Origin of the sequence: Acinetobacter sp. 742879, from assembly GCF_000588535.1 — a bacterium.
Classification (GTDB): domain Bacteria; phylum Pseudomonadota; class Gammaproteobacteria; order Pseudomonadales; family Moraxellaceae; genus Acinetobacter; species Acinetobacter pittii.
Map to the genome: position 1 here is coordinate 1 of NZ_JFYC01000013.1, position 57,671 is coordinate 57,671.

Here is a 57,671-nt window from a genome sequence, read left to right on the forward strand (position 1 = left end):
AAGTTTGAACGTAATAAGCCACACGTAAACGTGGGCACAATCGGTCACGTTGACCATGGTAAAACAACTTTAACTGCTGCGATTGCAACAATTTGTGCAAAAACTTACGGCGGTGAAGCGAAAGATTACTCACAAATCGACTCAGCACCTGAAGAAAAAGCACGTGGTATTACAATTAATACTTCACACGTAGAATACGATTCTCCAATTCGTCACTACGCGCACGTTGACTGCCCGGGCCACGCCGATTACGTTAAAAACATGATTACTGGTGCTGCTCAGATGGACGGCGCGATCCTTGTGTGTGCTGCGACTGACGGTCCAATGCCACAAACTCGTGAACACATCCTTCTTTCTCGTCAGGTTGGTGTACCTTACATCATCGTATTCTTAAACAAGTGTGACCTTGTTGATGATGAAGAATTACTTGAATTAGTAGAAATGGAAGTTCGTGAACTTCTTTCTACTTATGACTTCCCAGGTGATGACACTCCAGTTATCCGTGGTTCTGCGCTTAAAGCGTTGGAAGGCGATGCCGGTCAATATGGTGAGTCTTCAGTTCTTGCTCTTGTTGAAGCGCTTGACTCTTACATCCCAGAACCAGAACGTGCTATCGACAAAGCATTCTTAATGCCAATCGAAGACGTATTCTCAATTTCTGGTCGTGGTACTGTAGTAACAGGCCGTGTAGAAGCTGGTATCGTTAAAGTTGGTGAAGAAGTAGAGATCGTTGGTATTAAAGATACAGTTAAAACAACTGTAACTGGCGTAGAAATGTTCCGTAAACTTCTTGACGAAGGCCGTGCAGGTGAGAACTGTGGTATCTTACTTCGTGGTACTAAGCGTGAAGACGTACAACGTGGTCAAGTACTTGCTAAACCAGGTACAATCAAGCCGCACACTAAATTCGACGCAGAAGTATACGTACTTTCTAAAGAAGAAGGTGGTCGTCACACTCCATTCTTAAATGGTTACCGTCCACAGTTCTACTTCCGTACAACTGACGTAACTGGTGCGATCCAATTACAAGACGGCGTTGAAATGGTTATGCCAGGCGACAACGTTGAAATGTCAGTAGAATTAATCCACCCAATCGCAATGGACCCAGGTCTACGTTTTGCGATCCGTGAAGGTGGTCGTACTGTAGGTGCTGGTGTTGTTGCGAAAGTAACTGCATAATCACTTTCAGTGAAAAAAAGCGCTCTTTTTAGATCGCTTTTTTTATACTTAATTGTCTAACAATCATTATAAAGTCTGGCCCTAACTGATATTTCAATGTCCTTATTTACCCTTAACCCTTTTTATTAAATTTGTATGATAAGAATTAAGAAAACGAACAATAAAGTTTGAGTAACTAAGGTTACTTGCTAAGGAGCTTTGGGTATGAATGCTAAAGTGAATATTACGAATCGTGCAGGCGCAAGCTTTCCAGTACGTCGTATGAATTTTGACTTTAATGATGTACCAGAATATTGGATGAATGGTTCTGCTGGACTCACACATTTTATGACAGCATTGTCAGCATTGTTTCCGGCTGGTGAGAAATTCTTTATAGATAGTGTACGTGCAGTACGTTATCACCCAGCTATTAAAGATGATGAAGCACTCCAAAAAGAGATTAGTGCTTTTATTGGGCAAGAAGCAATGCACACTCAAGAGCATGTAAACTTCAATGCTTCTGCTCAAAAGTTTGGCCATGATGTAGAAACGTTAGAGAAATTTACCGATACGGCAATTCAAACAGCCATTAAAACTTTTGTAAAAATTGTCAAACCTTTCGGTATGACAAAAGAAATGGTTGACTTGACTGCTACAACGGCTCTTGAGCATTTTACCGCTACTATTGCGTCGCAATTATTGGTCAATAAGCACATTCAAGAGCTTATGACAGATGAGACGATGTCAACAATGTGGTATTGGCATGCGATTGAAGAAAATGAGCATAAAGCCGTAGCTTATGACGTGTACCAAGGTGTGTTTGGTAAAGGCATAAAAGCTTATGCGTTACGAACCAGTTCTTTAGTATTTGCTATGACTTTAATCTTTTTGATTCAGTCATCTTTTGTGCTTCGTTTATTAAAGCAAGATAACAAGTTGAATTTAAATGAACTATCAGTAATTTATAAATACGGATATAGCCCATCTAAAGGTATTATTAGTGGTATGGCTAAAGAAATGTTAGCTTACTTTAAACCTGGCTTTCATCCAAATGACCTAGATACCGTTGGTCTATTGAAAACATGGAAAGCAAAATTAGGTTTATAGATTTAATTCATGATTTATAAAGGGCCGATAGAGGCCCTTTTTTATTTTTCTACAACTATTTTAAAGAGATCATGGAGCAAATATTGCACCTTTATGTATCTATGAATGACCTCATCTGATATTTCTCTGTCCTCATCTGCACTTAATTGGTACATCGAAAGACGTATGATTATAAATATTAAGAAAATAAATAAAGTTATATGTGAATTAGCTATTCACTTAAAAGGAGTCTGAGATGAATGCTAAGGTAAATATTTCCAATCGTGCTGGCGCTAGTTTCCCTGTGCGTCGTATGGATTTTGAATTTGCTCAGGTCCCACGTTATTGGGCAAATTATGATCCAGCATTAACACATTTTATGACAGCATTATCGGCCCTTTTTCCAGAAGGGGAGCAGTTCTTTGTAAATAGTACGCGTGCTGTTCGAAATGATCCAAAGCTTGCTGATCCAGATCTTCAAAAAGAAATTAGTGCTTTTATTGGTCAAGAAGCGATGCACTCCAAAGAGCATTTAGCATTTAATGCTTCAGCACAGGCTTATGGTTATGATGTGCGTCATATGGAAAAGCAAACAGGAAAAGTCATTAAGATGGGTACAGCTGTTGTAACCAAATTAATGAAACCTTTTGGTTATACTAAAGAAATGATTGATTTGACTGGAACCTGTGCTCTAGAGCATTTCACATCGACCATTGCAGCTGAACTTTTACAAAACCCTGAAATTCAGGCCATGTTCCAAGACGACACTATGTATCATTTGTGGATGTGGCACGCAGTTGAAGAAAATGAACATAAAGCTGTGGCATTTGATGTGTATACAAGTATGTACGGACAAGGTCCGAAAGCTTATTTTATGCGTTCAACAGCCTTGATTATTGCAATGGCATTAATCTTCGCAACTCAGTCTTATTTTACTGCTAAGTTACTCAAGACTGACGATAAATTAACTTGGAAAGATACGAAGTACATGCTTAAGTTCATGTATGGTCGTAAAGGTTTTATGACTCGTCAAATTCCAGAGTTACTTGATTTTTTAAGACCAAAATTTCATCCAAATGATTCGGATACCACAGCATTGCTAGCAACTTGGCGTGAAAAATTAGGTCTTTAAAAAATACAGAAAAAAGGGACAACTCAATTGTCCTTTTTTTTGCTCGTTTTTTCGTGGGAAGTTTTTATAATACGCACTACTTTAGAATCTTCATTGCGTTGAAACTCATGATTCGTATTATGCAAAACACTGATGTGGATATTGTCGTTCAAATTGAAAAATCAGTACAAACACATCCGTGGTCAAGACAGCAATTTATTGAATCTTTGAATTCTTATCAATGTACAGTGATTGAGTCACAAAATAGAGTCGTTGGATTTTGTATTTTACAGCCTGTTTTAGATGAAGCTAATTTGTTACTCATGGCCGTTGATCCTCAAATGCAAGGGCAGGGTTTAGGATATAAGTTATTAAGTGCATCAATTGAAAAATTAGAAAATCAGCCAGTACAAATCTTTTTAGAAGTCCGTGAAAGTAATAAAGCTGCCATCGGTTTATATGAAAAAACAGGCTTTCACCAAATTGACCTGCGTCGCAATTATTATCCTACCCAAGATGGTGGGCGCGAACATGCGGTCATTATGGTAAAAACCTGTACAGATGATTTCGCATCTTTATTTAATGATTAAATTATTCCATTCAGAAGGTAACGTGGTCATAAGAGACGTACCTAGCTGTTGAATTTCCTCTGGTGATAATGATCTGTTTAAACGGCGCCATTGCCCATCGAGCAGAAGTTCTAAAGGTGTATATTGCGATTTATAGTTCATTTTGGCCGAATGCGGCACCCAATAGCCTAAGTAGAGATATTCTAAACCGAGCGATTTCACATATTCAATTTGGTTAAGAATAGAATACACACCAAGTGATCTGCGATGCTCATCGGGATCAAAGAATGTATAGACAGCCGATAATCCATCATCCATTAAATCGCAAGTAGAAACACTAATGAGACGATTGTCTTTCCAAAGCTCAAGAAAAAAACTATCTGTACAGCTATGTACTAAAAACTTTTCAAACTGATCTAAGCTCGGTGGAAACATATCACCATCTGCATGGCGTTCATTAATATAGCGTTCGTATAAATCATAATGAATTTGTGCTGCTTGTCGCGTAGGCAGAACAGTCATGGTGAGATCTTGATTTCGTTTCCATGCTTTTTTTTGCATGCTGTTCATTTGAAAATCGGCAACTGGAACACGACAAGACAGACATTGTCTACATAAGTGACATTCAGGGCGATAAACAAAGTCGCCACTACGGCGAAAGCCTAAACGAGAAAGTTCTGAAAGAGTGACCACATCAATTCGATGGATGGGATCTAAAAACACCATGCGTGCTGATTTATTTTCTAGATAGCTACAATCATGAGGTGGAGTAATATAATACTGCAGATCATTTAAAAGGGACTTCGGGTGATATGATTTCATGATTGGTCCCTCCTGTTATCATTCCATTAATTTTGCATCTAATGCTATTGTTTTACTTGAAAATACACGTTCTTGATACTTTTTCCAATTGATAGAGGGGTGAATAATTACATCTTGTAACGATTTTAAGTAGTCTTGACGAGAAAGTGTACTGGCTCCCAGACTAATTAAGTGACTGTTTACGAGTTGGCAGTCTATCCATGGTAGCTGATTTTCTTGTCCTATGAGCATTAATGTATAAAAAGCCATTTTTGAAACATCGGTTTCGTTGCTAAACATTGACTCACCAAAACACCCTTTGCCAATCGTAACACCGTATAAACCTCCTACAAGCTCCTCTTGTTGCCATACTTCAATACTATAACCATAACCAGCATTAAACATCTCACAGTAACCTTGAATAATATCCTCGCTAATCCATGTTTCATCTGCATAACTTCTTGGCAAAGAGCAAGAGCGAATAACTTGTTCAAAGGCATGATTTACCGTAATGGTGTAATCGTACTTTTTCATGTTCCGAATGAGTGATTTACTTGGTTTATAGTTTTGAGGGTAGATCACGCAACGAGGTTCTGGGCTCCACCAACAAATAGGCTCATCTTCATTAAACCAAGGAAAAAGACCATGGGTGTATGCTTCATATAGGGTAGAAGGGGAGAGGTCCGCTCCGATACAAATTAAACCATGCCCATCTGGATCGGCCTCAATGGGATCAGGAAAAATGAATTGGGAAAGTGGAAGTGTATTCATAAAAATAAAATAAGATGAGCTTTAAGGTTATGCTATAAAAATTAATATATGTCAGCTAGTCATTATTCTAAAAAAACAGCCGTTATAAGAACGGCTGTTTTAAAACTCTAGAAATCTATTAATTAAAGATTATCTAGATATTTTTCAGCATCTAGGGCCGCCATACAGCCAGACCCAGCAGAAGTAATCGCTTGGCGATAAATGCTGTCAGCGACGTCACCAGCAGCAAAAACACCAGCTACAGAAGTCGCTGTTGCATTACCAGAGGTACCGCTTTGCACTTGGATGTAGCCATCACGTAGGTTTAACTGGCCTTCAAACATTCCAGTGTTTGGCTTGTGACCAATTGCTACGAACAGACCATGAACCTCTACGTCTTGCTTAGAATCATCTTGAGTTGATTTAAGGCGAACACTGGTTACGCCAGTATTGTCACCCAATACTTCTTCAACTTCGTGGTTCCAGATAATGCTGATTTTGCCTTCTTTTTCTTTGGCAAATAAATGATCTTGCAAAATCTTTTCAGAACGTAAAGTATCACGGCGGTGTACAAGCGTTACATGTGAAGCAATATTTGATAAATAAAGTGCTTCTTCAACAGCAGTGTTACCACCACCTACAACCATTACTTTTTGGTTTTTGTAGAAGAAACCGTCACATGTTGCACATGCGCTTACACCTTGGCCCATAAAGTTTTGTTCAGACTCTAAACCAAGATATTGAGCTGTAGCACCAGTTGCAATAATCAAAGCGTCACATGTGTACTCTTCCATGTCACCTTTTAAAACAAAAGGACGTACATTTAAATCCACTTCGTTAATATGGTCATAGACGAGTTCTGTACCAAAGCGTTCAGCATGTGCTTGCATACGATCCATTAATGCAGGACCTGTTAAACCTTCAGGATCGCCCGGCCAGTTGTCAACTTCGGTTGTTGTTGTAAGTTGCCCACCTAGTTGTAAACCTGCAATTAAAGTAGGTTTAAGGTTTGCACGCGCTGCATATACTGCTGCACTATAGCCCGCAGGGCCAGAACCGAGAATAATTAACCGAGAATGACGAGCACTCATTGAGGGTATCCTTATTTATTTCGAGAATTTTGAAAATTATACGTGAATTTGCCGATCAATAGCGTTAAATCAATGTGGATAATATTGATCAGGTCAATCGAATTAAGTTATATAACAATATAGAAGTGCCTTATGTTAACAACAACTGTAAAGAATCATGCACCTTTTTTGTAAGAACAGGTGCATAATATAAAGTTCATTCGTTGAAGATCTAAAATATAGTTCTTCACATCTCTAAACCAATAATTAAATGGGTTACAGGACAGTATATGACTGCGGTGTCAAGTGTTTATGCACAGCGCTTATTGATGACATTATTCTTGGTTTCTTTTGGTATTTATATGTTTCTGGCAACAGTAACATATACACCATTTGACCCGGGCTGGATGCATATTTCCAGTGATACTCAGCAAGTATCCAATGCAAGTGGTATTGCTGGCGCATGGATTGCAGATTTGCTGTTTGGTTTTTTAGGATGGGCAAGTTTGCTTATTCCAATTTTCCTTTTCATTGAAGCAATTCAGGTTTGGTGGCCACGTAGTTTCCTAAACCGCCCATTTCGTTATGCTGCACAATTCTTCTTAATTTTAGTTGTATCTAGCTTACTTTATTTACACTGGAATGTGCCGGCAGATACTTTAGATAATGCAGCTGGGGGAATTATTGGTTATGAGTTAGGTCAAAGCCTATCTCAGTTGTTAACAATTTATGGTGCAACCTTATTTTTACTGGTTTTCGGGGTCGTGTTGTTTACTCTTGCATTTGGGGTGCAATGGAGTAAAACATGGGTTACGCTCAAAGCTACACCAAGTTATTTACAAGATTTATTTTATAAGAACGTATCTCCGAATGAATCGGATTATGACTTAACAACTCAACCTGCCACCAAAGCAGCCGCGGTTAAAGTTGCTGACAATGTAGAAACGAATGCTAATGCTTCAGATGAGAAAGAAGCATCAGTTCAACCTGAATCAACTCAACCGCAATCTACCACAACGCGACATGATGCGGTTGCTGAGCGCTTATTTGCAGATGTGCTAGCGAAAGAGCAGAGCCGACCTGAATCTGTTGCAGATACACCAGTTGCAAATACTCAGAACTTTGAGCATACGCTTGAACAGGCCCATAAACTTGAACGAGATAGCCAACGTTTAGTTGCGACTGGCGAAGTATGGCGTGCTTTACAGCGTGATGATGCGAGTCATAAGCAAGAAATTGATGCGCTTTTAAGAGCTGCTGATGATTCGACAGAGACAGAGCAAGTTCCTACTCATGAGCAATTTCAGCAAACAATTTCTCAGGTAAATCAAAATCAACCATCATCTAAACAAGACTTACATGGTCTTGATTGGAATGATGATGAGATTTTTGATGAGTTGCTTGCCGCGGTTCCAAACAGTAAAACTGCAACAGATGTGCATACACCATTTGTTCAAGATCACCATGTAGAAGCCGAACCAACTTCGCAATCTGTTAATATTGCGAATGAAACATCTTCAAATATTTCAAATTTAAATCAATCACCTAAAAATTTAGCAAACGAACAAGTCTTTGAAGATTTTGATGATTTATTAATAGATGAAGACATTGCCCCAACTGAACCTGTGAGAGCAAGTAGTTATGCGCAATCTTCAGCATTTGTAAAAGCTCCTATTCAAACGACTATTCAGGCCGACAAACTTTCAAAAGAAGAGTTTATTGAAGCTTGGCAGGAGACTGCTGGAAAACCGCAGGAAAATGCTGATTTTGATGAGGACTATTTCGATTTTGATGCACCGTTAACAGATGCATCAGGCCGCCCAATGTCTCGTGCAATGCAAGTTGCTAAGAAGCGTTTGGATTTACCAACTTTACCGGGCCTTGACCTACTTGATAAGGTTGATCCAAATAAGAAAGTCAACTTTACTGAAGAGCAACTTTCACGTTTGTCTGAATTGCTTGAAATTAAATTGCAAGAATTTAACGTTAAAGCACAGGTGGTAGAGGCTCAACCAGGACCAGTTGTAACTCGCTTTGAGTTAGATTTGGCGCCGGGTGTTAAAGCTTCTAAGGTAACGAATATCTCACGTGACTTGGCACGTTCAATGTCGATGGCATCTGTACGTGTGGTCGAAGTTATTCCTGGTAAACCATACATTGGTATTGAAGTGCCAAACAGTGCCCGTGAAATGGTACGTTTGATTGAATTATTGGAAACACCAACATATCGCGACCCAAGTGCATTAATTAGTATGGCGATGGGTAAAGATATTTCAGGTAATCCTGTACTCACTGATTTAGCGAAAGCACCACATATGTTGGTTGCTGGTACGACAGGTTCTGGTAAATCGGTTGCGGTCAACTCGATGATTTTATCGATGTTGCTTAAATATACGCCTGATCAATTACGTTTAATTCTAATCGATCCAAAACAGCTCGAACTTGCAAACTATAATGATATTCCACATTTATTAACTCCAGTCGTTACTGACATGAAAGATGCGGTAAGTGCTTTGAACTGGTGTGTGAATGAAATGGAACGTCGTTATAAACTTATGTCGTTCTTAAAAATTCGTAAATTAAGTGACTATAACCGTAAAGTTGAAGAAGCGATTGCGAATGGTGAAGACTTAATTGATCCGACTTGGAAGCCAAGTGATTCAGCGACACAAGAACGTGCACCTCGTTTAACGCCATTACCATCTATTGTCATTGTTGCGGATGAGTTCGCCGACATGATTATGCAAGTGGGTAAAAAAGCAGAAGAAATGATTACCCGTTTGGCGCAAAAATCTCGTGCTGCTGGTATTCACCTATTGCTTGCGACTCAACGCCCATCTGTTGATGTTATTACCGGTTTGATTAAAGCCAATATTCCAACGCGCGTAGCACTACGTGTAAATAGTAAAATTGACTCACGTACTATTTTGGATGCAGGTGGTGCAGAAGACTTGTTAGGTCATGGTGATATGCTGTTCTTGGGCCCTGGTAAAATTGAGCCGGAACGTGTGCATGGTGCTTTCATTAGTGATGATGAAGTAAACCGTATTTGTGATGCTTGGCGTGAGCGTGGCGAGCCTGATTATATTGATGAAATCTTGACTCCATTTGATGAAGAGCCTGCATCACGTGGCTTTGAAGAGGGTGAGGGCGGTTCTGACCGAGATGCACTCTATGATCAATGTGTGTCATTCGTATTAGAAACTCGAAAAGCGTCTACATCTTCGCTACAGCGCAAATTTAGCCTTGGTTATAACCGTGCCGCTCGTATCATTGATCAAATGGAAGAGAACGGCATTGTGAGCTCAATGGGCCCTAATGGTAAGCGGGATATTCTAGTTTAATACGTATAATTTAAGCCTCTTCGGAGGCTTTTTTATAACTTAAATAAAGTGAACCTATTTATAAATGACTTAAAGATTTTATCGTCTAGTAAAAAAATGCTAATGTATTTTCCCTAAATAAATAACAATGAATTAAATCAGGAGAAAGACATGCTATTAGCTCTGATTACTTTAGCCTTTATTCACTTTTGCGCACTTATTACTCCCGGGCCTGATTTTTTCCTTGTATCTCAAACTGCCATTAGCCGGTCTCGTAAAGACGCTATGCTGGTCGTTGCTGGTATAACGGCGGGTGTTATGTTTTGGGCGTGCTTGGCACTAATGGGATTAAATCTTATATTTGAGAAAATGGCTTGGTTAAAGCAAGGATTGCTCATTGCTGGTGGCTTATATCTATGTTGGTTGGGCTATCAGATGCTGCGTTCGGCTTTTTCAAAAAATCAGCAAGAGGGCAATGTTGCTGTTGAGCTCCCAAAAGCACCTTACTTATTTTTTATTAAAGGTTTGATAACCAATTTATCAAATCCAAAAGCTGTTATTTATTTTGGTAGTGTTTTCTCTTTATTTTTAGCTAATCCTCAACTTGATGAAGTTCACTGGCTACTCTTTATTATTGTCACAGTCGAGACAATTTTATGGTTCTGCTTTGTGACTTTTATTTTTTCATTACCGAGTTTTAGAGCAGCTTACCGTAATTTTTCAAAATGGATTGATGGTATTTCGGGCGGTATTTTTACCGTATTTGGTATTTTCCTGATTGGTAATCGATAAGTTTAGATAAGAAAAAAGCCTCTTTAAGAGGCTTTTTATTTTTAAGCAAACTTTGCTAGAACTTCTAAAAATGGTGCTGATTGACGCGGAAACTTAGCAATTACATCATGGATGCGTTGGCCTTCAGGATCTTTGGCATTAATATCGCGTCCGTCCGCAATAAATTGAGTTAAAAGACGCTCATAGTCTGTTGGGCGCATATGTTTGAATGCATGGTAGAGCACATGAAAATCTGCATTCACACCACTTGGAGGAAGTTGGTTGAGGTAGGCAAAAACACGCTCATCGGACCATTCTTCATTGAAAGTTGCTGGCTGTGATAATGCCATGACAATCTCCTCATTTTAAAAAAGGCAAAATAACTTGCGTTATTTTGCCTTGATTCTGATTTATTGAATAGTCAGAAATAGAATTATCGTTCTTCAGGTAAATTGATATTCATTTCTAACATTTCGATATTAGCTTCAGAGCGAACTTGCATTTGGATATGCTGTTCACCTACGCCGCTAACATAACGGCTAACCACTTGCATGATTTCTTTTTTCATCTGATCAATTTTGTCTTGGCTTAAACGGCGGCCTAAACCTTGTTCAGAAGCAACAATAACTTTCAAACGATCTTTGGCAGTTTGAGCACTTGATGGTTTTTCTTCGCTGCTAAATAATTTACTCCAGAATCCTGCCATATCTACGCTCCAAATAGTCGTGCTAACCAGCCTTTAGGTTGAGCTGTGATGTGTCGATAAGGACGGTCTTCGCCAAGGAAGCGTGCAACCAAATCATCATACCCCTGACCAGCTTTAGTTTCTGAATACAGAATAACTGGCTTACCTTCGTTTGATGCTTGTAATACACTTGGACATTCTGGAATAACACCTAATGTCGGTACGCGTAAAATATCTTTAGAAATATCATCAATTGTCAGCATTTCCTGACGGTCAGCACGTTCCGGGTTAAAACGTGTAATACATAAATGTTTACGTATACGCCCTTCGTTGTGTTCAACTTTCTTGGTTTTGCTATCTAACATACCAATAATACGGTCAGAGTCACGTACTGAAGAGATTTCAGGGTTTGTTACAATGATTGCTTCATCTGCATGATACATGGCTAAAATCGCGCCACGCTCGATCCCTGCAGGTGAGTCACAAATGATGTAATCGAACTCTTGAGATAGCTCATCAATAACACGAGCAACACCTTCGTCGCTCAACGCATCTTTATCACGTGTTTGTGAAGCCGGTAAAATATAAAGGTTTTCGATATCTTTATCGCGAATAAGGGCTTGCTGCAGACGTGCTTCGTTATTAATAACATTAACAAAATCATAAACAACACGACGCTCACAACCCATAATCAAATCAAGGTTACGTAAGCCTACATCAAAATCAATCACAACAGTTTTATGACCACGAAGGGCTAAACCTGTTGCAAAAGATGCGCTCGTTGTAGTTTTACCTACACCACCTTTGCCTGATGTTACGACAACAATTTTGGCCACCGAATCCACTCCTATTATGGTCATACACCCTTAAAAGGGCTGTTTTTTGGTGATTTGCTTAATAAATTAAAGTTCTAGAGCTTCAAATTCAAGCTCTTGCTTTTCATTTAAATAAATATGTACTGGTTTTTTTACCACATGTTTAGGGATATCATCTGCGACACAATACGTTCCGGCAATGGAAACGAGCTCAGCCTCTAAAGATTGGCAAAAAATGCGTGCAGCTGCGTGCCCGCCCGCACCAGCAATGACTCTACCACGAACTGTGCCATAAATATGTATATTTCCTGAAGCGATCACCTCGGAACCACTATTCATGCCAGCCTTTAAAATAATATCGCCGTTATCTTGTACAAGGGATTGGCCTGTACGCAAAATTTCATCATGATAAGAGGTAATATGAGCGACCGCTATCTTGTTTAGTGGTTTTTTTGTTTCTGCTGAAGACGAGGCAGGAGCTGTAGCAGGTTTTTCCACAATAGCCACTTGTTCAGCTGTCGCTTTAATGCGTTGTAATGGTTGATCTGCCGGTAAAACAGGGAATTGAATAGCGCGAGCCTCATTTCCTAAAATACCGTCGATTACCGCCATTGGTTGTAAACCCAAGCTCACCAGAAGTTGAATCAATGCAATTAACTCTTGCTCAACTGTACTGTCAATAATCACTAAAGTTCCTTGATAGGAACCTTCATTTAAAATATTTGATAATTGCTGGCGGATCACATCATGATCATTGGTATCGAAGGTTATCCTGCTAAAGTTAACCATTCTGCCGGTAATCCGTATATCAGCCATAAGTCTTCCTTCAAGGCGTTAAACGAGCTGTAATATCGTTAAGTTTATTGTAAATAGGGCAAATGCTAGAACAATTCGTGCCAATTCTCTAGCGTGATTCATAAAAAATTAAATAAATGCTTATTCTTTGATTCGATCATACTCCGCAAGGGTTTGTTGCCATTGTTTGACCTTGACTTGTTTACGCACAGACTCCAGTGTCTCGAACACGACAGATTCAACCAATTGCTCAAGCTGACGATTATTAATATTGATTTCACTTACTCTTTGAGAAATTAATTGATAAGTAGGATTTGGAGCATCTTGAGATCCCTCAATTAAAGGTTCAATTAAACCTGCACTAATATTTTCACCTAATCTTTGACCAATGCTTTGAATTTGCTGTTCAATGCGGCCACCGACTAAAGGAATTAAGCGTAATAATTGAGTTAGCTCAGGCGTATCAATAATGGCTTGATCTACAATTTTGCCCACACCTTTTGTAATGGCAGGCTTTTGTTCTTTTAAAGCGGTGGCTAAAGATTCTTGTAATAATGCGGTTAGAGCGACAGTAAATTGCTCACGATGATGATTAACCAAATCATGAATAATCTGTTTATGGCTAGAACTGGTTTCAAGTTCATATCTAATGCCATCAATCACGGTAATTACAACGCGGTCAGATAATTCTTCCATTACGACGCGATAATAAAATAGCCCAGTTTTTCGCCAGCTTTCAGGAACAACTGGATAGCCCAACTCATGTAAACGGTAAGCAATAATCCCAGCGCGAAATAAACGTAAAAAACGGAGCTGAGGAATAATAGCTAAAATTTCATACCAGTGAATAAACGGGAAAAAGAACCAACGCTTATGGTGCTTGTTGATGATCGCAATAGCCCAGCGTACAAGCAGCTCAATAATTAAAAAACCAATAAACCAAGCTTCTGATGTAATCACCCACGGATGTAGTGAAGTACGATAAAAGCTGAGTACTTGGGGCAAGTGAATATGTTCGAAGAACCATGCCCCAATACTGCTCATTAAAAAGAAATTAGTCGCAAGACAGAACAAGTTAAAAATGATAATAAACACCATAAAGATGTCGTAGACCAAAAACAGCTTAAATGAAAGGCTGTTTGGGTCTACATGATGGTATTTCGTTTTTTTCCCAGAACTGTTTTGCATAATAACGGGTGCTTTCTTAAATATTTGCAGTGGTATATTGAGACTTCATTTGCTCAATAAGTTGATCTTTTTCGGTCCAAATGTCATGAACCCATTGCTGAAAACGTTCACGATAAGCTGCGTCATCTTCATAGTTGCCGCCAAGTACCCAGTCTGGAATTTCAATTTTACGTAAGTTAACCGCAATTTTAGAAACATCCCCAAGCCAGAAATCGCTATATCCCGGTACGCCATCAGGATAGACGATGGTCATATCAACTAGGGCATCGATTTTGTCACCCAAGATGTTTAATGCAAGCGCCAAGCCACCTGCTTTGGGTTTTAGCAAATGCTTATAAGGGGATTTTTGCTGGTCATGTTTTTCTTGAGTAAAACGAGTACCTTCCAAATAATTTAATAGGGTGAAGGGCTGACTTAAAAGCTGCTCACAAGCTTTACGTGCTTCCATCATGTCACGGTCTTTAAGTTCAGGATTCTTCGCGATCTGTTCTTTAGTGTGACGCTTCATCATTGGGAAGCCTAAAATTTTAAATGCTTGCCCAACAAAAGGAATAAAGATGAGTTCCCATTTAGTAAAGAAACGGGTAAGGGGCATACGGGTTAAACCAAAATATTGATTTACAGTCGTGTCAACCCAACTTTGATGATTACAGGTCATGAGATAACGACCTTGCATATTCAGATCAAGTCCTTCATCAATGGTAATGTCCCATTTTAGATTGGGTAGAACATGGTCAATTAACCAATTATTTACCCCTAACCAGCTATTTGTAATTTGAATATTAGTTTCATCTATTTTTGATGATTTTTTTAAAAGCTTGGTCAGACCTAATACAAGAACAGGAGGACCATGAAAAAAAGTACTTCCTGTAATGACTGTACCTACAGTGAGTCCACGTGTAATTTTTTTTAGCGCAGATTGTTTATTGGGTGCAGTTGACATATAAAAGACCCCGAATGTCTCAAATCCATAGAAAAGTTGTTCAACTATAACTGTCATAATATGAAATACAACGTTATCTTAGACAACAATGAAGAAATTGTGATGAGCTAGCATCTTAAAGTGCATCAAAATATTACAAAAACATAACTAAACTGTTTATTATTAACAAAATATCAATGTTTTATACTTCCTTTTTGTTTCATTATTCATTCAGACAACAAAACACACAAAGTGAGGAGGCATGCAATGCGTGCATTAGTTATTTCAACAGTGGTAGGGGCAGCAGTAGTTCTTTCTGGTTGTCAAACAACTGGTAATAATCTTGGTGGCGTTGAATACGATAAAGCCGCATTAGGTACTTTAATTGGTGCAGCAGCTGGTTATGGTATTTCTAAATCAAATGCAAACTCTAGCCGTCAAAACAACCGTGCTGCGGCAATTGGTGCAGTTCTTGGTGCTGCTGGTGGTGTATATCTTGACCAGAAAGAGAAAAAACTTCGTCAACAAATGGCGGGTACTGGTGTAGACGTTGGCCGTAACCCAGATGGTTCTGTTCAATTGATCATGCCTGGTAGCATTACTTTTGATACAAACAAATCAAACATCAAGCCAAACTTCTACGCAACTTTGAACAAAGTGGCTCAAACTTTGGCTGAAGATAACAAGAGTGCAATTCTTGTAACAGGTTATACTGATAACACTGGTAATGACTCTATCAACATTCCATTATCACAAGCACGCGCTCAATCAGTACGTAGTTATTTAGCTAGCCAAGGTGTATCTGCTAGCCGTATCGACGCGCAAGGTTATGGTTCATCTAACCCGATCGCAGATAACTCAACTGCATCTGGCCGTGAACAAAACCGCCGTGTAGAAATCAGCATTTATGCTAAACAATAAGATCTAGTTTATTGTTTCAAAAACCACCTTCGGGTGGTTTTTTTATGGGTGCAGTACAAGAAATAATCACGACATTCTGCGGCGCATAAATTGCATTATTAGACATCATTTATACATATCCATAGATTTACTATTGGGATTCTAAAAAAGAGATGACTATAATCATGCTCGAAAAATTAAGAGGTAATACACGATGTCATCTGCCAGTCAATTGAACAACAAGCAAGAAGAAGCCATGAAATATACTCAGGGCCCTTTATTGGTGCTTGCTGGCGCTGGTTCAGGTAAAACATCGGTAATTACGCGTAAAATTGCTTATTTGGTGCAACATTGCCGTATTCCTGCGCATCGTATAACCGCGATGACCTTCACAAACAAAGCTGCACGTGAAATGAAAGAACGTGTGACTAAGCTTTTGTCACGTGAAGAAGCAAAAGGTTTATCTGTTTCTACCTTCCATACTTTTGGTTTAAATCTTTTACGTTTAGAACTTAAAAATTTACCTTTAAAAGCTAATTTTTCGATTTTGGATGCAGACGACTGTAAACGTATTTTGATGGATTTGATGCATCGTGACAATTTGTCAGGTGCAGAGAGTAAAGAATTAATTGCCAAGGCAATGAAGAAAATTTCAGATTGGAAAAATGATCTGATTTTGCCAGAACAAGCACATTCGACTTGTGAAACACCGGAAGATGTCCAGTTTGCACATCTCTATCAACTTTATGAACGTAATTTACGTGCCTACAATGCCGTCGATTTTGATGACTTGATTGTTATGCCAACACGCTTATTGCAAGAAAATGCAGAAGTACGTGACAAGTGGCAAAACCGTGTCCGTTACTTATTGGTCGATGAATATCAAGATACCAATACGGCCCAATATATTTTGGTCAAACTGTTAGTCGGGGTAATGGGGCAGTTCACCGCGGTAGGTGATGATGACCAGTCGATTTACGCATGGCGTGGTGCTAAGCCTGAAAATATGGCATTGCTTAAACAAGATTTCCCAAATCTACATATTATTAAACTTGAACAAAATTATCGTTCGACCAGCCGTATTTTAAAAGCTGCCAACTGTGTGATTCAAAACAACCCACATATTTTTGACAAGAAATTGTGGAGTGATAAAGGGCATGGGGAAGTCATCCGAATCATTACATGTCGTAATGATGACGATGAAGCAGAACGCGTGGTAAAAGACTTACTGACTCATAAGCTGATGAACGGTAAGAACTGGAAAGATTATGCTGTGTTGTATCGCGGAAACTTTCAGGCACGTGTGTTAGAAACCCAGCTTCGTCAAATGCAAATTCCGTATAAACTCTCTGGCGGTACATCGTTCTTCGCCCGTGCAGAAATTAAAGACGTGATGAGTTACTTACGTCTTATTATTAATCCAGAAGATGACAGTGCTTTTTTACGAATTATTAATACGCCTAAACGTGCGATTGGCCCTGTTACTCTAGAGAAGCTCGGTTTATTCTCACAAGAAAATAATTTGTCTTTACTCGGTGCTTCTGCTGACCAGCGTTTAAGCATGGTGCTTCCTAAAAAGGCAGAAACACAGCTTCATGAGTTTGCCGACTTTATTGCGACATTTACGCGTGAATTGTTAGAAGATGATGAGCCTGTGCCTAAAGTTCGTCAAATGATGAATGAAGCGGGTTATATGGATTACGTTCGCGAACAGTCAGCAACACCTGCACAAGAGAAAAGTAAACTCGATAACATCGAGAATTTATTTACCAGTATTCAAAATCTGATTAATCGTGCAGAAGATGTTGATGAAAAGAATATTGAAAGTGTTATCCGAAAACTAGTTTTGCTCGATCTGTTAGAACAGCAGCAGGAAGAAGAAGATACAGACAAAGTGAACCTTCTTACTTTGCATGCAGCAAAAGGTCTGGAATTCCCATATGTGTACATTATGGGACTTGAAGAAGAACTATTGCCTCACAAGAACTCGATTGCAGCAGAAACCATTGAGGAAGAGCGCCGTCTCATGTACGTGGGAATTACACGTGCACGCCAAGGTTTAACGTTAACTCTAGCGGAACAGCGTAAAAATGGTGGACAGATGAAACAAATGACGCCTAGCCGTTTCCTTGATGAGCTTCCGCAAGATGAGCTTGAGTGGTTAGGGCGTAAAAAGAAAATTGCGGCTAATGTTGATCCTAAAGAACAGGCTCAACAATATCTGGCAAATTTAAAAGCTTTATTAAAGCGTTAATTTTTTTATTTTTTAGGAAATCCCATGAAAGTTCAAGTGAAATTGCTCGATCCGCGTTTAGGTAAAGAATGGCCTTTACCTTCATATGCAACAGCAGGTTCAGCGGGTTTAGATTTACGTGCCTGTTTAGATGAAGCAATTGATATTGAACCAGGACAAACTGTTTTAGTTAAAACAGGTATGGCAATTTATATTCATGATGTAAATTTTGCTGGTTTAATTTTACCGCGTTCAGGGTTAGGTCATAAACACGGTATCGTGCTTGGCAACTTAGTTGGTTTGATTGATTCGGATTATCAAGGTGAATTGATGGTTTCAGTTTGGAACCGTGGTCAAACCACATTCCGTTTAGAACCAGGTGAGCGCTTGGCACAGTACGTTTTAGTGCCTGTCGTACAAGCTGAATTTGAGCAAGTAGAAGAATTTGAAGAAACTTTACGTGGCGCAGGTGGCTTTGGTCACACAGGTAAACAGTAAGTTTTTCTAAAATATTAACGAAAATCAAACGCCTGTTGAACAGGCGTTTCTTTTTACATCTTGAATGTTACAAAGGATTATATTACAACACGCTTTACTCATATTCTTTTAACTTTTTTAGCAAACAAACCTTTCAAAAATTTTGAATAATCTATGTTTTTGCGATAGATCGAATTGATCTTTAAATAGAAGATACGCTATGAATGTAAGACACTCATTTCCAAAAAGTATTTTTCGTGCTTACGATATTAGAGGCAAACTTTCTTTCTTAACCACGGACGTTGTCCGTTCAATTGCCTACGGATTGGCACAACAATACAAACAAGCAAAACAAATTCAATTAGTAATTGGCTATGATGCCCGTCTCACAAGCCCAGCCTATGCACACTTAATTGAAGAAATTTTAGTAGAACAAGGTTTAAAAGTGACCAATATTGGTTGCTGTTCATCACCAATGATGTACTACATTGCTCGAGATTTTGGGGGCAATGGCATTATGGTGACCGAAAGCCATAATCCAAAATCTGACAATGGGATTAAGTGGATTTTAAAGGGTGAACCGCCGTCTCCAGAAATGATTCAGCAGGTGGGTGAAGAAGCCCAAACTTATGTACCATCTCATTCAATTTCTGTACTTGAATTGACATTACCTCAATTTAAAGCTGAATTTTGCCAACAATACCAACAAGCTATTTTTAAAGATATTCAGTTAAAACGTCCTTTAAAAGTTGTTTTAGATGGTCTGCATGGTTCAGCTGGGCATTGTTCAAAATTAATATTGGAAAAAATGGGTTGTGAAGTCATTGCTTTACGCACCAATCCAAATGGTGAGTTTCCAGATCACGCACCAGACCCTTCACATGCGGCACATTTAACTCATTTGCGTAAAGCTGTAGTTGAGCAGCAGGCGGATATCGGCATCGCTCTTGATGGCGATGGAGACCGTGTTGTTTTAGTCGATGAAAAAGCACAGATATTAACAGCAGACCGCATATTGTCGCTTTTTGCGCAAATGTGCCTTGAGCAGCATCCAGAGCAAGAAATTGTTTTTGATGTGAAATGTTCACGTATGGTTCAAGAGACCGTCGAGAAACTCGGCGGAAAAGCAAAAATGATCCGCACGGGAAGTAGTTTCCTAAGGGCTTATTTATCTCAATCGAATGGACGTGCCATTTTTGGTGGAGAATATGCAGGTCATTATGTGTTTAATGATGGCCGTGGTTTTGGCTACGACGATGGTTTATATGCTGCATTACGAGTAATGGAGTATTTTACCCAATCTGATGCCGCTACAATTTCTGAATTATTTGCTCCATATCCAGAAAGATGTTGTACAGAAGATACCTATATTGGTACTTATCAGTCTGATCCAAAGTATGTATTACAAGATATTGAGATTTTAAGTCATCGCTTAGGGGCACGTATTAGTAAAATTGATGGCGTACGTCTTGATTTTGATGATGGTTTTGGCATTATTCGAGCATCAAATACTGGTGAATACTTTACAGTACGATTTGATGCAGATAATCCTTTACGATTAAAGGAAATCCAGCAAAAATTTGTAGATATGTTGCAAGAACACTATCCGCAAATTGCACAAGAACTTTCAGAGGCCTAAGTAAGGAGAGGCGTAATGCCACAACATCAGCATATCGGTGTCGACAAAGCAAAAATCTTGATTGAAGCTTTGCCGTATATTCAACGCTTTACTGGTAAAACGCTGGTGGTGAAATACGGTGGCAACGCAATGACTGATCCGGAGCTTGAAAGTTCATTTGCCCGAGACATCGTTTTACTTAAAACTGTAGGATTAAATCCGATTGTTGTTCACGGTGGTGGGCCGCAAGTGGATTCATTCTTAAAGCAGTTAGGCCGTGAATCTGACCGTATTGACGGTATGCGTGTAACTGATGCTGCAACCATGGAAGTGGTTGAAATGGTGTTGGGCGGCAGTGTAAATAAATCTATCGTTAACCTGATTAATAAACACGGTGGACGTGCGATTGGTTTAACGGGTAAAGATGGTAATTTACTTCGTGCCCGCAAATTGCTTATGGAAAAGCAAGAAGAAGATGGTTCTATCAAACATATCGACTTGGGTATGGTTGGTGAAGTGACAGGCGTTAAAACAGATGTATTGGAAATGTTCACCCAAAGTGACTTTATTCCAGTTATTGCGCCACTAGGTGTAGATGAAGAAGGCAATACTTATAATATTAACGCTGATTTAGTTGCAGGTAAGGTTGCAGAAGCATTAGGCGCTGAGAAATTAATTTTACTCACCAATATTAGCGGTGTGCTTGATGAAAATAAAAATCTGTTAACTGGCCTTACGACACAAGAAGTTGATCGCCTCATTGAAACAGGTGTGATCTATGGCGGTATGATTCCTAAGGTAGGCTGTGCGCTTGATGCTGTTAAAGGCGGCGTTGTGAGTGCGCATATTGTTGACGGTCGCGTGCCACATGCAACATTACTTGAAATCTTCACTGATCATGGTGTTGGAACGCTGATTTCTAACCGCACTAAAACAGCTTAAGAAATCCATTATTCTCAATAAAAAGATCACCCTAGGTGGTCTTTTTTTATACCATTTTGATTTGGTCATTTTTTTGTCATGAGCTTTGACTAGTGTAGGGGTGTCACTAGGAGCGTTCATTATGCTGGAAAAATTTAATCAATATCGCCAAACCTGGACTTTACCTTTAAATCGTCATAAAGCAATAAATCAGACGCAATTTCGTTTTGAGTGGGTTGATAATTTAAAAGAATTACAAGATGTACAACGGTTTCGTGCACAACAATTTAGCCAACAATTCGGAATCAAGTTTGAAGATAACTTAGACCAAGATATTTATGATTTTGGTTGCGAGCACGCAGTCTTACGTGAAAAGTGGACTGGAGAAATTGTAGCGTATACGCGTCTAAAACTATTTCAAGGCCACGAAATAGCACAGAGTTATAGCGCACATGAGTTTGATATTGTTCCTCAGCTATCGCATCTTCCAAATGTGTTAGAAATAGGCCGTACTTGTGTACATCCTCGCTTTCGTAATGGTAAAGCGTTATCTATGCTGTGGTTAAACCTTGCACCGAAAGTGCTGTGGTCAATGCGTGCTAAATATTTAATGGGCTGTGTCAGCATTCATTTACAAGATAATTTGGCTAGAGCGTACTACACGCATCGCCAGATTCAGCAGTTACCAGCAAGTAAAACAATTGATATCCGTTCGAAAAAAGTCTATGAACCTGAATATCCTGAGTTTAGCTTCCCACAAGATGAACGTATGCCAAAGCTATTCCAAATGTATTTGAGCATGCAGTCAAAACTATCGAAACAGGCATTTTTTGATGAAGAATTTAACTGTCTAGATTATTTTGTATTTCTTGAGGTGAATAAAGTCGCGACCTCATTTGTCATGAATAAAATGGTGCAGCGTTAATCATATTTCCTATTTTGTAATAGCCAGCACATATTGAGATTTGCAAGCATTTTTACTCTCATGCACAATAGAGCAGATGGGGTAATTAGAAGTAGTTTAAAAAGCGATATGTGCCAGCTATTAGGAATGAATTGTGCAACACCAACGGATATTACTTTTTCCTTCCGTGGTTTTTCACAACGGGCAGGAATTACCTCAGATCATAGTGATGGATTTGGCATTGCATTTTTTGAAGATAAGGCGTGCCGTTTATTCGTTGATAACCAATCGGCAGTTGAGTCTCCAATTGCCGATCTCATTCGTAATTATCCTATTAAATCACGCAATGTGATTGCACACATTCGCAAAGCTACTCAAGGCAAAATCACTTTAGAAAATTCACATCCCTTTATTCGTGAGTTGTGGGGGAGACACTGGATTTTTGCTCATAATGGCGATTTACATGACTTTAATCCGCCGTTAAGTGGACGTTTCACACCAGTAGGTAATACCGATAGTGAGCGGGCATTTTGTTATTTGCTCGATCAACTCGTTGAAGTATTTGGTTATGAAGAGCCAAGTCTTGAACAAATCTTTGAAGTATTAGAAAAGATTTCTCCGCAAATTGCAGAATATGGCACATTTAATTATTGCCTATCTAATGGCAAAGCATTATTTAGTTATGCCATTACTAAATTACATTGGCTCGTTCGTGAATATCCATTTAATCATGCTCATTTAATTGATTTAGATGTCGAAGTCGATTTTAGCCAGGTAACAACACCTGACGATCGTGTGGCAGTAATAACCACTGAACCTTTAACACATAATGAAAATTGGACAGCGTACCAACCAGGTGAAATGATTTTATTTCAACATGGTAAACCAATTAAAAAGGCGATTACCTTTGTAGAAAGATTAAAGCGCGAACAGGAAAATCCTGAACTTAAACGTATTACGCGTGCAGATCAGTATTAATATAAAATACATTTAAAATATATGAATAAGGATGTTTATATATTTTTATCATTTAATAATAAAATATTTTGTTTAAAAAATACTTTATTATTTTAGTTGGTTAATTTTAATTAAAATATATAAAAACAACAACTTGTGTTAAATTTAATTTTTATATGCTAAAGCCGACAAAATAGGTTTGTTTTTATTTATATTCTTTAAATATATCATGCAGTTTATGCAACAATCATTAAGCATCATTGGGGAGATGTATGAAAATGAAATGGGCTTCAGAATATAATACGGGTATTGATGTTATTGATGAGCAACATAAAAGAATACTTGATTATATTAATGAGATTGATGATGTAAAAGATGAAGAGGATAGACGTCGTATTAAAGATGTTCTAGACAATATTATCGATTATACGCAATCACATTTTACTTTCGAAGAAAGTTTGCAAGAGGAAGCTGATTATAAATATCGTGTACCTCATAAACGTGTACATGATTTATTTATTAAAAAAATAGAGCTATATCGTGAACGTTTTGAAATGGGACACACGATTGAAGCAGAATTACAAGAAATTTTGGCTAAATGGTTAATTAACCATATTCAACATGATGATGCCGATTATGTAGGAGCAGTAAAAGAAAATATGATGGGAATTATTAGAGAAAAAGAAAAGAAAAAAGGGAAAAACTGGTTTGCTCGGTTTTTCTCATAACCTGAAATAAAAAGAACTCATAGTTTCAGTTAGCGCGGCAAACTATCGATTCGGTAGTTTGCTTTTTTTATTGAGCAAACTTTGATTTTCAAGCATGACACGGGCAAAATATCTCTAGTCTTTTTCAAGGAATGCATAATGCAGGACATACCTATGTCACGATGGTTATCGCCCCTGATGGCGTTTTGCTTATCTTTCATCATTATGGCGACATTGGCACCCACGATGGGTATCCAGATTGATCGTCAACTCGATTTCTGGTTATTGTGGTTAGGCACAATGTTGTTATTGGCACTACCAGTTTGTTATTTGGAAATTGCTTTAGCAAAACGGTCGAAGACTACAGCCTTAAATGCTTTATCAAGTTTAACTCGTGAAGCAGATAGTTCCCCAAAATGGCGTTTGGTTGGCTGGCTTGCGGTTATTTTTATTCCATTTTTAGCTGGTAATGTATTAAGTACAGCTGGCAATTTACTGACTACACAACTTAATAATAGTGTTTCAGGGCAACTTGTTTTTGCTGGCCTTGCTGTTGTGGCCCTCATTTTATCTTTTATTCCACGTCAAATTTTAATATTACTGATGACGGTTGGTGTAATTGCTTCTCTTGTTTTAGCTAACACAATGGGAACAACTTTACAGCCTTGGCACTGGACCAATGTTGAGTTTAAAGAATGGGGTAATGCGACTGTACTTGCACTTGTTGCGAGTGGATTGGGCTTAGGGCTTTACTGGCAAAATAGTGTAGGTGCTGTTCAGTCGCAAGAAGGTGCAACGAAAACTGTTCTTCCAATTTGGTTAGCTCAGTTAATTGCTGTGATTGCCTTTGGTTTCTTTTCTTTACAAGCACAGCTTCCTGTTTTTACTTGGATCTTTACCGCAATAATGACAACAGCGTTATTTGTGCAATTGGCTAGAGAGCAGCTTGCTCAGCGTCAGCTTATGCCTATTTTACAGTGGGTGATTATTGTTGTAACGATTGCTGTTTGGGCTGTGCCTGAGCTTCATAACATCTTTACGTTGATTTTGATGCTTTGGGGATTACTCATTTGCTTGATCTATGCCATTTTTGCTGGCTGGATTATGAAAATTAGCCATTTGCGTAAATCTATGAATTTTAGCAATGAGTTGTTTTATAACTTATGGCGCATTGCGGTACGTATTGTATTGCCGCTTTCAATTGTTATTGCCATGATTGCGGTGATTGGACAAATTATCTGATGGAAAAAGCTCAGCAAGTGTGGGTTGCTTATGCAGCCCCAGAGCAACAGTTTTTAGTTGCTATTCCATTTGAAGCTGGTATGACTGCATTACAAGCAGTTGAGGTGAGTGGTTTGCAGACACAGGTCAGTTTGCCTGAGCCATTACAACTTGGCATCTTTGGTGCAAAAGTTGAAGCACATACGATTTTGCAAGCTGGTGATCGAGTTGAGGTTTATCGACCTTTAACGATCAATCCCAAAGATATACGTCGTAAACGCGCTGAGAAAAACCCTGTGGGGCGATATATTAAAAGTAATCGCTTTAAGCAATAAGCCCCATAAACAAAACCCCTCAAAGTATTTCACTTGAGGGGTTTATTTTTATTAGAAAAAACGATTATAGTGGTGGTGCAGTTAAAATCGCTTCTTTAGAAGCAGGTAAACCTGGTTGCGATTCTGGAATAGTTTCTAAACCTTCAATTTTAGTTACAGTACAAGTTCCATCAAAGTAAATTTTTAAATGCTGACCATGTGCTGCGGGGATTTTAGCTTTTTTAGCATAAGTTCCCGGGATATAGTTGTAAATGTAGTCCCAACGTAGAGGATTTAGAGGATCAGTCACTGTTGGACTACCAAGCAAAAAACGCACTTGCTGGAAATTCATGCCGACTTGTACTTGAGAGGCTTGAGCTTTGGTCAATGGAGTCCCTTGAGGAATATCAACCTTATACACACCAAAGATTGAACAACCAGCAAGGAGTGAAGTGACTAATAACGTCAGCACGAGTTTTTGCATTTTGCTACACTATCCCAATAAATTATGATGCATTTGATCAAAGGATAGATCATACTTCATCTAAATTCTATTGCCTATTCCAACTTGAGATTTGTTGAGAGACCTTTTTTCATGCCTATTTCCAATCAAGATTTGCGCAAAGCTGGACTTAAAGTTACCCTTCCACGAATTAAGATTTTGGAATTATTAGAAAATTCAAAACAACATCATCTTAGCGCTGAAGATATTTACAAGACTTTGTTAGAACAAGGGGAAGATGTCGGCCTTGCGACAGTTTACCGTGTGTTAACACAATTTGAAGCTGCGGGTATCATTCAGCGCCACCATTTTGAAAACAATCATTCTGTTTTTGAAATTATGCAAGAAGATCATCACGATCATTTGGTTTGCCATAATTGCAACAAAGTTATTGAATTTACTAATGATATTATCGAGAAAGAACAGCATGCTGTAGCAGAGCAACATGGGTTTACCTTAACGGGTCACTCATTAAACCTCTACGGTTACTGTAACGAACCTGAATGTCAGGAAGTGCTGCGCAAGAAATAATCGTTTTCACACAAAGAAAACAAATAAAAAAGGAAGGTTACGTTTAACCTTCCTTTTTTTATGAAGAAATTACTGCCGGTCGAAGGTTAAATGCTGATTTGTGCCTGCAATTTGATCAGGACTTTCTTCGGCAAGCTTAATTGTTAAACGCAAATCGTTTGGTGAGTCGGCATGTTTTAATGCATCTTTGTAGGTAATTTGGCCTGACTTATAAAGATCAAACAGTGCTTGGTCAAAAGTTTGCATACCGAGTTCACGTGAGCGTTTCATTAAATCTTTAATTTCATGAATTTCACCTTTACGAATATAGTCTGAAATTAGTGGTGAGTTAATGAGAATCTCAATCGCTGCACGGCGCGAATTACCATCAGGCGTTGGAATAAGTTGCTGTGCAATCATGGCCTTTAAGTTAAGTGATAAATCCATGTAGAGCTGGCTATGACGGTCACTTTCAAAGAAGTGAATAATACGGTCAAGTGCTTGGTTGGCGTTGTTCGCATGCATTGTGGCTAATACAAGGTGACCTGTTTCGGCGAAGCCAATCGCGTAGTCCATAACTTCACGAGAGCGAATCTCACCAATCAAGATTACATCGGGTGCTTGTCGCAAAGTATTCTTTAAGGCAATTTCGAATGAGTCTGTATCGATCCCGACTTCACGTTGGGTAATGATGCAGCCAGCGTGTTCATGAATAAACTCAATCGGGTCTTCAATGGTAATGATATGACCTTTAGAGTTATGGTTCCGATAGCTAATCATTGAAGCCAAAGATGTCGATTTACCTGTACCTGTTGCCCCTACAAAAATAATGATACCGCGTTTGGTCATCGATAAATCTTTAAGCACAGGTGGTAATTGCAAGTCATCAATTGAAGGAATTTTAGTTTCAATTCGACGTAATACCATGCCTGGCATGTCGCGTTGCTGAAAAGCACTCACACGAAAGCGGGCAGTTTTATCACGGTTCATAATGGCAAAGTTACATTCACGAGTCTCAGCAAATTCTTTGCGTTGTTTTTCACTCATGATGGAATGTAATAGTTGTCCAATAATTTCGCCTGAAAGACTATTTTTTGAAATGGGAACAATTTGCCCGTTAATCTTCATCGATGGTGCAACGCCATCTGTAATAAAGAGGTCGGATGATTTTTTTTCAACCATGAGGTTGAGTAGGTCATTAAAATCCATATTTATTCTCTAGTTATTTTTATAGGAATGATTCTGGCTGTTTAGCAGCAGTACGAGCCGTTTGTGGGCTGATCACACCGCGAGACACCAGATTTTTTAAGCTTTGGTCGAGGGTGGTCATGCCATGATTTGCGCCAGTCTGAATAGCTGAATACATTTGCGCGACTTTATTTTCACGAATTAAGTTACGAATTGCAGGAATACCAATCATGATTTCATGGGCTGCGACACGGCCACCGCCATTCTTTTTAAGCAGGGTTTGTGAAATAACAGCCTGTAAAGATTCAGACAGCATGGCACGAACCATGTCTTTTTCTTCTGCTGGGAATACGTCAATTACACGGTCAATGGTTTTCGCAGCAGAAGTGGTATGCAGCGTGCCAAACACCAAATGACCTGTTTCGGCAGCGGTAAGCGCTAAACGAATAGTCTCTAGGTCACGCATCTCACCGACCAAAATAATATCTGGGTCTTCACGCAGTGCTGAACGTAGCGCCTCATTAAAGCCGTGTGTATCACGATGCACTTCACGTTGGTTAATCAAACATTTCTTAGATTGGTGTACAAATTCGATAGGGTCTTCAACCGTTAGAATGTGGTCATAACGATTTTCGTTGATGTAGTCCATCATCGCTGCAAGCGTCGTTGATTTACCCGAACCTGTTGGACCTGTCACCAGTACAATCCCGCGAGGATAGTCACAAATGTCTTTAAAGATTTGTCCTAAGCCTAAATCTTCCATGGTGAGTACTTTGGACGGAATGGTACGAAACACTGCACCCGCACCACGGTTTTGGTTAAATGCGTTTACACGGAAACGCGCAACGTTGGGCACTTCAAAAGAAAAGTCGGTTTCGAGTTTTTCTTCGTAGTCACGACGCTGTTTATCATTCATGATGTCGTAGACCAAACGATGAACATCTTTATGATCTAGAGCAGGTAAGTTAATGCGACGGACTTCACCATCAACGCGAATCATTGGTGGCATGCCAGCAGATAGGTGTAAATCGGACGCGCCATTTTTCACAGAGAAGGCGAGTAGCTCTGTAATATCCATAATTTCCCCAAGTAAATCAAAATATGTCATTATTTTGTAGAATAATATACGGCTTTCACCGAGGCTTACCAACACCTCGCTTTAGGTGAAAAGCAAAAAAGTTTTTTGAAAATGAGAACCTTGTCAATGAATTACCTGCAAGATGCGCGTCAGCACGTATTACAGCAAATCCAAAGTGCTTGTGAACATGCTCAACGTGCGCCTGAAACTGTGCAACTTTTAGCCGTATCGAAAACACATCCAAGTGAAAGTTTGCGTGAAATGTATGTAGCAGGACAAAGAGCATTTGGCGAAAACTATTTGCAAGAAGCTTTGGAAAAAATCGAAGCTTTACACGATTTAGATATTGAATGGCATTTTATTGGTCATGTTCAACGCAACAAGACGAAGCATTTGGCCGAGAAATTTGATTGGGTACATGGTGTAGATCGTTTAATTATTGCCGAGCGATTATCTAACCAACGTGGCGATGATCAATCTGCACTTAATATTTGTTTGCAAGTCAATATTGATGGGCAAGACAGTAAAGATGGTTGTGCACCAGATGAAGTTGCCGAGCTGGTTGCTCAAATCAGTCAATTACCAAAAATCAAGTTACGCGGTTTAATGGTCATTCCAGCACCTGACAATACTGCTGCATTTGCAGATGCTAAAGCCTTGTTTGATGCTGTGAAAGACCAACATGCCCACCCACAAGATTGGGATACTTTAAGTATGGGAATGTCGAGTGATTTAGAAGCTGCAATTGCTGCTGGTTCAACCATGGTTCGTGTAGGAACAGCCTTATTTGGTGCTAGAGACTATTCGCAAAAAGGCTGATGTAAGCTTTATCTTACAGAAACTGCGGCCTTTTGCGGCTATGGCAGACAACGTTTTTTTCGTACTATGAACTCATCAGGAAACAGGATGTTTCTAAGAATAACAATAAACAGTGATGAATGGATGCATACAGGTACGACAGGAGTTATACCAACGCAGAATCTAAAAAAGCCCCGACAGGATGTCGGGGCTTTTTAGTTTTAACCTACTACTTCAATGGTACTTGCACCCGCGCCGAGTGGTTTTACCTGAATTTGTACAGGAATACGTTCATGCATTTCTTGAATGTGTGAGATGAGAATGACTTGGCGTCCCTGATTTTGTAGTTGGTCTAGAGCATTCATGACCATATGTAAAGATGAGGCGTCTAAAGTACCAAATCCTTCATCAATAAACAGCGATTCAATTTTCATTGAGCCCGAGGCCATATTGGCAATCGCTAAAGACAAGGCAAGGGCAGTTAAGAACGACTCACCGCCAGACAAAGATGCAACAGAACGGGTTTCTCCATCCATGTCATGGTCAATAATCGCAAGGCTTAAAGACTGATCTAGGCGTTTTAGCGTATAGCGTTGAGACAGCATTGCCAGTTGCTGGTTGGCGTGTTCAACTAAAATATCTAAGTGATATTGCTGGGCATAGTCGCGGAACTCTTTTCCTTTGGCATCACCAATCAAGCCTGAAATTTTGCTCCAGCGATGTTCTTCTTGCTGAATATTTTGAATTTGCTCGGCATATTGTTGCTGTTTAGCCAGATTTTGCTGATGGACTTCAAGCTTAAGCTTGAGGCGATCACGTACTTCAAGCTGGGCTTTGAGCTCTACAATATTGTCTTGAATAAGGCTAACAAGCTTTTCATATTCAATATCTGGCTGAGTTTGTAAGTGCTCGCTCAATTGCTCTTGCATAGTTTTAAGGGCAGAAGAGGCTTCACTTAATAAACGCTCTGCATAATTAAGACGGTTACGAATGTCTTGCTCTTGGGCTGAATTAATTTGTATGAGTGCCGTAAGATCAGATGCTTGAAAATCAGTATGGGTTTTTAACCAGTTTTGAATTTGCTCATCAACCTGCTGCTGATGTTGCGAGGTGTGTTGATGTTGATGCTTGAGCTGATCTAGCGCCTGTTTTTGCTGTTCAAAGTGTTGTCTGGTTTGTTCGAAACGTTGTTTGGACTCATGGTATGCCGTTTGTTGTTGCTGACGTTTGGCGTCATGCTCAATTAACCATTCATGTGGTTTAAGATCCGAGCGACCTGTCATTTGCTGAATGAGCGATACCGCTTTTTCATTATTTTGCTGACCTTTAAGCGTAATCTCTTGGAGATTTTGATCGATCTCATCAATTTGCTTAGTCATTTGCTCAAGGTTGGCAGCTAACATTTTAAGTTCTTGTTGTTGCTGTTCAAAACGCTGTGAAAGCTGTTCTTGTTGCTCAAGTTGCTTAGCGCGTGCATCTAAAACTGACCAAATCTGCTTAGCTGTTTGGCTACTTGCTTGCTGCCATGCATGCTGTTCTGTTTCAGACAAGCACTCAACAATATGTTGAACTTGTTGTTGCCATTGCTGTGCCGTATTGAGCAAGCTTTGATTGTGCTGAATAGATTGAGCGAGCTGATTGTGCTGTTTAATCGCTTGGGTTAAACGTACGTTTTCTGAGTCAAATGAACTTATAACAGTTTGTGTGGCTTGTCTGAGTTCATTTAGTATTTGCAAGATTTGTTCAGGGGCTTGATTAAGCTCAATATGTAACTGATTGAGCTTAAGCGCTTGCTCAAGTTCTTGCTGTAAGTTTGTTTGTTTTGCCTGAAGTTGAGCTAAATATTTCTGAACTTGCTCAAGCTCGGCACGACACTGGGTGAGGGCATGCTGTTGGGTTTGCCACGCATTAAATGTAGTTTGCTCGAGTGCAATAGCTTGTTGCTCTTGCTGTTGCTGCAAATCGAATAAAGCTTTGGAAACTGCACTGTCATCAATACGGTAGGGATGATGGGTGCTTCCACAAACTAAACACGCTTCACCTTCTTTAAGATTGGCCCGTAACTGCTCAATATTTTCGGTGTGTAGTAAACGCTGCTGTTGCAAAATGTGCTGTAACTTTTCACGTTCAGTTTTTGCTGTTTGGTATTCTTGTTCAGCTAACTGGCAAACGGTTTTAAGCTGCTGTTCTTGGGCTGAGACTTGAGTTTGTTTTTCAGTGAATTGCTGAAGCTCAGCATATAACTCATGATAAAGTTTAACTTTCTGTTGAATCAGATCTAGCTGAGTGATTTGAGCAAGTTTCTGATCTTTATCTTTACGTTGCTGTTCAAGCTTTAACTCAATTTGTTCAACTGTACCTAGTGAAGCTGTGAGTTGTTCAACTTCACTTTTAGCTTCCGATAGCTTTTGGCGAGCAAGGGTAGGGTTACCGAGCTGTCGTTCAATCGTTTCGTAATTTTGAATAAATTGCCCAAGTTGATGTAGATGCGCTGAAAGGCCTTTGTCCAATACAGCATATTGCTGAGTCTGGGTAAGTTGTTGTTGTAGATAAACTTGACTCTGCTCAAGTTGTGCAATCTGCTGTTGCACAGTATTTTGCTGTTGTTGCAGTGGACTGAGTTTCTGCTCAAGTACATTTTTCTTTTCTTTGCACTTTTTATATTCATCGGCAATAAAGGCACGTTCTTGAATGGACTGTCGAACTTGATTTAAAGCTTGTTGATGTTGTTGCTCAAAATCGAGCGTTTGTTTGAGTTGTTGTTCTGCAAGTTGATATTGTTTTTGTCCGGTTTCAAAAATTTGTACTAAATCATTAAACTTGGTTTGCGCTTGCTGAATTTGCGGCTCAAGTTGTTGTAGCGTTTGTAAATTTTGAGCTTGCTGAAAAACTTGTGGGCGTATTTCAGAGAAAACTTCGAGTCGTTTTAATTGCTCACGTTCAGGGGCAAGTTGCTGATGGTGATTTTGCTGGGTTTGAAACTGTTGTTGTTTAGCTTGAACTTCTTGTTCAAGTTTTGCTTTACGTTCAAACCATTGTTGTTGTTTGTCTAAAACATTTTTTTGTTGTTCTAACTGTTGATGGTTTTGCTCGGCTTGCTGATATTGTTCGGTAAAAGCCGCAATATCTTCATCAGACAAAATTTCGATATGTCCTAAAAACTCTTCAAGCTGTTTACGCTGCTTTGCAATATCGGCTGTTTTACGAAAAGCCAATTCACCGATTTTGGCGAAAATGCTGGAGTTGGTCAGGTACTCAAGTAACTCACCACGCTCGCTGTCTCGTGCTTTTAAAAACGCGGTCACTTCTGACTGAGCAAGTAGTACAGCACGAGTAAACTGTTCAAAAGAAAGCTGGGTAATTTGTTTAACTTTTTCATCAACCGCTTTGGCTTTATCGGCAAGCACCACACCATCGGTTAGACATTTTAAATGGCGTTGCACGCTTTGTAATTTACCATTTGGGTTTTCACGTGCACGTTTAATTTCCCAGCGTGCCAAATAGCGTTTTTGATCTTGTGCGATAAAGCAAAGTTCCGCAAAACCATGTCCTGTACCACGGCGTAAGACAGTTAAAGGTGAGTTGGTGAGTAACTCGGAACCATCAACATCTTTTAATTTGCCATCGCTGTCTTTAAGACGAGGCACCCGATTAAACAAAGCCAGACACATGGCATCTAAAATGGTTGACTTACCTGCGCCTGTTTTCCCTACAATTGCAATCAGACCTGCATGGGCGAGAGGCGCGCTTTCAAAATCAATAAAGTGTTCATCAGAAAGAGATGCCAGATTTTTTATTCGAATGGATAAAATTTTCATGACATATCCTTAAGGGGTTGCATCATTTTCAAGATGTTTTTGTGCTTCTTGTACCAAGCTTAGAAAATCTTTTAAGACCGCATCATCAGCGTTGTAACCTTGTTTTTCCCAAATATTTTGAAAGAGTTTTTCCGGTGTAGGCGGTTCAAGTGCAATGTGCTGAGTAGTATTTGAATCGGTCGCGTCTTTATTCACATATTGACGTGAAATACGCACTAAACGATAGCGGTCAGGTGGCAGGGCTGCTTCAAACTGCTGACGTAAATTAGGCTGTGGCGGCGTTAAACTATAATATTCAATATCGACATATTCACGGTGGTCAATATTTTCAATCACGCCGTGAGGCAAGGCTCTGAGTTGTTGCAGTACCTCGTTTAACTCACCACGAATACGGTGCAATTGTATGCAACGTGGAATTTCGACAGCTTCAAATTGCAAACGGCTGTCTGTGTCTTGAGTCGGATCAACTTTGACCTCAACCACTTGATGCTTATAGTTAACTTCACTAAAAGAAAGTGGAATGGGCGAACCACTATAACGAATGTGTGGCTGACCTACTTTTTGTGGTTTATGTAGATGCCCTAAAGCGACATAGTCGACCGCATCTTCAAACAAAGTTGTTGAAAGCGCCTCTTCGTTACCAATAATAATTGGGCGTTCAGAGTCGGATGTTTCTCCACCTTGCATGTGGGCATGTGACATCAAAATAAGGGCTTGGTCTGGTGTCTTACGACGTTTAGCTTCGGCAATGAGCTGCTGGTGTAAATAGGCAATCGCATTTTTGCTGTTAGTGGTATGTTCATTAAAACCCGTAATTTCGGCCGAACGTAAAAAAGGTAGGGCAAGACACCACGCAACAATATCTTGATTTTGGTTATAGATAGGTAAAAGTAGTCGATCGAGGTCTAAGGTTTTATCTTCATTCCAGCGAACCACGCCCACGGTTTTTGCGTTATATTTTTCTAAGAGTGGTTCGACCTGTTCAATACGGTAGCCTGAGTCATGGTTACCCGCAATCATGAGTGTTTGCATGTGCGGCGCAAGCCGATGAGCATCTGCTAAAAATTGGTAGAGTTGTTTTTGTGCTTGAGAACCGGGGTTAATCACATCAAAAATATCGCCGGCGATGAGTAGGGCGTGTGGCTGTTTTTCTTGAATTTGAGTGAGTAACCAGCTTAAAAATTGTTGGTGTTCGTAGTGGCGTGAATGATTATAAAAAAACTGCCCCAAATGCCAGTCAGAAGTATGTAGAAAATGTACGGACATAGAAACAGACATCAAGCCAAAATAAACACAGATACGTTAGCATAAATTGGCAGGAGATTTTATCAAGACATTTTAAAGTGCTCGTTATTTAAGCCTAAGTTGAAACTTGAATTAAATTTTTCACTTTAAACGCTCCTTTGTTACTATCGACTTAAACCTTGAACTTTGAGAAAAAAATGACCATTCACGAATACGAAGTAAAAATACAGTGGGAAGGGAATACAGGAACAGGTACTTCTTCTTATCGTTCATATAAACGAGACTTTAGTATTCAACATCCGCAAAAGGCCACAATTCAAGGTTCATCAGACCCAGCCTATTTAGGCGATGTGACTAGATGGAACCCTGAAGATTTATTGGTTGCATCAGCTTCAGCTTGTCATAAGCTTTGGTATTTACATCTGTGTGCAGTCAACCATATTTATGTGCTAAGTTATGTCGACAAAGCACTTGGTTTTATGGAAGATACAGATCCGGTCAAACGTGGTCACTTTACCCAAATTATTTTAAGACCAGAGATTGTTTTAGAAAAAGGTACTGACCAAGAGCTTGCTGCAAAACTGCATGAAGAAGCACATCAGGAATGTATGATTGCCAATTCGGTGAATTTCCCAATTACATGTGAAGCCAGCTTTAGCTTTGCTGAATAAACTATATGAAATAGCCACCGATAAAAAGGCGGTGGCTATACATTAAAAATAAATAAAATCTTTAAGCTGCGTTTTCATCGACTTGAAAAATACCAAAAACGTTGTGGTCTAAATCGACAAAGTAACCATGCCAAGCACGACCGGGAATGGCGAATTTATCCATCGCGACAATACCACCTTGCTCTAAAATTTTTGCAGCCACTTCATCGAAGTTTTCGACCTGAACCGAACAGGTAAATGCATTGGTGCCATATTCCATTGGAGGTGTTTGAGCAGGGCGTTTTAATAGCCCACCCATAATTGAAGGTGTCTCTATGCGGTAATATTCAATCGGTAAGCTTTCATCGAGTTTAAATTGCCAACCAAACACAGCTTGGTAAAACTGCGCATCGCGGGCAGGGTTTGAAGACTGGATTTCAAAATAGGCAATAGTGTTCATATTATTTAAATCATATTTTTATGGTGCAAAAAGTATACGCATAGCCTTTATCGCCACGAAAGCACTATTGTGTATGGTGAGCGTAAAATAAATGAAAGTGCTAGAAAATAAAAACCGACGATTCGAGTGATGAGAGAATCGTCGGTCAAAAACTTCATCAAGGGTTTCGGCTGCTAACAAAACCTAATCCGAAGGAAGGAAAGAGTCGTAATGAAAGGTCACCGAAACAATTTTGCGGATGCCGTGCAAAGGAAGTATTCGGTTGCTGCGACCTTGTTACCCTATATAACGTCAAGAGATCAGGATTGGTTGACAGAAAAATGAAAAAAAATCGAAAAAAATTTATAATTATTTTTTGAACCCATAAATTAGGCAAAAATATGACCAAATTACATTCTTACTTTCTCTGGTTTTTTGCTCTATGCATCATACTTACCTTAATTGTAGGTGTGGTTGCAGCACTATTACCAGCGAGTGTAGGTGGTATTTTAACAGCCGTTCCATATTTAGGCGCAATGATTTTTGTCTTATTTAAATTTTTAAAGAAAGAACGCCGTGCCCCGACTGTACCAGAAAAAAAGAAATTTACTTTAGGTTTTACCCTGATTTTTTGGGGCTATAACTTGTGTGGTGTTTTATTTGGTCTGTTTTTATTTGCCAGAAAAGACCCTGAGATTTTGCAGAACTTTATGCTTTACCTCAAACAGCCTCAGTTTTTAAGCATTATGGTGATTATGCTTTTAATGTTAGCTATTCCGCTTTATTTAATTACCTACTGGTTTTATGGCAAGCAGGCACAGCGAATGGCTGACAAAATGTTTAACGTGTAATAGATCACTACGAAAACTCATACGATTAAATATAAATGAGTCTTATACAATTAAATAAAACTTGAATCCTCAGCTTAGGAGGAAATATGAATAAGAATGTATTAATTACAGGTGCAAGTGGTTTTATCGGAACGCATTTAATTAAGTTCCTGCTACAAAAAAATTATAACGTGATTGCTGTGACACGGCAGGCTGGAAAGGCATCTGACCATCCTGCCTTGCAGTGGGTGCAAAAGTTTGAAGATATTTCGACCCGACAAATTGATTATGTGGTGAATTTGGCAGGTGCAAATATTGGCGAGAAACGCTGGACCGAGTCACGTAAAAAACAACTCATTGAAAGCCGTGTAAATACGACCCGAAAATTGTATGCATGGCTCAAACAATCTGAAATTTTTCCGGAAGTAATTGTGTCTGGTTCTGCAATTGGTTATTACGGAATAGATGATCAAGAAAAGTGGGCAGAGGTGTGCACAGAACAAAGTCCGCCACAGCCTATTTTTATGTCCGAGCTTTGCCAAGAGTGGGAGCGAGCAGCTTTAGCAGATACTCAGCAAAATACTAAAATTATTCGCTTAGGTGTGGTGTTTGGGCAGGGCGGTGGGATTTTGCCTAAAATGTTGCTTCCTATTCGACTTAATTTAGTCGGTCAAATTGGTCATGGCCGTCAGCCTGTGGTTTGGGTACATATTGAAGACGTATTAAACGCAATTGAGTTTATATTTAAACATCCTCAATCTGCTCAAATTCATAATGTGGTGGCGCCAGAAAATGTGACCCAAAAGGTATTTGTTGAACAAGCTGCTGAGGTGCTTCATAAGAAACCACAGTTGTCGGCGCCTAGTACGGTTTTTCGCTGTTTGTTAGGAGAGCAGTCGCAATTGATTTTGAATGGGCAATACGTTAAACCCGCCGCCATACAAGCTGAAGGATTTGAGTTTGCTTATCCTCAATTAAAAATGGCTTTAGAAAATATACTCGCCTCAGGCTAAGATTTTATTTTGCAAACGCTCTGGAGAATATGCTTTGGCATCAACTAATGTCGGTTGACCCAGCATAAGTTGACGGAGCAATTGCGCAGAGCCTGCACCCATACACAAACCATTTCTAAAATGACCAAAGTTTGCCCAGAGATTGTCCATTTCAGGCATTTTGCCAATGTAGGGAACGCCATTTGGTGAACTTGGTCTGAGGCCTGCCCAGCGATGTACAATCGGGAAATCGGCCAGTTCAGGCACCATTTCTAAACATGCTTCTAAAATATTGTGCTGAGTCGTTTCATCGGTAGAGGTGTCAAAACCACGATGTGCCATGCTTGACCCGCACACGATATGACCGTCCATACGTGGAATCAAATACATCACTCGATTCATACACATGGTCGGTAGCCAGTGAGCAGGGGTTTTAAATAACAGCATTTGGCCTTGAACAGGTTCGACTGGAATTTCGAGTTGTAATTGTGAGTTCCAGTAATGGCTCCAAGCGCCCGAAGTTATTACAAAATGGTCTGCTGTATGTTTTCGACCATCTTCAGTTTGTAGCGCCTGTATCACATCGCCCTGTTGAATCAGTTTTTTAACAGCAGTGTGTTCGAAAAACTCAACTTTTGGATGTTGTTTTAAATAGCGAATCAGTGACTGTAAAACGCGTGGGTTGCGAATATTAGACAGTTCAGGGAAATAAATGGCTTCTTGAAACTGATCGGAAATATGTGGATTAACTTGCTCTAGCGCATCTCGTTGTAAGTATTCACAGCGCTGCATCGGTTCTTGATGCTGCTCGGCGTAAGAAAGCCCGATGTCAAAATCTTCTTCATCAAAAATCAGCATGCCTGTGTCATGAATTTCAAAATCAATCCCTGTAACAGGGTAGAGCTTTTGGTTCCATGCTTGATAAGAGGCTTTGCCAAATTGAGCAAGTTGGTTCACTGCATGCACATAGCGCCACGGGTACATCGGAGAGAGAATACCTCCGCCAGCCCAAGAGGCTGCTTGTCCCGCTTGTTGTTGATCAAAAATGCTGATCGTACAGCCTTGTTCAACCAACTCCAGCGCAGACATTAATCCACTTATGCCCGCGCCAATAATTGCAATATGCATGCAGTGTTATCCTTTCTCTGCGAACTTAGTTCATTTCCTTGAGTTTTTCGGCAGCAGTTTCTGCAAAGTAAGTCCAGATCCCGTCTGCACCTGCGCGGCGGCAGCACATGAGTGATTCTAAAATCACTGAATCTGATAACCAGCCATTTTGAATTGCGCCAGCTAACATTGCATATTCGCCACTCACTTGATAAATGAATGTAGGAACACCAAAGGTATCTTTCACTTCACGTACCACATCCAGATATGGCATGCCCGGTTTTACAATTACCATGTCGGCGCCTTCTTGAATATCAAGCGCGATTTCATGTAAAGCTTCGGCACGGTTGGCAAAGTCCATCTGGTAGTTATATTTATTACCACCTTTGAGGTTGGATGCAGAGCCAACAGCATCACGGAACGGACCATAGAAGCTAGATGCATATTTCGCAGAGTAGGCCATGATGTTGGTATAGATGTGACCATTGGCTTCTAAAGCTTGACGAATTGCGCCAATACGGCCATCCATCATGTCACTTGGTGCTATCACTTCGGCACCTGCTTCTGCGTGACTTAACGCTTGTTTAATCAAGCATTCTACAGTCTCGTCATTTAGCACATAGCCTGTTTCATCAATAATGCCGTCTTGACCATGAGTGGTATATGGGTCGAGGGCACCATCGGTAATTAACACCATTTCTGGTAATTCTTTTTTAAGCAGACGACATGTGGTTTGTACTAAACCATCTTCATGCCATGCAGCTTCTGCGGTGAGGCTTTTATCTTCTTGCGGGGTAACTGGAAAAAGAGCCAGTTTTGATACGCCCAATTCCAAAAGTCTTTCAGCTTTTTTCAGTAACAAATCTGCCGACAAACGCTGAATGTTCGGCATACTTGGAATATCTTGGGTCTGATTTTGTCCCGGTAATACAAATACTGGATAAATCAAGTGATTGGTAGTGAGCTGTGTTTCGCTGACCATCGCACGCAACTGGTCATTTTTACGGATACGGCGCATGCGAGTGGCTGGAAATGCAGGACGATTGAACGTATAAGTCATAACAATCTCGATGTTCGGTATTACACTAGGATAGGTTGGCGGATATTCCATTACTGTCAACCGACTGCTGTATTGTAGCCCCATAATGCTGTATTTGTACAAAATTATGGGCGTTTATCATGCTTTTAAATTTAGGCAACATATGAGTGAAGAAAAGAAAAATTGGACTGGGAACATCCATTTAGGTGCAAAAACAGACCTGACTGTGGTTCTCAACCAATTATGTAAGGCGTTTAATAGCTCTCCTTTTTTTAAGCATAGTGGAATGATTATGCGTGTGGTGGACGGGCACATTGAAGGCTATATTGAGATGCAACCCAACCTGATTGGCAATCTGGCATTTCAGATTTTGCATGGCGGTGTTGCTGCAACTTTGCTCGATAGTATTGGTGGAATTGTGGCAATGGAACACCTCTATCGCCGTTCAACTCCCGAAACTTTAACTGAAACCATTAAGCAAGTGTCGCGTTTGGCAACAGTCGACATGCGTGTAGATTATTTAGCACCGGGGCGTGGTAAATATTTTATTGCACGTGCCGAAGTATTACGTTTAGGTCGTAAGGGCTGCACCATGCGCATGACCATGGTCAATGATGAAGATAAAGCGATTGCTGCCGGCATTGCTTCATATGCCTATTAAGCAATCAATTGAACCCTTTGAAAGCGCCAAGTGCGCTTTTTTTAGTGTTTGAAAAGCTAAAATTTTTACAAAAACTTTGAGATAAACATTAATTTAATTAGAACGAACGCATTAGTTATAAATTTTTATTCTCATATTATGAGGTTTTAGCGTTAAAATTAGCTCCTTTGACAATGCGGTATGTCTTGTTTATAGAAAAATAAAAACTCTATAACAAGGTGTAGTGCGAGATTGATGGCAAAGCCAACTCATCTTTAGGAACATACCATGACTGATGCACAAAGCAATGTACAAGAAACAGTGCCAACAACATCTGCCTCGGATGAAAACAATCAAAACAAGCGCAAAAAATTTCTTGGTTTTTTTGCGCTGATTTTATTGATCGCCGCTATTTTGTATGCAATCTGGGCATTATTTTTAAATAATTCCGTGAGTACGGATAATGCCTATGTCGGTGCAGAAACCGCGCAAATTACTTCAATGGTGAGCGGACAGGTCGCTCAGGTTGTCGTAAAAGATACCCAAACGGTACATCGTGGTGACGTGCTGGTTCGTATTGATGATCGTGATGCCAAAATTGCATTGGCTCAAGCTGAGGCAGAACTTGCCAAAGCAAAACGCCAATATAAACAAACTGCGGCAAACAGTAGTTCTTTAAACTCTCAAGTTGTGGTGCGTGCTGACGAAATTAACAGTGCCAAAGCACAGGTCGCTCAAGCGCAGGCCGACTACGACAAAGCAGCTTTAGAACTGAACCGCCGTGCGCAGCTTGCTGCCTCTGGTGCAGTGTCTAAAGAAGAGCTTACTAAGGCACAAAGTGCAGTCGAAACAGCCAAAGCAGGGCTAGAGCTTGCTAAAGCTGGTTTAGCGCAAGCCTCTTCGAGTCGTAAAGCTGCTGAAAGTACCTTAGCTGCAAACGAAGCGTTAATTCAGGGTGTAAGTGAAACTTCGACACCTGATGTACAAGTTGCACAAGCACATGTTGAACAAGCTCAGCTTGATTTGGAACGTACCGTGATTCGTGCGCCAGTCGATGGGGTGGTTACACGTCGTAATATTCAAGTCGGTCAACGTGTTGCACCGGGCACCAGCATGATGATGATTGTGCCGCTTAACGATTTATATGTAGATGCAAACTTCAAAGAAAGTCAGTTGAAAAAAGTCCGTCCGGGTCAGGCTGTCACACTAACTTCAGATTTATATGGCGATGACGTTGAATATCACGGCAAAGTGATGGGCTTCTCTGGTGGTACAGGCTCTGCCTTTGCCTTAATTCCGGCTCAAAATGCAACAGGCAACTGGATTAAAGTGGTTCAACGCTTACCGGTTCGTATTGCACTTGACCCGAAAGAACTTGCTGAACACCCACTGCGTGTTGGCTTGTCGATGGAAGCAAAAGTCGACTTATCTGCGAAGTAAACGCTTATGAAAACGCAAACACCTTTTGCCGAACTAAGCGGTGGCCGTTTAATACTGGCAGCGTTTGTTATTGCCTTGTCGAATTTTATGGTCGTGCTCGATACGACCATTGCCAACGTATCTGTACCGCACATTACCGGTAACCTTGCCGTTTCAAGTACACAAGGGACATGGGTTGTTACGTCGTATGCTGTTGCAGAAGCGATTTGTGTACCTTTAACAGGTTGGCTTGCAGGTCGCTTTGGAACCGTTCGGGTTTTTATTTTTGGTCTGATTGGTTTTACCATTTTTTCTTTTTTGTGCGGACTAGCAAACTCGTTAGGCATGCTGGTGTTTTTCCGTATTGGACAAGGTCTATGCGGTGGCCCGCTTATGCCACTCAGTCAAACCTTGCTGATGCGTATTTTCCCTCAAGAAAAGCATGCACAGGCAATGGGCCTATGGGCCATGACTACCGTCGTTGGACCAATCTTAGGACCAATTTTGGGTGGTCTGATTAGTGACAACCTATCTTGGCACTGGATTTTCTTTATTAACTTACCTGTTGGGATTATTTGTGTTTTAGCGGCAATGCGCTTGTTAAGAGTGGCTGAAACAGAAACGATTTCTTTAAGAATCGACACGGTCGGTTTAGGCTTGTTAATTCTCTGGATTGGTGCGCTACAGCTCATGCTTGACTTAGGGCACGAACGCGACTGGTTTAACAGCACCAGCATTATCGTTTTAGCTTTAACTGCCGCCATTGGCTTTGTGGTGTTCCTCATATGGGAGCTGACCGACAAACATCCCGTCGTAGACGTCAAAGTCTTTAGGCATAGGGGCTTTGCAATCTCGGTACTGGCCTTGTCACTTGGTTTTGGCGCATTCTTTGGCAGTATTGTACTGATTCCGCAGTGGCTGCAAATGAACCTTTCTTACACCGCCACGTGGGCAGGCTATTTAACTGCAACCATGGGCTTTGGTAGTTTGACCATGTCACCGATTGTGGCAAAGCTTTCGACCAAACATGACCCACGCGCACTGGCAAGTTTTGGTTTGATTTTGTTGGGTGGTGTGACCTTAATGCGAGCATTCTGGACCACAGATGCCGACTTTATGGCGTTGGCTTGGCCGCAAATCTTACAAGGTTTTGCTGTACCGTTCTTCTTTATTCCATTGTCGAACATTGCGCTCGGTTCAGTGTTGCAGCAAGAGATTGCATCTGCTGCGGGTCTCATGAACTTCTTAAGAACCATGGCAGGGGCGATTGGTGCTTCAATTGCAGTGACCGTGTGGGACGACCATGCTAAAGTTGCGCGTAGTGAAATGGTGTCAAACCTACATACGACTGAAGTACAAAACACACTTTTGCAAAATGGTTTTACGGCTGACTCGACGCTCGGAATTATTTCAAACCTCGTTGATAAAGAAGCCATTACCATGTCGGCAAACCATGTATTTTTACTGTTTGCGATTGTGTTTGTCTTTGCAGGGCTGGTCATTTGGCTGTGCCCAAAACCCAAACAGGTCAGTGGTATGCCTTCTCACTAAACATCATAAAGCATCTCTTCGGGGGTGCTTTTTTTAGGCCAACTACAAAATGAGCGAGTTTATAAATAGCAGATTTAGCCTGTATTTAAAGAAATAAAGCATGCCAGAATTGGGCAAATCAGTTATAAAAGAGTGTGATAACAAGCAAGGAGACATCACTTAGAGCACAAAATAAACACCCTTAATCATTTAATATTATTAAAACTTTATTTTTATCAAAGATTAAAAAACTGAAGACCTGAAAACAAAGAAGCTTGCATGGCAATTGCATGGATAGGCAGGCGGATATATTGGAGTTATCACGTGAATAAAAGATATTCATTTTTGTTCAGTAGTTTATTAGCAGTCGGTTTATTACAAGGATGTGGAGATGACTCCTCGTCAGATCAGCCCAAGGATGATTCAAATACAACCCCGCCCAATTTAATTGTAGATAATGACCCGACCAGTTGTAGCAAACTGGCACAAGACGGTTCAAGCGTAGTGGTTGGTTCAAACCAAAATGGTGACCCAGCCGCACCAGAGGGTGCATCGGGTTATAGACTTGGTAACACGGTTAAATACGCAGATAAATATATGGTGGTGGCCAACACACCACTTGCAGTAAAAGCAGGTTGTGATGTTTTAAAAGCAGGCGGTAGCGCAGTCGATGCAGCCGTAGCAGTACAAGCCGTGCTTGGCTTAGTTGAGCCACAGTCGAGTACCATTGCCGGTAGTGGTTTTATGATGTATTACGATGCCAAAACCAAACAAGTCACTGCCTATGATGGTCGTGAACCCGCCCCTGCCGCAGCCAACGAATTTTATTTAATTCGCCAAAATATATATGACCCAAATTCACCTGCGCCTGTACCAAGTGCGCGCCGTAGCGGTCGCTCGATTGGTGTGCCGGGTGTGATGCGTTTGCTTGAACAAGCACAAAAAGAACATGGCAAACTCAAGTGGAACCAGCTTTTTGGTGAAGCGATTGGTTTGGCTGACAATGGTTTTCGCATTCCGGGGCGTTTGGCAGATGCAATTGCAAGCAATGCAAACAATTTAGCGCTCGATGCAAATGCAATGGCAACCTATTTCTACCCAAATGGATCACCACGTAAAGTCGGTGAGACCATGACCAATAAAGCCTATGCCAGAACACTTGAAGCACTTGCCACTCAAGGGGCAAATGCACTACACACGGGTCCGATTGCACAAGCCATTGTGGCAAAAGCAGGGCAAACCGTAGGTGATGACCCAGCACGGACTCCAATTACCCCAAGCTTAATGACTTTGCAGGATTTATCGAACTATCAGGTGAAAAAACGCGACCCGATTTGTACGACGTACCGTGACCGTTACTATGTATGTACCATGCCGCCTCCATCTTCGGGAGGGATTGCGGTTGCGCAAACGCTAGGTATTTTAGAAAACTTTGATATGTCACTTTATCCACCTAAAAACCCCGAAAATGAAGGCGGTGTGCCCGATGTGATGGGTGTGCATTTAGTGTCTGAAGCAGAGCGTTTGGCCTACGCTGACCGCGATAAATATGTGGCAGATACTGACTTTGTTGCTTTACCAGCACAGGGTATTCCAAGCTTTATTGATAAAAATTACTTAAAACAACGTGCAGCACTGATTAATCCGAACCAAAGTATGGGCGTTGCACCAGCAGGTAATTTCAACCCAGCTTCGGGTGTAGATACCACTGTTGAGCATGGCACAACTCAGTTTACGATAGTAGATGCCTATGGCAATGTGGTTTCAATGACATCGACTGTTGAATCGAGCATGGGTTCTTTCCATATGGTGGATGGTTTCTTGCTGTCAAACCAGTTAACTGACTTTAGTGCGAACCCTTATGACAGCACTGGGGCAATGGTCGCCAACCGTGTAGAAGGCGGCAAACGCCCACGTAGTACCATGGCACCAACCTTAGTGTTTAAAGGCACCACGCCAGATGAGTTTTATATGGCAACAGGTTCACCAGGTGGCGGTACCATCATTCAATATGTGGTTAAAACATTGGTGGGAGCATTGGACTGGAATTTAAATGCACAGCAGGCGACTTCGCTTGTAAACTTTGGCGCGACCAATAGCAAAAACACCAATGTGGATAGCTCGAATGTACAGCTTTCCTTAGTTGACCTGATTGAAGGCTTAAAAGCAAAAGGGCATGGTATCTCTAACACTGCGCAAACCAGTGGTATTTCAACGATTATGAAAGTAAATATAAATAATCAGAGTAAATACGCAGGTGGGGTAGACCCACGCCGTGAAGGTATTGTGTTAGGCAATGGAGCCTTATAGATCAAACTTTAAAAAAAGCTGTCATTTTTGGCAGCTTTTTTATGTAGCCCTTGAAAAAAACTAAAGGCTCTCCATTATGTAAATATGTTCATCAGTAGCAGACTGTTGATAAATTGCACAGCATTTTATTTTAGTTATGCTATGATGTTCAGACATTCATGGGGATGTTATTGGCTTCGACGCCGGTGATGAAACTCATAGATGCATGCCGAGAGCGCATTTTCTCTCGTAAATAAAATTTGCATTTTAATAGTCGCAAACGACGAAACTTACGCTCTAGCTGCCTAAGGGCAGTTTGTCCGCTTCCTAGAATACTTGTGGTTTAGGAACCCGACCGTAGCGCACGCACACAAGTCCGTATAGAGTCAAGCCTCGGGGCTTTATACCAAACTTAGAGGATCGCACCTTGTACCCTGTTCGTCGGGTCACTTGGTGTTAAAACAATAGACGATATCTAAGCATGTAGTATTCTCGAGCGTAGTGCTGGCGGACGCGGGTTCAACTCCCGCCATCTCCACCAAGATTCTTGAAAAACCCTGAAACGAAAGTTTCAGGGTTTTTTATTAGCATTTTAAATAGTATTTAAATTGGTTTCTTTATTTAAATATATCCCAAGTTTTTAAAATAAAAATTAATAGTGATATCATTATCTTTAATACTTTATAAATCTTAAAAGATGAGGTTTCCGTGCGAAAGTTTAATGAAGATGCTCGTGTAAAAATTCCAACAATTCTTCATTTAACAAGGCTTGGTTATAAATATCTTTCTTTAAAAGAACATACATGGGATATGGAATCTAATATTTTCCCAGACATCTTCATTAAATCAATTAGTACGATTAATCCCTCTATTGAAAAGGATGATATTTATAGGGAATTGCAAGATCTTAAGCTGACCTTGGATAACGATGATTTAGGAAAAGGCTTTTTTAGTAAGTTAGTCAATCGCTCTGGAATAAAGCTAATTGATTTTGATGATATAAATAACAACACTTTTAATATTGTTACAGAGCTAACTTGTCAAAAGGGAGATGAAGAATTTCGCCCTGATATTACTATTTTAGTGAATGGTATGCCTTTAGTGTTTATTGAGGTAAAAAAACCAAATAATAAAGATGGTGTCTTAGCTGAACGAGACAGAATAAATAAGCGATTTCAAAATTCTAAATTTAAAAGATTTATTAACATCACACAGTTCATGATCTTTTCAAATAATATGGAGTATGACGATGCTGCTATTCAACCAATTATGGGTGCCTTTTATGCAACACCGTCTTATCACGAACCAAGTTTTAACTACTTCCGAGAAGAAGAGATATTCAATTTAACTCATTTATTGAATCCTTTAACTGAAGCAGAAGAGATTCGAGTCCTTAAGGATAATAACTTAGAAGTTATCAGAAATAGCCCTGAATTTATTACAAATAAAGATCCTAATAGACCTACCAACCGAATTTGTACTTCTTTGTTAAGCCGAGAGCGTTTAGCATTTATGTTACGTTATTCAATTGCTTATGTGGAAACGGAAAATGGTATGCAAAAACATATCATGCGCTATCCACAACTATTCGCAACTAAGGCAATTGCAAGAAAATTAGATGAAGGTATCCGTAAAGGAATTATTTGGCATACGCAAGGTAGTGGTAAAACAGCATTAACTTACTATAACGTCAAATTTTTGACGGATTATTATCAACGAAATAATGTAATTCCTAAGTTTTATTTCATTGTGGATCGACTTGATTTACTACAGCAAGCACAGAGTGAATTTGCAAGTCGTGGGCTAGTTGTACATACGATTAACTCTAGAGATGAATTTACTAAAGATATTAAGGCAACTAAGGTCATCCACAATAACAGTGGCAAACCAGAGATTACTGTCATCAATATCCAGAAGTTCGCAGATGATCCAACTATTGTTTCCACCAATGATTATAGTGTTGATATACAGCGTGTTTACTTCTTAGATGAGGTACATCGTAGTTACAATCCTAAAGGTAGCTTTCTTGCGAATTTAGATGTTTCTGATCGTAATGCAATTAAAATTGGTCTTACAGGAACTCCGCTATTAGGAACAGATTACAATTCAAGATCGTTGTTTGGAGATTATATCCATAAGTACTACTACAATGCTTCAATTGCTGATGGTTATACATTACGTTTAATTCGAGAAGACATCCAAACCAACTATAAAATTGCTTTACAAGAAGCATTGGCACAAGCAGAGATTAAGCAGGGGGATGTCGATAAAAAAATTATTTATGCACATCCAACTTTTGTAGAACCCATGCTCGATTATATTGTTCAGGATTTCGAGAATAGTCGTGGAGCTTGTAATGATTCGACAATAGGTGGAATGGTCATCTGTGATAGCTCAGAACAAGCGAAACAGATGTTTGAGATATTTAATGCAAAATATAAAAAAGACAATGATGCTATTAAGACAGATACATCTTATACAGAGCATTTAAAGGAAAAAAGCAAAGTTAAATCTGCTGCACTAATTTTACATGATGTGGGTGATAAACAAGAGCGTAAAGATTGGATTGATGCTTTTAAAGCAGGGAAAATTGATTTTCTCTTTGTTTATAACATGTTACTAACTGGTTTTGATGCCCCTCGATTAAAGAAACTTTATATTGGTCGTGTAATTCGAGAGCACAACTTACTTCAGGCATTAACTCGTGTTAACCGTACGTACAAGGGTTTTAGGTATGGTTACGTTGTTGACTTTGCAGATATTCGGAAAGAATTTGATGCAACAAATAAGGCCTATTTTGAGGAGTTACAGGCAGAATTAGGTGATGAGATGGAAAGTTATTCCCATCTGTTTAAATCTAAAGAAGAAATTGATCAAGAAATTAATCTATTAAAAGATTTGTTATTCCGTTTCGATACCGAAAATATGGAAAATTTCTCAGAGCAAATCCAACAAATTGCTGACCGTAAACAAGTATTAGAACTTAAGAAAAGCTTAGCTGATGCGAAAAGCTTATATAACCTCATGCGGTTACAAGGGGACTATGAGCAACTTCGAGCTTTAGATTTTGAAAAGATCAATATCATGTTCCGAGAAACAAGCAATCATTTAGATATGCTGAATTTAAAAGAAAGTATTGAAAGTGGTGAGGACACTACAAATTTACTTAATTTAGCTCTTGAAGATGTGATTTTTAAATTTAAGAAAATTGCTGAGGAAGAATTAGTTCTGGCAGATCAACTCAAAGATACGTTGCGTAAAACGAGAGAGGCCCTAGCTAGTAATTTTGATCAGCAAGATGAGAAATTTATCAGCTTAAAAGAGGAACTCGAACGCCTGTTCAAAAAGAAGAAATTGAGCGAAGTCACCCAGCAAGAGATGGTTGCTAATATTGGTACTTTGCAACAAATTCATGAGCGTATCAAAGAATTGAATCGTGCGAATAAGCAACTCAGTGATAAGTATAAAGGGGACATTAAGTTTACGCGTGTGCATAAGAGACTGCATGAGCAAGGAGATATTTCAAAATCTGAAAGACAGATTTATGAAGCTTTGATCGGGCTTAAACAGGATGCAGATGAGCGTGTGCTAGACAGTGAAAATGTATTAGATAACGAAGCATACTTTGCTCGAGTGATGATGCCCAATATTATCAAACGCTTTAAAAATGAACAGAACATAGCATTAAATCCAACGACTACACGGTATATTAACCAGCTTGTGGTAAATGAGTACCTCAAAGAGTTCAATGGTGGTTCAGGGCAATGGTAGAAATTCAATTTCAGCAAAAAGTTAGAGAGCTTATTGATGGTTTAAAAGCTATCTGCGCTAACTATGGACTTGGTAATGATGGTAATGAGTTTAAAATTATCACGCAGGCTTTTTTATATAAATTTTTGAATGATAAATTTGCTTATGAAGCAAAAAAAGTGGAACCAAGTTTAGCTGAAGCTGAAAAATGGGAAGATGTGCTCTCTAATATGTCGGATGATGAGTTAGAGATGCTTGCTTTACAGATGCCAGCAGACACTGCAATTCTTAAACCTCAGCACTTTATTAGCTACTTATTCAGCCAACAAAATGAACCTGATTTTTCTAAACTCTTTGATGATACGTTAAGAGATATTTCTATTCAGAATAATGAGATTTTTGCAGTCCATACAGATGGTGGCGCAAAAATCAAACTGTTTGATGCGCTTAGTCAGTTTATTAGTGATCCTTCTAAGCGAGATGAGTTTTGTAAAGCGATCATTAATGAATTGGTAGAGTTTAGTTTTGAACGTATCTTTGATCAGAAATTCGATTTTTATGCTTCTATTTTTGAATATCTAGTCAAAGACTATAACTCGAATAGTGGTGGTAAATATGCGGAATATTATACACCACACGCAGTTGCACGTATCATGGCTGAAATTCTTGTTCCTAAGGATCAGCAAGGACAAGTAAAAAACGTAACCTGTTATGATCCTGCGGCAGGGTCAGGCACGTTGCTAATGAACGTGGCTCATGTTATTGGTGAAACTCGTTGTGCTATTTATACGCAAGATATCTCACAAAAATCATCTAATTTACTACGCTTAAACTTAATTTTAAATAATTTAGTTCACTCAATTCCCAATGTAGTGCAAGGTAATACCATGCTTCATCCTTATCATAAGGATGGTAATGAACTTAAAAAGTTTGACTATATTGTTTCGAATCCACCTTTTAAATTGGATTTTAGTGATTTTAGAGATGATCTAGACACTAAAGTAAATAAAGAGAGATTCTTCGCAGGAATTCCTAAAATTAAAGTTAAAGACAAGAACAAGATGGAAATATATCAATTGTTCTTGCAACATATTATTTTCTCGCTTACTGAAAATGGAAAAGCAGCTATTGTAGTTCCCACAGGATTTATTACAGCTCAGGCAGGAATTGATAAAAAAATAAGAGAATATTTGGTTGAGAAAAAGATGCTTGCTGGTGTGATATCGATGCCTTCAAATATATTTGCAACCACTGGCACAAATGTCTCAATTCTTTTTCTAGATAAAAATAAGAGTGATACAGTAATACTTATTGATGCTTCTAATTTAGGTGAAAAAGTTAAGGAAGGGAAAAATCAAAAAACTATTTTAAGTTCTGTTGAAGAGCAAAAAATTATTGATGTTTTTAATTCTAAATTGGAAGAAGAAAATTTATCAATTTTAGTTTCGAATGATGATATAGCAAGTAAAAATTATAGTTTAAGTGCCGGTCAATATTTTAAGGTTGAGATTGATTATATTGGTATTGATCCTACTGAGTTTTTACAAAAAATGCAGATGGTTACCTCTGAGTTGGAAGATTTGTTTAAGCAGTCAAAAACTATTGAAGTAAGTATCAAGGATCAGTTAGCAGGTCTTAGTTTATGATTAATTCTTTAGAATATATAGAATTGGGAAAAATTGCTGAATTTAGAAATGGGCTAAATTTTACTAAAGATAATAAAGGCAATGGTTGTCCAATAATTGGTGTTGCTGATTTTAAAGATTATTTTTCACCTAATTGGAGTGAGCTTAATGAAATTAATCCAATTGGGATTGCGAAGAAAGATGATTATCTAATTAAAGGAGATATAATATTTGTTCGGTCAAATGGGAATAAAAAGCTAGTTGGTCGTAGTCTATATATTAATAAAGATACGGATGCTCTGTATTCAGGTTTTTGTATTAGAGCTAGATTAGTAAGTAATATTATAGATCCAATTTTTTTAGCATATTTCACCAAAACTGATTATTTTAAATCTTCAATTTCATATGCTGATGGAACAAATATTAATAATCTTAGTCAAAGTATACTTACAGAGGTTAAAATTCCTCTATATTGTATGAATACTCAGAAAAAAATTATTAATGTATTGTCAGTATTAGATGAAAAAATAGGTGTTAATAAATCTATTATAACTAAGCTTGAGTCATTAGCTAAGCTATTGTACGACTATTGGTTTTTACAAAATAATTTCCCAAATATACATGGAAATCCATACCAATTTTCAGGTGGAAAAATGGTAGATGCCCCCTTATTGAATCGCCAAGTACCACATGGGTGGGAAGTCAAGGAATTGAGCGATATTGCAAATATTACTATGGGACAGTCTCCAGATGGTAGTTCTTACAATGGAAATGGGGAGGGGGAAGTTTTTTATCAAGGCTCTACAGATTTTGGTGATCTTTTCCCCAAAGTACGTCAGTACACAACGGCACCAGGACGTATGGCTAAAAAGGGCGATATTCTGTTAAGTGTACGAGCGCCTGTTGGTGATATGAATATAGCGAATACAGATTGTTGTATTGGTCGAGGCTTAGCTGCACTTAATAGCAAAGATGGATTTGATGGTTTTCTTTTTTATGTGATGAAATACTTTAAACAAGTATTTGATAGAAGAAACTCAGAAGGAACAACTTTTGGCTCAATTACCAAAAATGACTTATATTCTCTAAAGTTAGCTTATCCTCCAAAAGAGCTTCTAGAAAAATACGATAATATCGTTTCAAAATACAATGAGATGATCTTTATCAGAAGTATGGAAAATCAAAAGTTAGAAGAGTTACGAGATTGGCTCTTACCTATGCTGATGAACGGTCAGATTTCTATTCGAGATGCGGAAGAGCATGTAGCTAAAACTTTTGAGCAAAATGAATAAAGTTTTAATGCATCAAGTTGTGTCTCTTCATGCTGTTAAGTTGAGCGGAAATTAAGCATATTTGACTTTAATTTCAGAGGGGGGATAGCATGAAATATATACTGCATATAGTTCTAACGGCTATTTCCATCTCCTTAATAGGATTAATTTGCATTATCTCTACAACCACTTCTACTCGATCTTTATCTTATTCGACTTTAACATAGCTCTTACTTCATCTATTGAAAATGCAGGTTTACGTTGATGAATGATAAAATGGCAATTAGGACAGACAGGAGCCATATCATTTATTGGGTCAACAATATATTTTTTTCCAATAGAGCTAATCTCAACCAAATGATGAACATGAATACAATTTTTTCCAACGGAACCATAAGTTTTTTCAAAATCAAAATTGCATACAACACATTGGTAGCCATAAAACGCTAAGCATTTTTTTCTTGCTTCTTTATTACGCTCATAAGCATTAACTACAATTTTTTTAGCTGCCCCTTCGGTTAAATTATTAAAATTATTTTCATCGTATTCTTCAGCGAAAATAACAGGGCTTTCTTTTAATTTCCAAATACTTCGTCCAGCTATTTCTGGTTTTTCAATAATACCTTCACCAGCTAACTCTTGGCGTGCCCAACGAATTTCATTCTCATATAACGCTCGGCCATTACGTTTTATGGACATTTCATTATTTGTGAGTTCCCATAAAGTAGCGAATTCGGAGTATACCTCCTTAACTTCCATAGGCCCTTTACTAGAAAGTAGATCAACCAACTGTGTTTTTATAACTTTGCGATGCGGTATAGGCATGTCACTCTCAATAAATCTATTTTTAAATTTGATAGAAATTAATTGTCTTTGAATATTAAAGATATTTTTAATAGATAGGTAGTGTTAGTTGTTGGTACTAAACTATACTTTTACTTTATTTAATACTTCGATTATCTCTAGGTATCCGTGCATACTGAAGTTTAATTTTGTATGGGTTTAAAGTAGAAACCATTGCAACACAAATTAAAATAGATATTCTAAACAGCCATAAGTTTTGGGACATTACTGAACAGTATGTGAAAACATACTCTGAAATTTGGGGAAATTTCAAACGATGATTACTCCGCTGGGGAGCGGTTTAAGAAAAAGGGTAATTATCGATTCTTAAATAATTTATAAGATTTGGTTAGATCAAATGAACAACTTAATAACGAGATTTTTAAGTAATCTGGGGCAGTGGCATGAAACAGCACTCACAACGACTAAAGCCATTGTTGCTATAGGTGTATTATGCTTAGTCGCATATTTAGTGACGATTAGCTATATACCTTCGGAAATTAGCTTTGGTGATACGCTCATTTTTCTACTGATTTTTGTAGCGTGTTCTATTATTTATGCGGGGCTAAGCACGATTTTGTTTTTCTTTGGTATTTCCTTAGTTCCAGTGACATATATCATCTTTAGTGTGGTTGATAAGTACTTACCACTTCATATCAGAATTGGACAAAAACTGCCATTTCCCAAGATTAGCATTACCACATTGGCTGCATCTCTTTATCTCGTATATGTTATTCATAGTTTGTTTTTACTGCATTGGAAAATCAATCTTTACATAGGCATTACCGTATTTTTTATTGCCTTTACTTATTATCCTTTTTATATCAACCGACAAAAGATTAAAGAATTTCGTATAAAGTTTGAGAATTTACAAGATATTATTGATGACCCAGAAGCAAGTGATCATCTTAAAACATTTGCGATAAAGAAATTCAAAAGATTAGAAACGCATATTAATGATAGCTTACAAGTAGCCATTATCTTGATTTTAATACCACTTGTCCCCATGTTTTTTATTGAAGAGGTGGGTAACATATTTCTAAACTACGCTATGCAAAAAACTGGTGTAAGAATAGAAAAGGCGACCCTGTATATTAAAGAACCTTATGCAAATTTAATTGAGTTGCCAAAAACGACTACTAAAGAACTGAGTCAGTATCAAACCTTTATTTTTAAAGATGTTAAAGTGTTATTTCAGGGCATTGGTAAAAGCACTTTAGTTTCTTATAAGGTGAAGGATATAGAAAAGCAGTTAGTAATTCCTAATGAATATATTACTGTAGAGCGAAGCAAGAAAATTGAAGAGTAATTAAATTATAAAAAATAAGAAATAGTTAGAGCTATGAAAGCAAGGATATAAACAATTGCTATTGTTGTTCTAGCCATAGCGTTTGCATCACTACTTTTTTCCGTAAGTGGGGGAAAAGTGGTAATGCTGCATTTTTTAAAATAAAGAATATTAAGGCGTACCCAGCAATAAGTGAAAATACATATTCAAATCCCAACTTTCCCTTAAAGTAAGCAATTAAAGCCATTATTAACATGAATAGGGCTAAGCTTATTAAAAGATATCTCTTAGAGGGAGAGTCTTTTATAAAGAAATCTTCTATTGACATAGGAATGGCTCGCTTTGAAATATTAAATTTTAGATGAACAATTTTTTTTTAATCAATGAATTAATTTTTTTGAGCATTCTTTCTATGTAAAAATAATAGACTAAATTTTTTGATTAACATAGATACTTCAAGACAAATGGTACGAACTAATCCTTAGAAAAGGACGTAATTCAATCATTCCCCCAAGGCCCCCGTGTCACAACAGAACTTTAATTTTTTGCGCTGATTTAAAGTCATCCACCATTGCGACACAGAGATAAGGGAGCTAAGCCAAACGCTTAGCCCATGTCTTCTTTATCGCACCGCCGCATCACACTAAAAAAAGTAGGGGCAAAGTCCTGTGGGAGAGCAGGACTTTGCAAACTGACATGTTCTAGACGTTGCATAAGCTTATGCGAATACACTTGTTCAAGCCTTTGGTAAATACAGTCGCAACTGGCTTGGGTGTGCCCACCAGACAGGCAAATTTCTTCAAAATCCTGCTGAGTGTGAATGTCGCAACCAGAAACACCGTAATCGCCTATTAAAAGGCTTAAAGCCAAAATAGGTTTATAAAGTTTCATATTATTCTCGTGATAATTTTCACTAAGTTATTAATAAAAAATAAGCCGCTTATATTTAAAGTATTAAAATCATTTAAAAAGGGAATAGTTAACCCGCCTGAAATACAGGAAAATAAAATGATTAAAATTTTAAAATAAAATTATTTATAAATTTAAAATATTTTAGGTGAGAGAAAGCCTAAATTTTAAATAAATAAAATTACGAGAGAGGATAGGGGATTAATCTAAAAAAGGTCATGGTTAACTCCTAGAATTTATGGAGTCCTACCACCAAAAATCACCGTCAATTGATTTGGGTGGTAGAACGAGAAGGGGTTGACAGACTGGGTATACACCAGCACGCGCAAGCGCGTCCCCCTCCCGTCCTACCGCAACGGTAAGGGGGAGGTGCAGGTTGCGCACAAGTCTGATACTCAGGAAGTATAAACCTGATACGCTGTATACTCGGTCTGTCAAAACCGACTGGCAATGTAGGCCAGCGAGACCATAATAATCATAAGTTTTTAACAGGTCAATTCAATTTAAATAAAATATTATAAAAATTTTAAATATAAATTTATATTTTAATTAAACTCAAAAGTTAATCTATTTAAAGCCTTAAATTAATAAAAATAATAAAGCTAAACTAAACGTTTAGCCTGTGCTTAAAATGTATAACGGTAATTAATAAATACACGGTGCTGGTCCCAATATTTACGAGACATACCATTTATTTTTTCACCTAAGTTTGCATTTTCAAACTTTGACTCATAATGTAAAAATGAATAACGCACATCTAAGTTTTTCACCCACGGCAAGGCATAACTCACCGTAAAGTCAAAGTATCGCTCTTTACCTTCAATATCACTGCTGATGTTACTTTGGTGAGCGCCAAAGCCATAAATATACTTCGCTTCGGTTTTTAAACCTTTCACATAGTCTTTCCAGTTATATTTCAAGCGCAGGGCAATCGCGGTTTCATCATTATTGGTAAAGTCAGGGCCAATAGTCGCAGAGGTCGGAAACGGATTGGTGCCGTGGTCTTGTGTCAAAATCGAGTTGCGGGCGGAGTGCACGGCAAAGTTATCTTCAATCCAAAAACCATCAAACTTTGAAACAGCAATGCCACCTTCGAGGTTATTCTTAGCCACATTTATATCGACAAAATAACCATTCCCACGGTTGTTAATGTCTTGACCTTTGACACAGTCTAGCTCGGTTTCGGCACCGCATTTAAACAGCTTGCCATCATCACGCGAGAAAAAAGCACCTGTGTTAAATGTCCACACCAAGCCATGCAAGGGCAATTTATATTGAGCAATCGCCCCGTACTTTTTTAAATAATCTTTGCTGTTTAAATATTCGGCATTCAAGCTCCAGTTTTTGTACTGATACTTAGCTCCAAGTAAACCGACATAATCAATGCGCTCGTCATTTTCAGTCACTAGTTTTTCAAAACTATCCATGCTGCGCGGTTTCCAGCGGTCATAGTAAGCAATGTAAGTCTGTAGCTGATCATTCAATTGAAACTGACCACTCGCACCCGAAAAAGTATCGGGCACTGCGCGGTTGTTGGTGCTTTTAAGTAACAGCGAGTCTTGCAACTGGCGGCCTAGCTTAATTTCACCTTTGTCGCCGAGTTTTGCTTTGATGTAGAGCTGCCCTAAAGTCGCAAAGTTTTGGTCGATCTTGCCGTTATTTTCGACCTCTAAAAGTTGGGTGCTAGGCTTGCCAGAGTCAAATAACTTGGTGACTGCATAGAGTGAGCCATCTACCCCAAGCCAGTCCCAAAAGTAAGGTGACTGATAATTTAACTCAAGCCCTAAGGCACTTTGTTCATATTCACTCGATGAAGGCGAAGGGTTGGCAAGCGTGGGGTGGGCAGTGCCTTCATCATTCCAGTAACGGGTGTTGAGTTTTAATTCTAACTTGCCAAATTCTTGAGGAAGCTCTGCATAAGCGTTGCTTACACTGCCTAAACCAATACAGCCCCATAGCAAATATTTATTCATTTTAAATTCCTTTTTTAAGCATGAATAAGCCCTTTGCCTAACGCTGGGTTAGGCAAGCTTTTATGAAATGGATGAATTAAGGAGAAAGTTTTTCGAGCACTTGGCCTTTGGTTTCAATGGCAAACAAGAAGGTTACAAGCCCACCAATGAGCGCCACAACGGCAAGCACACTAAACACATATTGAATGCCATAGCCACCAACCACGAGGCCCACCATAACAGGACCAATTGCAGAGCCGGCACGTAGCCAAGCAGTACTAAACCCGATGCCCATCGCACGTAGGCGAGTTGGGTAAAGTTCGGCAGCGTAAAGGTATAAAGAGAATGAAATGGTCTGCAAAATGGCATAGCTAATCGTTGCGAAAATTACAACTTCCATCGCCGATTTTGCGCCTAAAACCGAGAGGCTCATGAGTGGAATGATCGCCAAGAAAAATGCTGCACTGTACCAAGGGCGGCGGCCGACTTTATCAATCATTAACGCACAGATAATAGAGGCAATCACACCCACGCCCGAAGTAATCCAGCCATAACCTAAACTGGTTTGCAGCGACAGACCAAAGTGTTGTTTGTAGAGAGATGGCAGCCAAGTCACCATGGCATTGTTCACCATATACACGCAAAACCACATGCCCCACAGGG

General features: G+C 39.2%; 50 protein-coding genes, 1 other RNA gene and 1 pseudogene (1 of these 52 running past the window's edge). 30 read left to right on the forward strand and 22 right to left on the reverse strand.

The features are described 5' to 3' along the window. The 4 genes from tuf to rimI all read left to right on the forward strand — a co-directional run. A partial coding sequence (gene tuf, locus J690_RS18370) for an elongation factor Tu (RefSeq protein WP_017399900.1) occupies positions 1-1,179 on the forward strand: 1,179 nt, incomplete at its 5' end. 204 nt (positions 1,180-1,383) lie between these two features. Then, positions 1,384-2,265, forward strand: coding sequence for a metal-dependent hydrolase (locus tag J690_RS18375; protein WP_032037392.1), 882 nt, complete (start codon positions 1,384-1,386; stop codon positions 2,263-2,265). Between the two features lie 235 nt (positions 2,266-2,500). Continuing rightward, the gene (locus J690_RS18380; protein WP_032037393.1) at positions 2,501-3,376 is read left to right on the forward strand and encodes a metal-dependent hydrolase; all 876 of its coding nucleotides are present in this window, start codon (positions 2,501-2,503) and stop codon (positions 3,374-3,376) included. Positions 3,377-3,483: 107 nt separating this feature from the next. Continuing rightward, complete coding sequence (gene rimI / locus J690_RS18385; protein WP_032037395.1) at positions 3,484-3,945, forward strand: ribosomal protein S18-alanine N-acetyltransferase; 462 nt, start codon at positions 3,484-3,486, stop codon at positions 3,943-3,945. On the opposite strand, the gene J690_RS18390 is transcribed toward rimI, so the two are convergent. The 3 genes from J690_RS18390 to trxB all read right to left on the reverse strand — a co-directional run bounded on the left by J690_RS18390 (position 3,931) and on the right by trxB (position 6,566). After that, a complete protein-coding gene (locus J690_RS18390; RefSeq protein ID WP_004703325.1) occupies positions 3,931-4,746 on the reverse strand; it encodes an arginyltransferase in 816 nt (271 codons plus the stop codon). The genes rimI and J690_RS18390 overlap by 15 nt on opposite strands. A gap of 18 nt (positions 4,747-4,764) precedes the next feature. Continuing rightward, positions 4,765-5,496: a leucyl/phenylalanyl-tRNA--protein transferase gene (gene aat, locus J690_RS18395; protein ID WP_016803285.1), complete on the reverse strand. Its 732-nt coding sequence runs from the start codon at positions 5,494-5,496 to the stop codon at positions 4,765-4,767. A gap of 122 nt (positions 5,497-5,618) precedes the next feature. Continuing rightward, positions 5,619-6,566, reverse strand: a complete 948-nt coding sequence (gene trxB / locus J690_RS18400; RefSeq protein ID WP_002121722.1) for a thioredoxin-disulfide reductase — start codon at positions 6,564-6,566, stop codon at positions 5,619-5,621. A 269-nt stretch (positions 6,567-6,835) separates the two neighbouring features. Here trxB and J690_RS18405 point away from each other — a divergent pair, with 269 nt between their 5' ends. Both J690_RS18405 and rhtC read left to right on the forward strand, forming a co-directional pair. Continuing rightward, positions 6,836-9,889 carry a DNA translocase FtsK gene (locus tag J690_RS18405; protein WP_032037396.1) on the forward strand — a complete coding sequence of 1,018 codons (3,054 nt, stop codon included), beginning with the start codon at positions 6,836-6,838 and terminating at the stop codon, positions 9,887-9,889. 150 nt (positions 9,890-10,039) lie between these two features. Further along, positions 10,040-10,660, forward strand: a complete 621-nt coding sequence (gene rhtC / locus J690_RS18410; protein WP_032037397.1) for a threonine export protein RhtC — start codon at positions 10,040-10,042, stop codon at positions 10,658-10,660. A 41-nt stretch (positions 10,661-10,701) separates the two neighbouring features. Here rhtC and J690_RS18415 read toward each other — a convergent pair whose 3' ends face one another. The 6 genes from J690_RS18415 to J690_RS18440 form a co-directional block, all read right to left on the reverse strand. Continuing rightward, entirely contained in the window at positions 10,702-10,989 is a 288-nt protein-coding gene (locus J690_RS18415) for a PA4642 family protein (RefSeq protein ID WP_002121755.1), read from the reverse strand. A gap of 83 nt (positions 10,990-11,072) precedes the next feature. Continuing rightward, complete coding sequence (gene minE / locus J690_RS18420) at positions 11,073-11,345, reverse strand: cell division topological specificity factor MinE (RefSeq protein ID WP_000896934.1); 273 nt, start codon at positions 11,343-11,345, stop codon at positions 11,073-11,075. 2 nt (positions 11,346-11,347) lie between these two features. Then, positions 11,348-12,160 (reverse strand): septum site-determining protein MinD, encoded by an 813-nt coding sequence (gene minD, locus J690_RS18425; protein WP_002121719.1) that lies wholly within the window; start codon positions 12,158-12,160, stop codon positions 11,348-11,350. A gap of 66 nt (positions 12,161-12,226) precedes the next feature. Continuing rightward, entirely contained in the window at positions 12,227-12,955 is a 729-nt protein-coding gene (minC, locus tag J690_RS18430) for a septum site-determining protein MinC (protein ID WP_032037398.1), read from the reverse strand. A 120-nt stretch (positions 12,956-13,075) separates the two neighbouring features. Continuing rightward, a complete protein-coding gene (locus J690_RS18435; protein ID WP_005803142.1) occupies positions 13,076-14,122 on the reverse strand; it encodes a hypothetical protein in 1,047 nt (348 codons plus the stop codon). A gap of 16 nt (positions 14,123-14,138) precedes the next feature. After that, a complete protein-coding gene (locus tag J690_RS18440; RefSeq protein ID WP_032037400.1) occupies positions 14,139-15,065 on the reverse strand; it encodes an acyltransferase in 927 nt (308 codons plus the stop codon). 246 nt (positions 15,066-15,311) lie between these two features. Between J690_RS18440 and J690_RS18445 the strand changes: the two genes are divergently transcribed. From J690_RS18445 to J690_RS18490, 10 genes are all read left to right on the forward strand, one after another. After that, positions 15,312-15,965, forward strand: a complete 654-nt coding sequence (locus J690_RS18445; protein WP_005070886.1) for a YiaD family glycine zipper/OmpA-like lipoprotein — start codon at positions 15,312-15,314, stop codon at positions 15,963-15,965. A gap of 193 nt (positions 15,966-16,158) precedes the next feature. Then, the gene (locus J690_RS18450; RefSeq protein ID WP_005070868.1) at positions 16,159-18,198 is read left to right on the forward strand and encodes a UvrD-helicase domain-containing protein; all 2,040 of its coding nucleotides are present in this window, start codon (positions 16,159-16,161) and stop codon (positions 18,196-18,198) included. A gap of 24 nt (positions 18,199-18,222) precedes the next feature. Continuing rightward, complete coding sequence (gene dut, locus J690_RS18455) at positions 18,223-18,675, forward strand: dUTP diphosphatase (protein WP_002121799.1); 453 nt, start codon at positions 18,223-18,225, stop codon at positions 18,673-18,675. A gap of 199 nt (positions 18,676-18,874) precedes the next feature. Continuing rightward, complete coding sequence (locus J690_RS18460; RefSeq protein ID WP_032037402.1) at positions 18,875-20,293, forward strand: phosphomannomutase/phosphoglucomutase; 1,419 nt, start codon at positions 18,875-18,877, stop codon at positions 20,291-20,293. Between the two features lie 15 nt (positions 20,294-20,308). Further along, positions 20,309-21,214, forward strand: coding sequence for an acetylglutamate kinase (gene argB / locus J690_RS18465; RefSeq protein WP_002121716.1), 906 nt, complete (start codon positions 20,309-20,311; stop codon positions 21,212-21,214). 121 nt (positions 21,215-21,335) lie between these two features. Continuing rightward, positions 21,336-22,118: a GNAT family N-acetyltransferase gene (locus J690_RS18470; RefSeq protein ID WP_032037403.1), complete on the forward strand. Its 783-nt coding sequence runs from the start codon at positions 21,336-21,338 to the stop codon at positions 22,116-22,118. A 108-nt stretch (positions 22,119-22,226) separates the two neighbouring features. Next, on the forward strand, positions 22,227-23,075 hold the full coding sequence (locus tag J690_RS18475) for a class II glutamine amidotransferase (protein ID WP_032037405.1): 849 nt from the start codon (positions 22,227-22,229) through the stop codon (positions 23,073-23,075). A gap of 251 nt (positions 23,076-23,326) precedes the next feature. Beyond that, on the forward strand, positions 23,327-23,782 hold the full coding sequence (locus tag J690_RS18480; protein ID WP_002121698.1) for a bacteriohemerythrin: 456 nt from the start codon (positions 23,327-23,329) through the stop codon (positions 23,780-23,782). 153 nt (positions 23,783-23,935) lie between these two features. Next, the gene (locus tag J690_RS18485) at positions 23,936-25,003 is read left to right on the forward strand and encodes a membrane protein (RefSeq protein WP_032037406.1); all 1,068 of its coding nucleotides are present in this window, start codon (positions 23,936-23,938) and stop codon (positions 25,001-25,003) included. Beyond that, positions 25,003-25,317 (forward strand): RnfH family protein, encoded by a 315-nt coding sequence (locus J690_RS18490; RefSeq protein WP_032037407.1) that lies wholly within the window; start codon positions 25,003-25,005, stop codon positions 25,315-25,317. Before J690_RS18485 ends, J690_RS18490 begins: the two co-directional genes overlap by 1 nt. A gap of 64 nt (positions 25,318-25,381) precedes the next feature. Here the strand turns inward: J690_RS18490 and J690_RS18495 are convergent, their stop codons facing one another. Then, the gene (locus J690_RS18495; RefSeq protein WP_032037408.1) at positions 25,382-25,780 is read right to left on the reverse strand and encodes an outer membrane protein assembly factor BamE; all 399 of its coding nucleotides are present in this window, start codon (positions 25,778-25,780) and stop codon (positions 25,382-25,384) included. Between the two features lie 111 nt (positions 25,781-25,891). Between J690_RS18495 and fur the strand changes: the two genes are divergently transcribed. Beyond that, entirely contained in the window at positions 25,892-26,329 is a 438-nt protein-coding gene (gene fur / locus J690_RS18500; RefSeq protein ID WP_016141990.1) for a ferric iron uptake transcriptional regulator, read from the forward strand. Positions 26,330-26,398: 69 nt separating this feature from the next. Here the strand turns inward: fur and J690_RS18505 are convergent, their stop codons facing one another. Together J690_RS18505 and J690_RS18510 are read right to left on the reverse strand one after the other, a co-directional pair. Then, positions 26,399-27,517 carry a PilT/PilU family type 4a pilus ATPase gene (locus tag J690_RS18505; RefSeq protein WP_032037409.1) on the reverse strand — a complete coding sequence of 373 codons (1,119 nt, stop codon included), beginning with the start codon at positions 27,515-27,517 and terminating at the stop codon, positions 26,399-26,401. Positions 27,518-27,536: 19 nt separating this feature from the next. Next, complete coding sequence (locus J690_RS18510; RefSeq protein WP_002121749.1) at positions 27,537-28,574, reverse strand: type IV pilus twitching motility protein PilT; 1,038 nt, start codon at positions 28,572-28,574, stop codon at positions 27,537-27,539. Positions 28,575-28,700: 126 nt separating this feature from the next. On the opposite strand from J690_RS18510, the gene J690_RS18515 reads away from it, so the two are divergent. After that, entirely contained in the window at positions 28,701-29,393 is a 693-nt protein-coding gene (locus J690_RS18515) for a YggS family pyridoxal phosphate-dependent enzyme (RefSeq protein ID WP_032037410.1), read from the forward strand. A gap of 200 nt (positions 29,394-29,593) precedes the next feature. Here the strand turns inward: J690_RS18515 and J690_RS18520 are convergent, their stop codons facing one another. Together J690_RS18520 and J690_RS18525 are read right to left on the reverse strand one after the other, a co-directional pair. Beyond that, positions 29,594-33,190: an AAA family ATPase gene (locus J690_RS18520; RefSeq protein WP_032037412.1), complete on the reverse strand. Its 3,597-nt coding sequence runs from the start codon at positions 33,188-33,190 to the stop codon at positions 29,594-29,596. A 9-nt stretch (positions 33,191-33,199) separates the two neighbouring features. Next, positions 33,200-34,468, reverse strand: coding sequence for an exonuclease SbcCD subunit D (locus J690_RS18525; protein ID WP_032037414.1), 1,269 nt, complete (start codon positions 34,466-34,468; stop codon positions 33,200-33,202). Positions 34,469-34,632: 164 nt separating this feature from the next. Between J690_RS18525 and J690_RS18530 the strand changes: the two genes are divergently transcribed. Then, the gene (locus J690_RS18530; protein WP_032037415.1) at positions 34,633-35,106 is read left to right on the forward strand and encodes an OsmC family protein; all 474 of its coding nucleotides are present in this window, start codon (positions 34,633-34,635) and stop codon (positions 35,104-35,106) included. Between the two features lie 61 nt (positions 35,107-35,167). On the opposite strand, the gene J690_RS18535 is transcribed toward J690_RS18530, so the two are convergent. After that, on the reverse strand, positions 35,168-35,545 hold the full coding sequence (locus J690_RS18535) for a VOC family protein (RefSeq protein ID WP_032037417.1): 378 nt from the start codon (positions 35,543-35,545) through the stop codon (positions 35,168-35,170). 380 nt (positions 35,546-35,925) lie between these two features. Between J690_RS18535 and J690_RS18540 the strand changes: the two genes are divergently transcribed. Next, on the forward strand, positions 35,926-36,375 hold the full coding sequence (locus J690_RS18540; RefSeq protein WP_032037418.1) for an ABZJ_00895 family protein: 450 nt from the start codon (positions 35,926-35,928) through the stop codon (positions 36,373-36,375). Between the two features lie 86 nt (positions 36,376-36,461). Continuing rightward, on the forward strand, positions 36,462-37,367 hold the full coding sequence (locus J690_RS18545; RefSeq protein WP_032037420.1) for a TIGR01777 family oxidoreductase: 906 nt from the start codon (positions 36,462-36,464) through the stop codon (positions 37,365-37,367). On the opposite strand, the gene J690_RS18550 is transcribed toward J690_RS18545, so the two are convergent. After that, positions 37,359-38,474: an NAD(P)/FAD-dependent oxidoreductase gene (locus J690_RS18550; RefSeq protein ID WP_032037421.1), complete on the reverse strand. Its 1,116-nt coding sequence runs from the start codon at positions 38,472-38,474 to the stop codon at positions 37,359-37,361. The two genes, J690_RS18545 and J690_RS18550, sit on opposite strands and share 9 nt — an antisense overlap. A 25-nt stretch (positions 38,475-38,499) precedes the next feature. After that, complete coding sequence (hemB, locus tag J690_RS18555; protein ID WP_004794101.1) at positions 38,500-39,513, reverse strand: porphobilinogen synthase; 1,014 nt, start codon at positions 39,511-39,513, stop codon at positions 38,500-38,502. A 142-nt stretch (positions 39,514-39,655) separates the two neighbouring features. On the opposite strand from hemB, the gene J690_RS18560 reads away from it, so the two are divergent. From J690_RS18560 to J690_RS0104650, 8 genes are all read left to right on the forward strand, one after another. Beyond that, entirely contained in the window at positions 39,656-40,153 is a 498-nt protein-coding gene (locus J690_RS18560) for a thioesterase family protein (RefSeq protein WP_002121786.1), read from the forward strand. 267 nt (positions 40,154-40,420) lie between these two features. Further along, positions 40,421-41,572 (forward strand): EmrA/EmrK family multidrug efflux transporter periplasmic adaptor subunit, encoded by a 1,152-nt coding sequence (locus tag J690_RS18565; RefSeq protein ID WP_002121732.1) that lies wholly within the window; start codon positions 40,421-40,423, stop codon positions 41,570-41,572. Positions 41,573-41,578: 6 nt separating this feature from the next. After that, positions 41,579-43,102 carry a DHA2 family efflux MFS transporter permease subunit gene (locus J690_RS18570; protein WP_017398872.1) on the forward strand — a complete coding sequence of 508 codons (1,524 nt, stop codon included), beginning with the start codon at positions 41,579-41,581 and terminating at the stop codon, positions 43,100-43,102. A gap of 303 nt (positions 43,103-43,405) precedes the next feature. Beyond that, positions 43,406-45,391, forward strand: coding sequence for a gamma-glutamyltransferase (ggt, locus tag J690_RS18575; RefSeq protein WP_032037424.1), 1,986 nt, complete (start codon positions 43,406-43,408; stop codon positions 45,389-45,391). Between the two features lie 160 nt (positions 45,392-45,551). Beyond that, positions 45,552-45,911: a transfer-messenger RNA gene (gene ssrA / locus J690_RS23560) on the forward strand. 167 nt (positions 45,912-46,078) lie between these two features. Further along, a complete protein-coding gene (locus tag J690_RS18580; protein WP_032037426.1) occupies positions 46,079-49,141 on the forward strand; it encodes a type I restriction endonuclease subunit R in 3,063 nt (1,020 codons plus the stop codon). After that, complete coding sequence (locus J690_RS18585) at positions 49,135-50,766, forward strand: HsdM family class I SAM-dependent methyltransferase (protein WP_032037427.1); 1,632 nt, start codon at positions 49,135-49,137, stop codon at positions 50,764-50,766. The genes J690_RS18580 and J690_RS18585 overlap by 7 nt, the downstream gene beginning before the upstream one ends. Continuing rightward, the gene (locus J690_RS0104650; RefSeq protein ID WP_050688062.1) at positions 50,763-52,037 is read left to right on the forward strand and encodes a restriction endonuclease subunit S; all 1,275 of its coding nucleotides are present in this window, start codon (positions 50,763-50,765) and stop codon (positions 52,035-52,037) included. The genes J690_RS18585 and J690_RS0104650 overlap by 4 nt, the downstream gene beginning before the upstream one ends. A gap of 171 nt (positions 52,038-52,208) precedes the next feature. Here J690_RS0104650 and J690_RS18590 read toward each other — a convergent pair whose 3' ends face one another. Continuing rightward, entirely contained in the window at positions 52,209-52,841 is a 633-nt protein-coding gene (locus tag J690_RS18590; RefSeq protein ID WP_155762600.1) for an HNH endonuclease, read from the reverse strand. Between the two features lie 376 nt (positions 52,842-53,217). On the opposite strand from J690_RS18590, the gene J690_RS18595 reads away from it, so the two are divergent. Further along, complete coding sequence (locus tag J690_RS18595; RefSeq protein WP_032037432.1) at positions 53,218-54,168, forward strand: hypothetical protein; 951 nt, start codon at positions 53,218-53,220, stop codon at positions 54,166-54,168. 5 nt (positions 54,169-54,173) lie between these two features. Here the strand turns inward: J690_RS18595 and J690_RS0104655 are convergent. The 4 genes and pseudogenes from J690_RS0104655 to J690_RS18610 all read right to left on the reverse strand — a co-directional run. After that, positions 54,174-54,475: pseudogene (locus tag J690_RS0104655) on the reverse strand (hypothetical protein). Between the two features lie 278 nt (positions 54,476-54,753). Beyond that, positions 54,754-55,038 (reverse strand): hypothetical protein, encoded by a 285-nt coding sequence (locus J690_RS18600; RefSeq protein WP_004794079.1) that lies wholly within the window; start codon positions 55,036-55,038, stop codon positions 54,754-54,756. 644 nt (positions 55,039-55,682) lie between these two features. Further along, positions 55,683-57,029 (reverse strand): OprD family outer membrane porin, encoded by a 1,347-nt coding sequence (locus tag J690_RS18605; RefSeq protein WP_032037434.1) that lies wholly within the window; start codon positions 57,027-57,029, stop codon positions 55,683-55,685. 76 nt (positions 57,030-57,105) lie between these two features. Next, positions 57,106-57,671, reverse strand: the end of a protein-coding gene (locus J690_RS18610) for an MFS transporter (RefSeq protein ID WP_005803081.1). The gene runs 820 nt beyond the window's last position; only the last 566 of its 1,386 coding nucleotides appear in the window; its start codon lies beyond the right edge, outside the window; its stop codon occupies positions 57,106-57,108.

Excerpts from the sequence above, each read along its gene's own strand:
- J690_RS18605 (WP_032037434.1), bottom strand. The coding sequence starts at position 57,029 with ATGAATAAATATTTGCTATGGGGCTGTATTGGTTTAGGCAGTGTAAGC.
- J690_RS18545 (WP_032037420.1), top strand. The coding sequence starts at position 36,462 with ATGAATAAGAATGTATTAATTACAGGTGCAAGTGGTTTTATCGGAACG.
- J690_RS18510 (WP_002121749.1), bottom strand. The coding sequence starts at position 28,574 with ATGGATATTACAGAGCTACTCGCCTTCTCTGTGAAAAATGGCGCGTCC.
- J690_RS18380 (WP_032037393.1), top strand. The coding sequence starts at position 2,501 with ATGAATGCTAAGGTAAATATTTCCAATCGTGCTGGCGCTAGTTTCCCT.
- J690_RS18405 (WP_032037396.1), top strand. The coding sequence starts at position 6,836 with ATGACTGCGGTGTCAAGTGTTTATGCACAGCGCTTATTGATGACATTA.
- J690_RS18445 (WP_005070886.1), top strand. The coding sequence starts at position 15,312 with ATGCGTGCATTAGTTATTTCAACAGTGGTAGGGGCAGCAGTAGTTCTT.
- J690_RS18525 (WP_032037414.1), bottom strand. The coding sequence starts at position 34,468 with ATGTCTGTTTCTATGTCCGTACATTTTCTACATACTTCTGACTGGCAT.
- fur (WP_016141990.1), top strand. The coding sequence starts at position 25,892 with ATGCCTATTTCCAATCAAGATTTGCGCAAAGCTGGACTTAAAGTTACC.
- dut (WP_002121799.1), top strand. The coding sequence starts at position 18,223 with ATGAAAGTTCAAGTGAAATTGCTCGATCCGCGTTTAGGTAAAGAATGG.
- J690_RS18565 (WP_002121732.1), top strand. The coding sequence starts at position 40,421 with ATGACTGATGCACAAAGCAATGTACAAGAAACAGTGCCAACAACATCT.
- J690_RS18520 (WP_032037412.1), bottom strand. The coding sequence starts at position 33,190 with ATGAAAATTTTATCCATTCGAATAAAAAATCTGGCATCTCTTTCTGAT.
- minC (WP_032037398.1), bottom strand. The coding sequence starts at position 12,955 with ATGGCTGATATACGGATTACCGGCAGAATGGTTAACTTTAGCAGGATA.
- J690_RS18440 (WP_032037400.1), bottom strand. The coding sequence starts at position 15,065 with ATGTCAACTGCACCCAATAAACAATCTGCGCTAAAAAAAATTACACGT.
- J690_RS18600 (WP_004794079.1), bottom strand. The coding sequence starts at position 55,038 with ATGAAACTTTATAAACCTATTTTGGCTTTAAGCCTTTTAATAGGCGAT.
- J690_RS18415 (WP_002121755.1), bottom strand. The coding sequence starts at position 10,989 with ATGGCATTATCACAGCCAGCAACTTTCAATGAAGAATGGTCCGATGAG.
- rhtC (WP_032037397.1), top strand. The coding sequence starts at position 10,040 with ATGCTATTAGCTCTGATTACTTTAGCCTTTATTCACTTTTGCGCACTT.
- J690_RS18550 (WP_032037421.1), bottom strand. The coding sequence starts at position 38,474 with ATGCATATTGCAATTATTGGCGCGGGCATAAGTGGATTAATGTCTGCG.
- J690_RS18450 (WP_005070868.1), top strand. The coding sequence starts at position 16,159 with ATGTCATCTGCCAGTCAATTGAACAACAAGCAAGAAGAAGCCATGAAA.
- rimI (WP_032037395.1), top strand. The coding sequence starts at position 3,484 with ATGATTCGTATTATGCAAAACACTGATGTGGATATTGTCGTTCAAATT.
- trxB (WP_002121722.1), bottom strand. The coding sequence starts at position 6,566 with ATGAGTGCTCGTCATTCTCGGTTAATTATTCTCGGTTCTGGCCCTGCG.
- J690_RS18495 (WP_032037408.1), bottom strand. The coding sequence starts at position 25,780 with ATGCAAAAACTCGTGCTGACGTTATTAGTCACTTCACTCCTTGCTGGT.
- aat (WP_016803285.1), bottom strand. The coding sequence starts at position 5,496 with ATGAATACACTTCCACTTTCCCAATTCATTTTTCCTGATCCCATTGAG.
- hemB (WP_004794101.1), bottom strand. The coding sequence starts at position 39,513 with ATGACTTATACGTTCAATCGTCCTGCATTTCCAGCCACTCGCATGCGC.
- J690_RS18570 (WP_017398872.1), top strand. The coding sequence starts at position 41,579 with ATGAAAACGCAAACACCTTTTGCCGAACTAAGCGGTGGCCGTTTAATA.
- J690_RS18590 (WP_155762600.1), bottom strand. The coding sequence starts at position 52,841 with ATGCCTATACCGCATCGCAAAGTTATAAAAACACAGTTGGTTGATCTA.
- J690_RS18515 (WP_032037410.1), top strand. The coding sequence starts at position 28,701 with ATGAATTACCTGCAAGATGCGCGTCAGCACGTATTACAGCAAATCCAA.
- J690_RS18435 (WP_005803142.1), bottom strand. The coding sequence starts at position 14,122 with ATGCAAAACAGTTCTGGGAAAAAAACGAAATACCATCATGTAGACCCA.
- J690_RS18560 (WP_002121786.1), top strand. The coding sequence starts at position 39,656 with ATGAGTGAAGAAAAGAAAAATTGGACTGGGAACATCCATTTAGGTGCA.
- J690_RS0104650 (WP_050688062.1), top strand. The coding sequence starts at position 50,763 with ATGATTAATTCTTTAGAATATATAGAATTGGGAAAAATTGCTGAATTT.
- J690_RS18540 (WP_032037418.1), top strand. The coding sequence starts at position 35,926 with ATGACCAAATTACATTCTTACTTTCTCTGGTTTTTTGCTCTATGCATC.
- J690_RS18475 (WP_032037405.1), top strand. The coding sequence starts at position 22,227 with ATGTGCCAGCTATTAGGAATGAATTGTGCAACACCAACGGATATTACT.
- J690_RS18505 (WP_032037409.1), bottom strand. The coding sequence starts at position 27,517 with ATGGATTTTAATGACCTACTCAACCTCATGGTTGAAAAAAAATCATCC.
- J690_RS18470 (WP_032037403.1), top strand. The coding sequence starts at position 21,336 with ATGCTGGAAAAATTTAATCAATATCGCCAAACCTGGACTTTACCTTTA.
- J690_RS18585 (WP_032037427.1), top strand. The coding sequence starts at position 49,135 with ATGGTAGAAATTCAATTTCAGCAAAAAGTTAGAGAGCTTATTGATGGT.
- J690_RS18485 (WP_032037406.1), top strand. The coding sequence starts at position 23,936 with ATGTCACGATGGTTATCGCCCCTGATGGCGTTTTGCTTATCTTTCATC.
- minE (WP_000896934.1), bottom strand. The coding sequence starts at position 11,345 with ATGGCAGGATTCTGGAGTAAATTATTTAGCAGCGAAGAAAAACCATCA.
- J690_RS18390 (WP_004703325.1), bottom strand. The coding sequence starts at position 4,746 with ATGAAATCATATCACCCGAAGTCCCTTTTAAATGATCTGCAGTATTAT.
- J690_RS18530 (WP_032037415.1), top strand. The coding sequence starts at position 34,633 with ATGACCATTCACGAATACGAAGTAAAAATACAGTGGGAAGGGAATACA.
- J690_RS18535 (WP_032037417.1), bottom strand. The coding sequence starts at position 35,545 with ATGAACACTATTGCCTATTTTGAAATCCAGTCTTCAAACCCTGCCCGC.
- J690_RS18490 (WP_032037407.1), top strand. The coding sequence starts at position 25,003 with ATGGAAAAAGCTCAGCAAGTGTGGGTTGCTTATGCAGCCCCAGAGCAA.
- J690_RS18375 (WP_032037392.1), top strand. The coding sequence starts at position 1,384 with ATGAATGCTAAAGTGAATATTACGAATCGTGCAGGCGCAAGCTTTCCA.
- J690_RS18460 (WP_032037402.1), top strand. The coding sequence starts at position 18,875 with ATGAATGTAAGACACTCATTTCCAAAAAGTATTTTTCGTGCTTACGAT.
- J690_RS18480 (WP_002121698.1), top strand. The coding sequence starts at position 23,327 with ATGAAAATGAAATGGGCTTCAGAATATAATACGGGTATTGATGTTATT.
- argB (WP_002121716.1), top strand. The coding sequence starts at position 20,309 with ATGCCACAACATCAGCATATCGGTGTCGACAAAGCAAAAATCTTGATT.
- J690_RS18595 (WP_032037432.1), top strand. The coding sequence starts at position 53,218 with ATGAACAACTTAATAACGAGATTTTTAAGTAATCTGGGGCAGTGGCAT.